This window comes from Microcystis wesenbergii NRERC-220 (assembly GCF_032027425.1).
GTDB classification, from domain to species: domain Bacteria; phylum Cyanobacteriota; class Cyanobacteriia; order Cyanobacteriales; family Microcystaceae; genus Microcystis; species Microcystis wesenbergii_A.
This window is the reverse complement of sequence record NZ_JAVSJA010000001.1, coordinates 1,728,352-1,786,022: the sequence shown is the minus strand read 5'-3', so window position 1 is coordinate 1,786,022 and position 57,671 is coordinate 1,728,352. Positions and strand designations below refer to the sequence as shown.

Here is a 57,671-nt window from a genome sequence, read left to right as displayed (position 1 = left end):
TAATTCGATAATCAGGTTCTTTTGACCGTTCTAGCCGCAATTCGTACACTTGTTTTTCCAGTTGTTCAATGCGGTCCACCAAAGCGCGAATAGCCACCGCTTCCGAGTCGGGTAAATCACCGTGTTCGAGAGGTTCCACCCGCGTCCCGGCGCGATAGATTAAACGACCGGGTACACCAACAACGGTACAATCAGCGGGAATATCGCGCAGGACCACAGAACCAGCACCGACGCGAACGTTATTACCCAGATAAATATTACCTAAAACCTTGGCCCCAGCGCCGACGACCACATTTTCCCCTAGAGTCGGATGACGTTTACCGCTTTCTTTCCCCGTCCCTCCTAAAGTAACTCCCTGATAGATGAGGGCATAATCACCGATAATGGCGGTTTCTCCGATGACAACTCCCATGCCATGGTCGATAAAAACACCCTGACCTATTTGGGCGCCGGGGTGAATTTCGATACCAGTCAGAAAACGGGCAAGATGGGAAATTAAACGGGGAATAAAAGGAATCCCGATCTGATATAGCCAATGGGCGAAGCGATGGCACAGTAAAGCCTGTAATCCGGGATAACAAAACAGTACCTCTAACCAGTTGCGGGCAGCGGGGTCACGTTCAAAAATGATCTTGAAATCGGCTAGGAGAGTAGATAACACGAGTCTTGATTCCATATTGATCGAGCTTATACTAAACCATGTTATCACTCCGGTAAATGAGCCGTTCAACTAAAAAGCGATCGAGTAAGCTGTTTTCCTAGATCGCTTTTACTGTTCTTGGCCAAATTTTGAAGATATCCTTAATTTCCCTCTTGTTTAATCTTCCTTTAACTTGGGGCTGAAAAAATGCGATTGTTTAGCCTTTTTTTGCAGGGTTTCAGCTAAAAATATGATTCATCCTATCTATCGTCACCATTGGAACTTTTTATTAACCTTGCTGTCAATTGCTGGCAGTATCAATATTGTTACCGAATCGGCCTCAGCTTTAAATATCACCCGATTGAGCAGTCTTGGCAATAGTACAAATGCTGCTAATAACTTCGGGGCAGAAATTCCCGCTTATGACCCCGCTAGTCGCAAATTATTCGTGACCGGTCCCAATAATCGTCTAGATATTGCCGATATCAGCAATCCCGATAGTCCTATTACCTTACCCTCGATCGATCTTAGCTCCTACGGTGCAGGGGTTAATAGCGTTGCCATCAAAAATGGTATCGTGGCCGTGGCCATGGAAGCTAGTCCGATTACCAATAACGGCAGTGTAGTATTTTTCAATACTAATGGTGTCTTTCAGAGTCAGGTTACTGTGGGTGCTTTACCAGATATGTTAACCTTTACTCCTGACGGTAATCGCGTTTTGGTCGCTAACGAGGGGGAAGCAGCTAACGGTGTCAATCCCGATGGTTCTATTAGTATTATTGACCTTAGCGCTGGTGTTCTCAATCCCACGGTCAACACCGCTACCTTTACCGGTTTTAATGGTCAAGAGAACGCTTTCAGAAATCAGGGAGTCCGCATTTTCCCTGGTCAAACGGTTTCCCAAGATGTGGAACCAGAATACATCACCGTTTCCGATGATGGAACCACTGCATGGGTGTCTCTACAGGAAAATAATGCTGTTGCCGTAGTCGATGTTGTTAAAGCTCAAGTCACCAGTATTGTACCCCTAGGAGCCAAAAATTTTAACGCACCGGGTAATGGTTTGGATCCTAGCGATCGAGATGGGGTAGTATTTGGAGGAGCGGCTAATTCCCCAGCAGTGAGAATTAATAATTGGCCGGTTTTTGGCTTATATCAGCCGGATACGATTGCCACCGTTACCATCGCCGGACAAACCTATTTAATTACTGCCAATGAAGGTGATACTAGAGATGAGGCTAGACGAGTTTCTACTCTAACTTTAGACCCCAATGCTTTCCCTAATGCGGCCAACTTGAAATTAACCCAAAATCTCGGCCGTTTAGATGTTTCCACCATCGACGGACTTAACGCCCAAGGTCAATATAGCCAACTTTTTGCCTATGGTGGTCGTTCTTTTTCGATTTGGAATGTCACTAATGGACTGTCCCAAGTCTTCGATAGTGGCGATGATTTTGAACAAATTTTAGCGGCTTTTTCGGCAACTCCCCTAACTGCTAGTATTTTTAATTCCGATGGTACTCCTAGCAGCTTCGATAGTCGTAGCGATAACCGCGGGCCGGAACCGGAAGGTTTAGCAGTGGGAACTGTGGGTAATCGTCTCTATAGTTTTGTGGGAATAGAAAGGGCTGGCGGTTTCATGGTTTATGATATCACCAACCCTAGTAATCCTTTGTTCACTAATTATATCAACGATTGGCAATTAGGCGATATCTCTCCCGAAGGATTATTATTTATTCCCGCTGCCGATAGTCCTAATGGTACTCCCCTGTTAATTGTTGCCAATGAAGTGAGTCGTAATGTGGCGATTTATTCCGTCAAACCTGTCCCAGAACCTAGCGCAGTTTTAGGATTAGTAACCCTCGGACTAGCTGGTTATAGTTTGAAAAAAAGAGGGAATTGCTAATTAGGGTTGGCTGAATAAATCTAAAAACCTTGTTGGGTAAGACTTTGAGACCTTTTTGAAATCCAAAAGTGCCAGGCATGGGAGTGATCAGGGGGAAAATTCAGGTACTTTTTCCCCGAAAATTAGGTAATTGACCCCCTGAAAATGGGTAAAACCCTACACCCTACACCCCACACCCCACCCCCCCGATGTCGGGGGGGTTGGGGGGGCCACACCCTGCCCCCACGAGAAACTTTTTCAGCAAACCCTAATCACATCCCGTAAAATGGTAGCGCCTCCGACCAATGGGGGCGTTTTCCCGTTTGCCAATCCAAATAGGCTAAATCGAGGATATCGGGGGCATTTATGCCTAAACAACTGGGTGTGGCTAATCTTTGATAGGGAATAGTTAAGTTTTCTAAAGTCTGCTGCCATTGTTCCAAAGTCATCAGGCTATCAGCTAAATAAACCCGATTACCCCGATAGATGCCCACATACAATTGTCCCCTAGTGGCGGGCATTTCTAGGGCTAGATGGGTATCGACGGGGTAAAAATCCCGTTGTGACCAAGCCAAGGCCGCTAAACTGGAGACGGTAAAAATCGGTAGCTGTAATTGTTGTGCTAGGGTTCTAGCGGTGACTATACCGATGCGGGTACTGGTAAAGCTACCCGGCCCCTTAGCGGTGGCTAGAAAGGCTAAATCAGCCCATTTTTGCGGGGCTAGGAACTGTTTTAGATAGGGGTGGAATAGGTTCGATAAATCCCTGTCTAAGTCCCAAGTTTGTTGACGACTATCATCGCTGAAATTAGAGATGGCTAGTCCTAGTTGGGGACTGCTGGTATGCAAGGCTAATCCGTAAACAGGGGAAGACAAGTCAATCTTTCTGTATTAGTAAGTTTTTATGGGTCGCCTGGGATTCGAACCCAAGACCAATCGGTTAAAAGCCGAGTGCTCTACCGCTGAGCTAGCGACCCTTTTCCGTGTTCTGCACACGATTTATCAATATAACATCTTATCGAGGCTAAGTCAAGGGGAAATTTAAATTTGATTGACTCGCATTTCCACGATCGCCTCGCGGCTACTCTGGGGTTCTAAGTAGGTCAATTGTTCGCCTGTGTTGAGGGCGTTGCGGGGGGCGCTCCAAGGTTCGAGACAGATATAATTTTTGTCTTTCAGGGTCCAAAAAACTAGAGTCGTATAGAGATCGTCGTAACTGAGGATAATTTGACGCTGATGATAGGAATCGCTAAAACTACTTTGATGGCGAGTAATTTGCGGAAAAGCAGCATCAATTTCTTCGAGATTAAAGTCAAAGTTGCCAGAGTAGGAATGGAGGGTTTTCGTTCGTTGGTCGAGGTATTGGGAGGAGGGAATATCAAAGGATAATCGGGTTTTATCGGTGACTTGAAAGTAGGGATGGAACCCGATAGAAAAGGGCATTTTTTCGGGGGAAAGATTAATTACTTTTTGGTGAATTTTGAGGCTGTTTCCTTGCAGTTGATAGGTAAAGATTAATTGAAAATCAAAGGGATAGACTTGACGAGTGGCTTCATTACTGTTTAATTCTAGGGTTAAACTAGCGGCGGTTTCGGTGCTTTGTTTGCTGACTTCCCAGGGTAAATCACGAGCAAATCCGTGTTGTTTCAGGGTATAGTTTCGGCCTTGGTGTTGATAGGTATTATCGGGTAAGTTGCCGCAGATAGGGAATAAAATCGGGACTCCTCCTCGCACACTGAGGTTAGGATATTTGAATCTTTCTGTGTCCAGATATAAAATATCTTCTCCGCAAATTTGCCAACGGGTGATGATTCCTCCCCTAGCGGGAACCACTTCCAGATAAGCATCAGCTTCTTCATCCTTGAGACAATAGGTAAGATATTGATTTTGGTTTTGAGTGATCGTAAAAGTCATTTCAGTTATCAGTTATCAGTTATCAGTTACCAGTGAATATCATCGGTCTTCGGTAGTTTGAAAGTTGAGATAGCCTAGGTTGAGATGAAAATTTGGGTAAGAAAATAGGCAATGGCGGCACTACCAACCGGTACAGTGAGATTATCTATACCTAGTTTCGAGAAAGTTTCTAGAATAGTAGCTCCGATCGCTGTTAATAAAGATACTAAAACAATTGGCGTATTAATGCCATTAATAAAAGATAAAATAATCAAGCTGACTAAAAAACTGATTGCTAACATAGTCAGGGAACCTTCCAGACTTTTGCCACTGCCGAAAATTTTGTAGGGATGTTGACCAAAATTTTGTCCGACTAGGGCCGCTAATCCGTCTCCCAAAGCCATAATTAAAATACCCATTGCCGCATATTCGGGGTGAGAAATTGGCCAAAAACAAGCCACGAGAACACCGATACTCACAGCATAAAAAAAAGTTCCCCAACTGCGGCGACCGACACTATTAAGACTGGGTAAAATGGGTAAAAAATAGGATAGGATAGCGATAGCTGCCGCTAGGATGGCCGCACTTATTCCCACCGAAGCGGGGATATTTAACCACCAGGCAAAAAGGATGACGTTTCCCGTGCCAATGTGGACAACCTTGCGGGTAATTTCGCCATCGGTACTGAAAACCCTTTTTAATTTTTCAGCGATCAGAATCAGAACAGCTAGGTAACAGGCGACTAAACCGATCGAAAATAGGAGAGAGTGGGATAGTTCCACGTGGCAAAAGCGAAAATTGACTATCTATTTAGTTTAGGCGATCGAGGTGACATTGATGAAAGGAATTTTTATTGGTTTAATTAAGGGATATCGACGGTTTATTTCGCCGCTCTTTCCCCCTTCCTGTCGTTTTCAACCCACCTGTTCCCAGTATGCCATGGAAGCGATCGAGCGCTTTGGTGTGGTGCGCGGTTCTTGGTTGGCAATTAAGCGTATTCTCCGTTGTCATCCTTTTCACCCCGGAGGTTACGATCCTGTGCCTCCCTGTCACCACAAGCACGATTAAAAGCCAAAAACCCTGCCTATTTTCTTTGGGGAAAACGCTCGATATCGGCGATACCATAAAAGATAATCTGTTTATCTTTTAAACGTAGTCGATCGACTCTTAATTGAGTACCATCGAGAGCAAATTTATCTAAATCCATAAGGTTGTTAACATGGCTGATTAAAGCTTCTCCTAAAGCTTTCGATCTTTCGTCGCCTTGGTAAACCACCTCGACAAATTGAATTTTTCGCCGTTCTTCCACAACCACAGCAGTGGTCATTTCTAGAAGAATTGGTTCTTCTTCTCCCAATTTAATTAGACTTTTCAGAGTTAAAGTTTTATCGTCATTGAGAATTAATTCCGTGTTCTGACAGTGAATTGATTTACCTTCGTACTCTAATCTTTGCAGTTTTTCGACAATAAAAGGTGTATTAAAAGAGGTGGTTAAGTCTTCTTCCGTTAAAACTACCCGCAAAGTGGCTCGCGTCGGTTGACGGAGTTTCACCTGTCCGGTAAAAATGGCACTAAAATCGATCGCCACCGCTTGCACATACAATTCCATGGCTTCGATGCGTAGGCCATTGTACATCAGCATCGACTGACCGATAAAGTCAAAACCGTCGATACTGCCTTGCAGTAATTTGGCTACGGGTTCGGCGCGGACAGTCGCTGTCAGCTTGCCTGTGCGTTTGAATAATGCAGCGATCGCAGCACTCACCACTTTACTGATGAGTTGATCGCCGCTCTGATTGGGAAAAGGTAAGCTACCAAACACGCCTGCTGTCATATCTCTCATAGGTGGGACTGCAACGATCTTAACATTATTTAAAGTTTCTTTACATCTCGTTTTATTAATCAGGATGATAAGCAATCCGTATGATTCTGTAGAGGTTATAAATTTTTAGCGGTCTATCCCGTGCTAGGGGATAGGATAGAAAAGTGCTACTATCCCAGTGATATAGCGTTTTTCACTTAGAAAATCGGGGTTAAAAACGTGGTTGCCATTTCAGATCAACAACAGTTAGCCGCTACCCACAACCACAGCGATCGAGTGGCGGTATTATTGATGGGATACGGGGAAGTGGAGAGTTACGAGGACTTTGCCAACTATAATGAACAGGCCTTAAATCTGCTGACGGCTAAGTTCGCTCCTGTACCGACTTGGGTTTATCCTCCCCTAGCGAAATTATTGGCCATATTTGACCTACACGAATGGCAGCACCAGCATAATCACTTTATTTCGCCCCATAACCACATTTTCGAGCATCAAAGACAGGAAATCGAGCGCAATTTACAGGCAAAATGGGGTAATCGGGTGGAGGTATTCAAAGCGTTTAACTTCTGCGCGCCTTTTTTACCGGCACAAGTATTAACGGAAATCCGCGATCGGGGATTCGAGAAAATTTTGATCTATCCTCTCCTCGTTGTTGATTCTATCTTTACCAGTGGCATTGCGATCGAACAAGTTAACAAAGCTTTAGCTCAAGGACAAACGGGGGAACATTGGGTCAAAGGATTGCGCTATATTCCCTCGTTTTATAACCAACCCGCTTATATAGATTTAATGGCGCGGTTAGTGGAAGAAAAAATCGCTGCCGAGGTAGCTAGTAGCTGTCTTCCCTCGCAAATTGGCATTATTTTGATGAATCACGGTTGTCCCCACGAAGCTAAGGGATTTACGTCAGGAATCGATGAAAGTCAAGCTTTATACGAGTTGGTCCGGGAAAAATTAATCTATCGTTATCCCTTGATTTCTGTGGGTTGGTTAAATCACCAAACCCCCTTAATTAAATGGACGCAACCGAATGCAGAGTTAGCGGCGAAGAATTTAATCGAATTGGGGGCAAAAGCCTTAATTTTCATGCCGATTGGCTTTGCTACGGAAAATCACGAAACTTTACTGGATGTGGAGCATATTATCGAAGCTTTACGCCGCAAACACGACCAAGTTAATTATGTGCAGATGGCCTGTGTCAACGATAACCCCGAATTTTGCCAGATGGCTGCCGATTGGGCCCGGGAACATATCGAAGCTTTGATATCACAAGAGGCTTTATCTGTCAATAGTTCTGTAACAATTCCTCACATTCATTCCGATCACCATCATCACCACCACGGACATCACCATCATCATTAGGCTTGGACGGCGAAAATCAGTCCTACCACTTGTCACGTTTGGAAGTATGATCTATAATTGTGCTTTCTTGGGTACGTAGCTCAATGGATAGAGCATCCGCCTTCTAAGCGGACGGTTGTAGGTTCGATCCCTACCGTACCCGTTATTGCCGACTAGGGAGCGGATAGGCTGTTTTCAAGTCAGCTAAATCCTCTAACCCAACTGGGTTGATTTCTGCTGTCTCGGTGTGAGAGGAGGAGGGGGATTTTTCTGCCGTTTCCCCCTCATAACTAAGATAGGATTAGTTTTTGCGGTAAAAAACCTTACTGCCTTGGTCACTGACAAAATGACAATTGCGGTAGGACCGCCAGAGAGACTTGAAAATCGGTTCTTTCGAGACGCGATAATAGTCTCCTAAGACGGGACGGATAGCCTCGGTTGCTTCTTGGAGATGATAGTGGGGAATAGTGATAAAAATGTGATGGGCGACGTGAGTACCAATTTGGTGATGGATGGGATTAAAGATGCCATAATCGCGATCGATGGTAGAAAGCGCCCCTTTGAGAAAGTACCAATCTTGACCGCGATACCAGGGAATATCATCTTCGGTGTGGTGTAGGAATGTCACCAGGTCTAACCAAACCACAAAGACGATATAGGGCATGATGTAGTAGTTAAACAGAAACCAAAAGCCGTAGCTGATACCCACCCCGATTAATAGACCTAACATAAAGGTACAGCAAACGGTGCTAGTCAGTACCTGCCAGCGTTCCGAGGGGCGAAAGAGGGGGCTTTCGGGCATAAAATGGGACCCCTGTTTATTAGGGGAACGACGGAAAAGATAGAGGGGGTAAACGAATAAAATTAGCTGAAAACGAGCTAATTTTTCGTACCAAGCCATATTGTTATACTGGGTTTCCGTGACGGGATACCAACTTTCATCGGTGTCGATATTGCCGGTATTAGCGTGATGGGTGCGATGACTGATGCGCCAACCGTGGAAAGGTACGAGAATGGGAGTATGACTGAGATGACCGATTAAGTTATTTAACCAACGATAACGGGAAAAGGAACCGTGACCGCAATCATGACCGACAACAAATAAGGCCCAAAACATGGTTCCCTGCATAAACCAAAAAAGGGGGAAGAACCATGCTTGATTAATCTGGTAAGTTATCCAGTAAAGCAGGGTAATGATGCCAATATCAAAAAAAAAGTAAGCTAAAGAGCGAAAAACGCTTGATTGGAAGCAACGGGCCGGGATAGCTAGACGGACATCCTGTAGGGTAAATGGCAAAAATTCTCTTTTTAGGGAGGGTTTAGGTAGGGTTTGGGACACTAGGTTATAACTCAAGATAGATGACAGAGCAGTATTGACGAAGGCTTGAGTAGCTCAAGTTTTCTGTTTCTCGATGCGCTATCTTTTCTCTGTCTCAGCTAGGAGCAGATAAGACCGAGCGATCGAGAGAATTTCGTCTAACTCCCTAGGATTTTATTCTAGGGCTTAATGTAACTTAACAAAAGCCCCTAGGGAAAGTCAATCACATTCTCCCCCTGTCTGTCCATCTGTCCCCCTGGGCATTTAGTACAAAAATATCTGAGAAAATAGATAAGACTCTCGGTTATTCAATCAACATTATGAACCAGTTACCGATTCGTCCAGCTAACAAAAATTTTACCCATAGTTGCTTGACTTTTGCCGATTTTTATGCGGGAATTGGTGGCTTTCGTCTCGGTCTTGAACAAATCGGTTGGCAATGTGTTTTTAGCAACGAAAATAACCCAGATTGTGTGAAAACCTACAATCACAATTTTCATGAATCCATAAAACCGCAAGATGTTGAAGCTTTAATTCCTAGCTTACTTCCCGATTTTGAGGTTTTTTGTGGGGGATTTCCCTGTCAGCCATTTTCCAGAGCAGGACAACAAAAAGGTTGGCAAGACAGTCGCGGACTAGCCATTCAGGAAATTCTCAGAATTTGCCATGAAAAAAAGCCTAAAGTTATCTTTCTTGAAAATGTTAGTAATATCGTGCGCTTAAATCAAGGGCAGATATTAAAAGATATATTAATCCAGTTAAAAGAAATAAATTATCTGGCTTTTTATGCAGTTATCGATAGTAAATACTTCCAAATTCCTCAATCAAGACCTCGCTTTTTTTTATTGGCTTTCCGCAAGGATTTAGGAATTAAAAACTTTCAATTTCCCCAACCTTGCCATGCAGAAGTGGGTATTGAAAAAATTATTGTTCCGGGAGATTATTCAATTCCCATATCGGAAAAATGGCAGCAGTATATTGATTATTATGCTGGCAGAATTACTGCCGAACAATTATCTTTTCAACTGCCAAAAACAAGAATAAGTATTGAAAGGGCAAGTGTTAATGTAGATTATGATAATTGTATTTATCAAATGAGATCTAGTGGCATCCGAGCAATTTCTATCCAAAAACCCTTTCCTACTTTTGCGGTTAGTGTTAGCGGTGGTGGTGCCATGATTCCAGTGTATAGCAAGGAAAGAAGACATTTAAGTCTCTTAGAAATAAAAAGATTAATGGGATTTCCCGATGATTATTATTTTCCTGTTTCTCGCACCGCTGCTATTAAACAACTTTCTAACGCTGTCTGTCCCCCAGTCATTAAACATATTGGTATAAATATTACTAAATCACTCAATTAGCTCGATTTAGCCGGTCTTCAATATTTTCTTGACTGGGGAAAATAATCTTAGTTACTTCAGGAAAAGCTAAGACACATTCTGAACATTTATCAGGAGCATAGTTACAAAGATTACAGATTTGCCATTTGCATTTATTACAATAGAAGCAGAGAGCTTGAAAATTGTCATCGGCACTATTTCCACCTTTTTCTACGGGAATCCGATGATCCCAAACTAAACGCACTCGATCCCTAGCATAGGTATTTTGATTGATATTTTCTTTCTTTTTAAGAATTGAGCCACAAAAATTACATTTATTTTTTTGTTGTTCTAAGATATTTCTCTGAATTAGGGATGAGGGAGGTGTTCTAATCGGTGGTTTAGTAGTGGTAAAAAGTCGTTGATGATCGGAACTATCTAAAATATATTTTTGACTGCCTAATCTTTTTTGTCCTGGAGGATCAGAAATAAAATTAAATCCCTCTTCATTCCAAAGTTCGCTAAAGGGTTTATTAGCATCAGCATAGGAATCTTGAATTAAATTTTCAGGAATTTTACCCTTGAGTATAGTTTTTATCTCTTGCAAATTATTGGTCGCATTAGTTAGATCGCTCTCACAACCTTCTCCATACCTAATCAGAGTTAGCAAAGCAGCAATAGTTCTTTTTTTATATAAAATAATTACTCTGTTATCATTAAAGATAATTAAATATCCTTTTCCTTGAGTATTCTTGGTAATTTCCCTAATATCTTCTAACTTGATCCCACTCATCTTAATACCTCTAGAAATTACAGATAATTGGCTGTTAAAACCAAAAAAAAGGGCGAACAAAATTCACCCTAACAGATACAGTAATCATCCTACAAAGTGCCGATAAACTTATCAATGCGATCGAATCCTTTTTCAATTGTCTTTAGGTCTGTAGCATAGGAAAGACGAATACAATCATCGGCACCGAAAGCAATACCGGGGATAGCGGCTACTTTTTGGGTTTCGAGAAGTTTCTGACAAAAATACCGGGATTTTAAACCAGTTTGACTAATATCGATAAACAAATAAAAAGCACCGTTGGGAGTAGGACAATTGAGTTCGGGGATTGCTCGCACTCGTTCTAAAATATACTGTCGGCGCTGGCTAAAAGCTTTGACCATTTCCTCGATGCAATCTTGGGGACTCTCCAAAGCAGCGATCGCACCGTATTGGGCAAAAGTGCAGACATTAGAGGTACTATGACCTTGGATCTTAGTCATAGCTTTGACAATTTCCACCGGTGCTGCCACATAACCGACGCGCCACCCCGTCATCGAGAAAGCTTTAGCAAAACCATTACTAATAATACTGCGCTGAAAGATTTCTGGGCCAAAAGAAGCGATACTGCGGTGAATTGCGCCATCATAGAGGATTTTCTCGTAAATTTCATCAGAAACCACTAAAATATCCTTTTCAACCACAATTTTTGCTAAAGCTGCGATTTCTTCGGGAGTATAGACAATGCCGGTGGGATTAGAGGGAGAATTGAGAACAAATAATTTAGTTTTCGGTGTAATTGCCGCTTCTAGCTGTTCGGGGGTGATTTTATACTGATTCTCTAGGCTAGTATTGACGATAACCGATGTTCCTCCCGCTAACGTCACCATTTCAGGATAACTCAACCAGTAGGGTGCGGGAATAATCACTTCGTCCCCCGCTTCAATTAACGCCATGATTAGATTGTAGAGAGACTGTTTACCGCCATTGGTGACGATGACATTATCGGCATTGTATGCTAGTTGATTATCCCGCAGCAATTTCTCGGCGATGGCTTTTCTTAACCCCGCTTCCCCGGCAGCCGGTCCGTAGCGAGTTTTTCCCTCATCGAGGGCCTTTTTCGCGGCAGCTCTGATGTGAGTGGGTGTGTCGAAATCTGGCTCCCCGGCGCTAAAACTACAGACATCTTCGCCGTTTTTCTTCATTTCCTTGGCCAGAGAGTCGATAGCTAGGGTAAGGGAGGGGGTGACTTGATTGACTCGTGACGCTAGTTTCATAGTATTTTACCCTGAAAGGGCTTTTCTGATGACCTACACAACCTTTAGTATTGTCCATCACCTCGATTGTTCTGGGTGTTTTTTTATATAATCTCCGGAATTGCGGCGCTTAGGGATGGGTGTGGGGTGATGGGGAAGTGGGGAAGTGGGGTGTGGGGTGTGGGGTGTGGGGTGTGGGGTGATGGGGAGAATAAATAAAAATAATCTCCTGTCTCGGAGTCTCCTGTCTCCTGTCTCCTTTCTTCGTTATTGAGGATTTTTTCTTTTCGAGGGTTTTTGTTTGCTGGTAGGGAGTAGGGGAGCGGTTAATTTTTCATAGAGTTCAAAGAGGTATTCAATACGGTTTAATTCACTGGTAAAGGGTTGGGGACGATAACACAAATCAACGGCTTTGTCAAGTTTTTGGTGAGCTTTGAGCAAGTCGGGAGGCATGGTTAAGGTATCGTATAAATCCGCAAGGCTACTATCAGGATATTTTACCCTAGTATCTAGCACAGCTTGAGCGCAAGTTTCGACGGTTTGTTTTTGTTTGTCGGTGATATTTTCTGGAAAGGGGTAGTTATTATAAACGATGGTGTTTGAATAACGATAATCGCTTTTTAATCTTCCGCAAACATATTTAACCCATGCCATGTGCATTTCTGAAGTTAAGATACCAAAATGATAAAGAGTTGCATAAGGAATAATTAAACATGAATTACTTGTAATTATATCAGGAGATAAAAATCCAGTTGGAATATATTTTCTATTCTCTGATGAAACACCAGGAATAAGTAAATAATTAGTATCAGGTTGTCTATTTTCTCCAAAAAGAGTTGGAAATTTAGATAATTCTTGAGTGGTTTTTCGATTGCTTTCACTTCGCACTTTTCTAACTTCTTCAACTCTTCTATAAATTTCTTTTGACTTCTTTAATTCTTGAGGTTGAATGTTAACAAGCCAAAGACAATAACGAGAATAACTATTAATAAATTCTTGCGCCCCTGTATAGCGTCTTATCCATTTATCAGCATCAGGTTCATTTTTTAAAAGTTCATTTTTCTCTTCTTCTGTCAAAATCAAATGCCCACCATCGTTTGGCATACTTCCAAAGTTTATGTCTGGAACAGATGAAATGGTTTTTCTTCTACTTAAAATTACCAAGTCATTACCCTCAACTAGGTAAGGATTAATATTTTTAACTTTTCTTTCTGTTGGTTCACCTTTAATATCAGCATAATCAAAAATACGTTTATTGTCAATATCTTCTAGCCCAAAACCAATAATAACACAATGAACTGCGGCGTTTCCTTTTGCTTCATTACTCCAGCTAAAAGTTCGATGGGCAAAATGAATTTTTATTTTATATTTTTGATAAAGCTCTTGCCAAAGAACACCAACTTGTTCACCCTGAGAAATAGAATTTGTGCTAACTAAAGCGCAACGAATTAAACTATTTTGAATAAATTCAGCCGCTTTAATATACCATGCCGTCACATAATCTAAAACGCCTGCTCCTTTAACGTCCCCTAAAACATGATTCATATCAGCCTTTTGGTCGGCATTTTGTAACTGTTTCCCCACAAAAGGAGGATTCCCTAAAATAAAATTGAGCTTCTCTTTTGATATAAGTTCTTCCCAATCAATCCGCAAGGCATTTCCATGAACAATCTTTGCCGCTTTCTTTAATGGTAAACGCACAAAATACTGACCAAAAGTATTACTAACCTTAACATTCATCTGATGATCAATTAACCACATCGCCACCTCTGCCACCCTCACCGCAAACTCATCGTATTCAATACCCGCAAACTGATTTACATCTACCTGAATAATGGTACTAATATCTGTTACTAACTGCCCCGTTTTATCTAACTCCTGTAATACCAAAATCTCTAAATCGCGTAACTCCCGATAGGTAATAATTAAAAAATTGCCGCAACCACAGGCAGGATCAAGAAAATATAAATTAGCAATCTTTTTCTGAAATTCTAGTAATTTATTGCGATGGCCTTTAATCTTCTCAAATTCTCTGGATAAATCATCTAAAAATAACGGTTTAATCACCTTTTGAATATTTTTCTCGGAGGTATAATGCGCCCCTAAATTGCGTCGCTCTTTTGGATTCATTACCGCTTGAAACATAGAGCCAAAAATAGCAGGGGAAATTTTTCCCCAATCAAAAGCACAAGCTTCTAATAACATGACTCGCATCTTGCTATCAAAAGCCGCTAAGGGTAATGACTCCTCGAATAACTTGCCATTTATGTAGGGAAATTGAGTTAAATTCTCATCGAGATTTTTTAATCTTTTGTCTTCTGGTGTATTCAAAACCTGAAAAATATAAGCGATGTGCATCGCCAAATCACTGCCATCTTCCTTGGTATGTAGATCAATATATTCCCAGAAAATCCCCTTATTAAAAATACCCGTATCATCGGCAAATAAACAAAATAATAAACGCACTAGATAAACTTCTAAATTATGCCACATATAACCAATTTCTTTGAGGCAATCATGAAGTTTTCCCATTAACTCGGCCGCTTGAATATTGACGGGATCTTCGTCTTTATAAACTCGTTTTTCGTAACCAGCAATAAAATCAAACAAATGAACATTATCAACAAAATTACTTAATTGAAATTCCCATTGATTCCCCGAATCTAAATCATATAATTTAAACCGTTGAAAATCCGAGACTAAAATATAACGCGGTAACTCATGTTCCTTTAAATTGGGAAAATAATCCTTAGCCTGTTGTGGGGCTTTTTCTAAATCTTTCCCCTTCGATTTATGCTCAACTAAAATCGTCCCTTTCCAGAGTAAATCAATAAAACCCTGTTTATTATCTGCTTTTTTTATCGGTTGCTCAAAACTGGCTACCCTACGCCGTGAAATGCCAAAGACATGAAAAAAATCATTCCAAAAAGACTGAGATTCTGCTTTTTCTGAAGTCTCTCCTTCCCACTCTTTTTGAAAAGCGATGGCGCGATTTTTAATTTCATTCCAACTTAAAGGCATAGTTTTAACTGCGGTTTTATTGGAGTTAAGGTGATAAGCTTATCTTACCGAAAAAAGGGCATAAGCCTTATGTCCCTACCATTAATATCGTGCCAGCTGTGGGGTCGCAAGGTGGTCAGTGAGTTTATAAGGCAAAAGATGCGTTAGGTGTCGATTAAATATAACTAATGAACAACCACAAAGGCACAAAGGACACAAAGATTAGGTTTTTCTGGCAACCCTAACTAAAACTTACCTGAACAAAAGCCCCCAGAAAACATCACTTTCTAGGGGTTTAATTACAATTGACGGAAAACAAACTTATGGGGAGGTTAACCTCCAGCCACCGCAGGAACGATACTGACTTCATCGCCATCTTTTAAGGGAGTTTTTGTCCCATCGAGGAAGCGAATATCTTCACTGTTGACGTAGAAATTTAAAAAGCGCCGGGGTGCGCCCTCTTCATCGCATAAGCGGGCCTTAATACCGGGGAAACTTGCTTCTAAGGATTCGATTAAACCACCGACACTACTAGCACTACACTCGATGGTAGCCTTATTTTCTGTAAATTTTTGCAGGGGAGTAGGAATGAGAACTTTTACAGCCATAGATATCAAGGAAAAAGTGGAAAGGACAGTAAGCTGCACGCGAATTTAAATTGCTTGTGGAGATGAGGCAAGGGGATAATCGCCCCATCATCCCCGAACATCAATTCTAGACGAGAACCTGTTGCCATTCGAGGCGTTCGAGGGTGCGGGAACGTTCCAGGGCCCGTTCAAAGCTTTCTAATTTCGGTTCGATTAACAGGGGTTCACCGATATAACCCTGTACCGCTTCTTGGGTTTTTAGACCATTACCGGTGATATAAACGACCGTGGTTTCTTCGGGGTCGATTTTACCCGCTTCTACTAATTTTTTCAAGACAGCGATAGTCGTACCGCCTGCGGTTTCCGTGAAAATGCCTTCCGTTTCTGCCAAAAGTTTAATACCTTCGATAATTTCGGCATCGGTGACGGATTCAATATTACCGCCAGTTTTACGGGCAATATCAAGGGCATAAACACCATCGGCGGGATTACCAATAGCGATCGATTTGGCGATAGTATTGGGTTTAACTGGGGCGACAAAATCCCGTCCTTCCTTGAAAGCTTGGGCAATGGGGGAACAACCCTCCGCTTGAGCGCCACTAAAACGCACTGCTTTATCTGCCACCAAACCGACTTTGACGAATTCTTGGAAGCCTTTATAAATCTTGGTAAACAGGGAACCACTGGCTAAAGGTGCGACAATATGGTCGGGGAGTTTCCAGCCTAATTGTTCAGCCACTTCAAAGCCTAAAGTTTTGGAACCTTCGGAATAGTAGGGACGCAGATTGATGTTGACAAAACCCCAACCGTAGGTATTGCCCACTTCTGAACAGAGACGGTTAACTTGATCGTAATTGCCTTTAACTGCCATGACCGTGGGATTATAGATTAGGGTGCCGAGAATTTTACCCGCTTCTAAGTCGGAGGGAATGAAAACACAACAGTCTAAACCGGCGTGAGCGGCAATAGCGGCGGTGGAATTGGCCAGATTTCCCGTACTAGCACAGGAAACGGTGGTAAAACCTAATTCTTTGGCCCGGGTAAGGGCGACGGATACCACTCTATCTTTGAAGCTGAGAGTGGGCATATTGACGGCATCATTTTTAATGTAGAGATTTTTTAGACCCAAGCGCCGGGCTAAACGGTGGGATTTAACTAGGGGAGTCATACCCGTACCCACATCGATGGGATTTTCACTTTCCACCGGCAAAAAGGAACGATAGCGCCAGATGGAATTGGGACCTGCTTGAATGCTTTCTCTGGTAACGGTGCGACGGATGAGGTCGTAATCGTAGTCCACTTCTAGGGGGGCAAAGGTTTCTTCGCAGATATTCAGCGCTTTCAGGGGGTAGGATGTCCCTCCTTCCTTAGAAACCAAGCGGGTAAAGGTCGGGATGAATTTTGAGGTTTCGATGTTTGTCGCTAGGGTCATGATTTTCCTGTCTTGCCGTCAACTGAATCTACAAGCATCCTATCACCGGCAAAATCTTGGTGTCAAATATACCCGACTATTTTTGTCGGGTATAAATTTATACAAAAACTAGGGGATAATCTGGGGAGCAGCAAGGGTTAAGGGGAGATGGTTGGGCTGCCGTGTCAGGAAACTTCGGTGTAGTTTTAGGTCAACAAAAGAACTAGAAGAAGTTATTTAAGTTTTTTAGGAGTATATAGCCTTTTTTTGCGGAATTTTATCGAAATAAACCCTAATTTTCCTTTAAATAGCTTAAACAGGGGGCGATTAACTGCGGTTGCCAGAAAGTTTCTCGCTTTACTCAGGATGATTGTCAAGAAAAGTGACAAATTATGTGATTTTGTTGAGAAATAATAATTTTTTCTGGACTGCCAAATAAAATTGACCATTTTCGGCGGTCGGCAGGAGATTATTTTTATTTATTCTCCCTTCTCCCTAGGAAGGTAGGGTTGATTCAAGGTAGGGTTGATTCAAGGTAGGGTTGATTCAAGGTAGGGTTGATTCAAGGTAGGGTTGATTCAAGGTAGGGTTGATTCAAGGTAGGGTTGATTCATGAATCAACCCTACGGGGGCAGGGGGGATCAAACCTTAAGAGTCAGTGGTCAGGAAACATCTGCTTTTTGATAAAAAGTTAAGGTAGTATTGCCGTAGCGTTTTTGACGACAAATGGTTAAACCTTCTAGATTAATTGCTTGCCAAGATTTGGGATTGTGTTCCACGGCAATTTCCCCCAGAGAATCTAATAAATTAGATTGAGAGATGGCAGTTAGTACCGGTAAATATAACCCGCTTTCGTAGGGAGGATCAAAATAAATTAGATCAAAACTTTTCCCCGCTAAAGTGGCTAACTTTGTCAGTACATCCCCCCGAATTACTTGAAATTGCTGGTGAGAAGTTGCTAAATTGCGCCAATTTTCCTTAATAATTTCGCCAGCGCGTCCTGATTGTTCAATTCCGATTACTAGACTCGCACCTCGACATAAAGCTTCCGCACCCATGGAACCATTACCCGCACAAAGATCCAACCAACGACAGCCGGATAATTTCTGTTGCCAGATATTAAATAAAGCTTCTCGGACCCTTGCTGTCGTCGGACGGGTTAATTGTCCTGCTAGGGTTTTTATGGGACGATTGCCGTAAATTCTCATTAGTTAAAAGGCAAATTCAGTTAATCTTTTTTGTAATAAATCAGGAAAAAGAGCATAGTATCTTTGATTGAGAGGAGAGGGATGGGGGAGAGGCAATAAAGTCACTTTCTTTTGCTGTTTTAATCCATCTTCATCAGTAGCGGTAAGGGTAACTAGGAGTTTTTTGGTAAAGCGTTCTTTATCAAGATAGAATTTATCTACTTCTCTGGGTTTACCGTAGGGTTCAAACCATTTAAAAGCTTCCGTACCAAGGGGAATGATATGATCACCTTGCCAATAAAAAACGAGCAGTTTTTCTATAAATGGACGAAAACGATCTTTCACTTCCCCAGAATAAGCTTTATTACCCGGCGGTTTGTAGGGAACTGTATTAGTCAAGAAAATTCGATCGCACACCGATAATAGCTCTTGACGATCATGGGATTTTCTACCCTGCCAAGCTTGAAAAAATCCCTCTCTTACCATTCTACCGGCAGCCCCGATCAAAGGTTGTCCTGCGTACACTTCATCTCGTCCTAAATCCCGGCCAAAAAAGCATAACTGACTAGCAAGATTACCAGCATACAAAACCGGTTCAAAGGGGTCTTTTTTTGCCTCTTGGTAAATCAGGGTATCGATGGGAAAATCCTCTTTTTTTGCCTCTTGGTGTACCTGTTTAATTAGGTTTGTAATATCGGCCATTTCAGTTATCAGTTATCAGTTATCAGTTATCAGATGTGAGTTTTCAGTTATCAGATGTGAGTTTTCAGTTCAGTGATTACTGTTTACTGATCACTGAAAAAAGCTTCTCCCCACACCCTACACCCTACACCCTACACCCTACACCCTACACCCCACACCCTACAACCCACACCCCACACCCTACAACCCAATTCACTCCTCGGTGCGATAGCCAAATTCTGCTAAAAGTGAGCGAGATTGTCGCCATTTCGGTTCTACTTTCACAAATAATTTTAAATATACCTCCCCAGCGATTAACTTTTGAATAGCCGATCGAGCGGAAGAGCCGATCGCTTTTAACATACTGCCATTTTTACCGATGACGATCCCTTTTTGGGAATCTCGTTCCACATTGATGGCGGCAAAAACCTTGGTTAAAGCGGGAGTTTCCTCGACACGTTCAATCACCACCGCCACAGAATGGGGAATTTCCTGACGGGTTTGCAGTAAAATCTGTTCGCGGATTAATTCGCCCATAATAAACCTTTCCGGTTGATCGGTGACTAAATCGGGGGGATAGTAGTAGGGACCGACTTCGAGGGAATCAATTAACAGATTTTGCAATTCTGCGATTCCCGTCCCCTCCAGTGCCGAAAATTTGAGCAGAGGCCAGTTATTTTCCGCCGCTAAGGTGCGATAACTATCGTCGATAGGCTCCCGGTCTTCCGGTTGCTGATCGGCTTTATTTAGCCCTAAAATCGTGGGAGTTTGGTTTTTAGTCAGTAAATCGGCAATATAGCGATCGCCACTGCCCAAAAAATTGCTACTATCGACAACAAATAAAACTAAATCTACGGAATTTATGGCGTTTTCAGCATTTTTAACTAAAACTTTGCCTAATTCGTGATGGGGCTTGTGAATGCCGGGGGTATCGACAAAAATCATCTGGGATATCTCGCTGGTGACAATGCCGCGTAAACGGTTGCGGGTAGTTTGAGCGATGGGGGAAGTAATGGCGATTTTTTGTCCCACTAATTGATTCATCAGGGTGGACTTGCCCACATTAGGACGACCAATAATGCCAATAAAACCCGATTTAAAACCAGTCGGTGCGATGGGAATTACTGCCGAATCGAGATTAAAGGCTTGGGAGTTGATCAAATCGTTCATAATTAAAGAATATTACTTAAAAAATATTTTTACCCATGCAAAGGATAATTTTGTTCTTGTTAGTATTGACTCTGGGCTGTAGTAACCATTTAGAATTATCTATAGCGGGAAATTTAAGCGATCGCTTAACTAATTATCCTCGCTGGATGACTAAACCAGTGGTTAGTTTTGCCAGTGGAGATTTAGTTTATCCCGATTGGATGGTAGGCAGTTGGACTGTCACCAGTACCCTAATCGATTTAACCGCTCCTCTTGCTCCCCAGATTATCACACCTGGTTTTGAAAGTAATCGTCGTTACCTAGAAAAATCGCTCGAGTTTCCGGTGAGATTCATCGAGAAAGCTATTTCCAGACCGATAAATGCTGCCTTTTTATCTACCATTATCAGTAAACCATCAATTGTGGCCGATCGATCCTTTAATGGTTTAGCAATTAGTCGCGCCTATTTAGGTAATCAATCGGTATTATCGGTAAAAACTGACCCCAATAATCCCAATCGTCAGATTACCTTTTTACGGGGCGCTCATCAACTAATTTCCACGGTAATTGCCAGAAATAGCGAAACTCCTAGCCGAAATCAATTTATTGCCACGGAAATTAGTCAACAAATTTTCCGGGGAGAAACCAATACTTATCTTAATGAGGTGGAAACCACCACCGCCTATCAGTTATTATCTCCTAATAAAATTCTAGGCGATCAGGTGACAGCCATTTATCTTTCCCCCCAATCGCCGGATTATTTCCAAGCGCCGAATCGTCCTGTAGCTTTGTATCGTTATCGCCTAGAATTGCTGAAAGATTAAGATCACCAGTGGTTAAACCCTGCTGAAACCAGCGCAGTCTTTCCCCATCCTGTTAAAAAAGTATAGGGGGAGCTTTTCAGTGATCAGTAAACAGTAAACAGTAAACAGTAATCAGTAATCAGTGGGGAGCGCAGGAGAAGGGGAAGTGGGAATTATGAATTATGAATTATGAATTATGAATTGGGGAGCAGGGAGAGGGGGAGAAGAAATAAAAGCTGACTCCTGACGACCGACTCCGTTCGGCGGTTCGGCTGAGCTCACCGTCGAAGCCTGAGCTCACGGCCGAAGCCTGACTCCTGAATACTGAATACTGAATACTGATAGGACAATGAGCTTGCAATCAAAAGTTCATGTCTGCGTCACAGTAAGTTCATATCCCCCGCCTAGATTAGAGATAGTCAGTCCTCAGCCGTTTTCCGAAACACTCCTCTCACACCCACGATTATTAGGACTGACTTTTATTCCCTTCTCAGAATGGTTAAACAATAAAAACTATGACTCACAATATTTTTAACGATAATATTTCCCCGAGCAACGAAGGCAATCCCAAACGATCCAAATCTTCTGCAATGAAAAAACTTTTTGCCTATTCCTCTTTACTGGTTTTGGGCGCCGGGTTAGGTATCGGTGCCACCTACGCCTACAGTCAAAATCCTCTAGAATTAGCCCAAAATATTGCCCCCGCTGCCACTAATCCTCGCCCCTCCACACCAGCGGCAGCGGCTCCCTCGTCTCTTGTTATTCCCACCAATTTTGTCGCTTCTGTGGTGCAAGAAGTGGGGCCGGCGGTGGTAAGAATTAATGCTTCTAGGGAAGTCAATGGAGGCGGTGATTTTTCTGAATTTGCTAACGATCCTGTTTTCCGTCGCTTCTTTGGTTCTCAAATACCAGAGGGAGGAGAAAAACAAGTTCAAAGAGGTACAGGTTCGGGGTTTATTATCAGTAATGACGGTAAAATTATCACCAATGCTCACGTTGTCGAGGGAGCGGATAAGGTGACTGTCACCCTCAAAGATGGTCGCACTATCGATGGTAAAGTCTTAGGTAGTGATCCTTTAACTGATGTGGCAGTGGTACAGGTGGAAACGAGCAATTTACCCACGGTTAAATTAGGTAATTCTGATAGTTTACAGGTGGGAGAATGGGCGATCGCTATCGGTAATCCTTTGGGATTAGATAACACTGTAACCACGGGAATTATTAGTGCCAAGGAACGCAATGGCTCCCAAATTGGTGCTAGTGATAAACGGGTGGATTTCCTGCAAACTGATGCGGCAATTAACCCCGGAAACTCCGGCGGACCTTTGTTAAATGATCGGGGAGAAGTCATCGGAGTTAACACTGCTATCATTCAAAATGCCCAGGGTTTAGGTTTTGCTATTCCGATTAAAACTGCCCAAAGAATCGCCGAACAATTAATCGCCACGGGTAAGGTGGAACATCCCTATCTCGGTGTTCAAATGGTACAGTTAACTTCGGAGGTAAAAGAACAATTAGCCGATAGTCCTATGGCCGATAATTGGACTATTCCCGATGATTCTGGTGTCTTGTTAGTGCGGGTGATGAGAGGTTCTCCTGCCGCAGCAGCGGGATTGCGATCAGGTGATGTGTTAAAGTCTGTAGGTGGTAAGAATGTCACCGATCCTGATGCGGTTCGGGAAATTGTTGCTAATACTCAAATCGGCGATAATTTGCCCGTAGAAATTAGCCGGGAAGGACAAAAAATTAATCTGAATATTCAAGTGGGTAGCTTGAATACTGCTAACAGATCCTAGTCTGGAAGATAAGTGGTAGAAGACCTAAACTTTATAGAGAGCTTGTTAGTAAGCTCTCTATATTTCTGGTTTTACTTTTGGCTCTTGAATCTAATAGTTATACTAAATCTGGTTATTAAAGACTGATTATTTATTCCCCCTTTTGCCTATTGCCTATTGCCTATTGCCTCTCCTGATATGTAGCCTATACTCAACGGATTTAGTATTATAGCAGTTATCTTAATGGTGAGTTACTAAGTTTTCCTTTTGGGGAGACAGAAGAAGATGCCTTGTCAGTTTATACTTCATCTTGATGAGAAACGCTTTAAAAGTGATTCCAACAATTCAGTAATTTCCAACAAATCTAGAATATGATGTTTATTTAGAGAGTGTTTTAATTGAAAGTGCTGTAGAAAGACAATAAAGATATCAAGAGATAGCATAGTGCAGAATTATCGCTCATTGCCTGATAATTAGATTAGGGATAGTATGATCAATATTGGCAAAAAGGAAGGATTAGAGGGAATTAAAGGGAAAATTTTAAGGGATAGCGGCGCTATGCAGACAATAGCGACTAAAGTAGGGTTTTCTCTTCATAAAACTGCCGATTTTGTCAAAGCGGAACTTGAATTGTGAAGTCTTTTTGACAAGCTGATCACTAATTTTCTGGCCGAATTGTTCGAGCTAATCCTTGCTCTAAAGTAAAGGGAGGTTGCCAATTTAGGGTTTTTTGAATATGGCTAGAGTCAACGGCAAGAGAACCAAGCAAGCGATCAATATTATAGGTGTTAAAAGGGAGATTTTTCCCTGTTATGGATTCTAGGCTATCACCCAGATAACCTAAGAATCTAAGTAAGGTAGTGGGGACGGGTAGCAATTGACAGGGGTGTTGAATTTGTTGAGCAATGAGTCGAATTAATTGGGGAGTAGAAACAGCTTGGTTATCGCTAATTAAAAAGATTTGATTAGCGGCATTAGGATGATCTAAACAGGTAATAATGGCAGCAACTAAGTTACCCACAAAGACAAAACTACGGCGATTTTTTATTGCACCAAAAGGTAAGGGTAATCCCCGTTTAATTAGTTTCATCAAGCGCTCCATATTACCCGGATTACCAGAACCGTAAACTAGAGTAGGACGAATAATTGTCCAAGTCATGTTGCTATCTTTGGCAAGGTTAATTAAAGCTTGTTCTGCTTGCAATTTACTACGACCATAGGGACTATCAGGGTGACAAGGAGAATTTTCTGTGAGTATCCTATCGCTTTGAGTTGTCATCGCACCGATAGAACTGATAAAAATAAAGTGTTTAACTCCTGCTTGAATTGACTGTTGAACCAAGTTAGCTGTACCTTGAGTATTAACCTTAATAAACTCCGCTTCTGGATTGGGAATAGTTTCGTTGATAATATGAGCGCGGGCTGCTAGATGGATGACTATATCAATTCCCTGTAGTGCCTCTTGCCAATTAGTTTTTTCATCGATATTGCCAACTTTAACTATTCTTATTGGCCCAGATAACGACTGATATAAATTCTTTCGTACTGCCGCAGTAATCTGGAATTTCTGCTGAGATAAAATTGGCAGAAGATAGCTACCGATAAAACCTGTTGCACCCGTGACTAAAATGTTTTTCATAAAGTAAATTAATATTTTTTTAGAACTTTTTCTCTATTTTTAAAACTTTGTGTCTATATATTTGATATATATTTCCGCTAAAATAAGCAGTAGGCATAATCAAAAATGCTATAGTACACCAAAAAACTCTAGAGAAGAAATTAGGTATTTTTTCCTTTTTACCCCGCCAAATTTCTAAATCAAAATCATCTCTATACTTATAATTTATTCTGATCGACTCCGCTAAAATAAAAACAATAGCTACTACTAAAAATAACTGGGAGTGAAGTCGATTGTTTAACCATAATATATCTAACAGGAAAAATAAAATTATAGTAATAAAAATTATTAATGGTAACTTACTTCTTGTGGGAGTGCTTTGTGGATGTTTGAGAAAGGTCAAGTATCTACCTCTACCGTATTTAAAATACTGAATAAATAAAGTTTCCCAAGAGCTTCTAGGATAGTAATATACTTTGATTTTAGAACTTACATAAATCGCATTATTTTGTTTTTCTTTTAATCTTAAATTAAGTTCCGCATCTTGATTAGTTACTTGAAATGGATCAAAAACTGTTAATATTTTTCTCGAATCAACCTCATAAATTTCTTCGGGATTATCTAATTGAACTAGTTCAAGAGCTATTTCTAATAAAGCTTTTCTCCAAAAACACCCTATAAAAACTGTATCAGCATAGCCATCATAGTTGGGATCTCGATACTTTGCCCCTCCATTACCTAAAAAGCTTCTTGATGCTATGGCCAAACCAGCTTGGAAATCATTAGTAGCAACAAAACGTTGAGATCCTCCCACATTCAGAGCCTTTGATTCTAGTAAAGCCTCTACACATTTTTCAATATAGTCTGGTGCGTAATCGCAATGGGCATCAGCACGCAAAAAAACATCTCCTTTGGCTTCAGAAAGCATCTGATTAAGGGCAGCAGATTGAATTTTGAGGGGATTAATAATAAGTTTGACTCTTGAGTCTGCCAAAGACAATTTTTTAACTAATGCTTGAGTTTCATCTTGACTACCTCCATCAGCTACTAAAATCTCTAATAATTTAGGATAACTGGTTTGAAGAAACCCACGAATAACCGACTCAATATGATCGGCTTCATTGTAGGTGGGAATAGCTACAGTTACAGTGGGGTAGGTACATAAAAAATATTCGGTATTTTGTGACATAGACTTTAGATTTTAATTTTTTACTTGCAATCACAATTTACTATTAACTATTTAAGTTTACCTAACTATATAGTATCTATTGCCAAATTTATTATAGGCATAAAAATCAACATTTTTAACCTGAAGATAATCGTCAATATCCCGATAGTCAAACCCAAAATGAGTACACCAATGGCTTCTTTCATTTCTATACTTAGAAACTCGTTCTCCTGTTAATAGACTCCACATATACTTAAGAAAAAGGAATTTCTGCTTGGGAATTTCTTGAAAACAATTAAGTGCATTATACCCATAACGAATTACTCTCCACAATACTCGCAGAAATCCTAGCCAACCAATTTCATCTGGGACAAGAATTAAAAGAAAACCTTGACTTTTTTTCAATTTAATCAGATTGTCGATAGCAGTGGTAAGTTCACCAACGTGTTCTAGGGTTTCCGTACATATTAATACATCGTATTGAGTTTCAGGTTTGTTGTCTTCATTGAGGTTAATCGTTTGGAACTGAATGTGCGGATAACGTTGTTTTGCCAGTTCAAGATTTGGTTGATGAATATCCATCCCTACAGCAATATCTGGTTTGAATTCATCAACGATTACCGCAGTAATATAAGCGGTACTACAACCCACATCAGCAAAGCTCTTTCCTGAAAAATTTACTTCCATTCTCAAAATATCGAGAATTCGGTTGAGCATCGCTTTTCCACTCATCGGCAGGTATTGCCGTAAGGTATGACGGGTATAATGAATTGAGTGATCGTAAACCATTTAAGCCTCCTGAGAAATAATTGGTATGGGATAGTACGAAACAACAGTGTCACTAGAAGTGATTTTCTCTAGCATATTTTTTAATCAATTTTACTAATCTATCTTGGAAAACAGATTGACAAAAGTTTTCTTGGAAAACCTTTTTTGCCCTTTCTCCCATGGCCTTTTGATCCATTTCTGATTTATCCAAAAATTTCGCCAGACCCTTATGTATATCCTCCTCAGAATTAATAGTAATTACATCAGCACCTCCCGCTTCCTCTAAAACAGGGTAGATATCTATACCATCAGAGATTATAAGGGGCAAACCAAGGGCCGCTGCTTCTGCGACAGAATAGCAAAAATTTTCCCGATAGCTTAAATGAATAAAAGCGTCAGCGGCAGCCATAAATATCCATTTATCTAAACCATAAACTGAGTGATGGTAGTAAACTTGCTGATTATCAACAACCAATTCTAAACAATATTTTTCTGATTTAGACAAGCTACCAACCATTAGATAAACCCAGTCTTGTGGATTATTTTTTTTAAAAGCTAAAGCAGTTTCAATAGGGCGTTTCATTGGGTCAATTCTACCTAAAAACAGCAGTATTTTTTTACTCTTATCAATTCCTAGTTTTTCTCGTACCTGATTTTTGTACTGTACAATTCCTGGCAAGTCTGGAACTTCAATTCCCAGAGGACAGATTTCTACATTAGAATTCCGTAGATAATTGCTTGCTTTTTCAGCTTCCCGGTTGCTAGTGCAAATAACAGCACTAGCTTGTTGTAATATTCGCTGGCCTATTCCATACATCCATAAATATTTAGGTATAGCGCGATAGGAAAATACATAGGGGTCTAGAGTACCATGTAGAAATACTATGTAAGGGACTTTTTTGATTTTTGACAATACATAACCAATAACAACATGAAACTGAAAAAGACAGTGTATAGTAATTAAGTTAAGCTCCAATGCCCACAATTGAGATAATAATTTATAGGTAATGATAGGTATTCCATAGTTAGCTCCAAAATTGAAAATATTCAATTGTTGCAGATGATAGTCCGCTTCCGATTCTGCACTGACCGAGGAATTGATCGGTATTGTATCAAGGGTTTTAGCTGCTATCAGATTGCTAAAGCTTTTTTGAACAACATACAAACCGCCTCGATCAGGGTGAAATGGCTTCGGAGAAATTTGTAGTATTTTCATAAATATTCTGATTATTCGTATCCAAATCGACTGTTCTTTAGATTTTTAACTAACTTAACTAGAAAATGAGGCAAAATTTTTACCAAATAGCTATTAATCGTATAATAGAGAAATAGTAAATAGGCATAAGTTTTGTTAACTCCGTATTCAATGGCTATATCTCGGCTCTCTTCCTTAGCAATTATTTTACCACTTAATCCGCCTGGTCTAATATTTCCTAACACTTTTTTTATCTCTACTCCTTGATAATTTTTTGTATGAATTCTGAGGCTAAATTCGTGATCGGCCGCTACTTTATACTTGGTATTAAAAGACCCTTCCTGTAAGTAAACGAGCTTCTTGACAAAAGCTGAAATATGGGGATAAGGTTGAACATAATAAATACTTTGATTTAACTTTTCCCCTGTCATTGCTGAAAACTTACCTATTCTCTCTCCTTTTTGATTAACTAAATAAACACTGCCATAAGCATAATCAGCTTGAGAATCATTAAGAGCTAAAACACTATTTTGAATTGCATCTAGTTCGTACCAATCTCCACAGTTAAGATTGCCAATAATTTCACCCATAGCTAGACTTATAGCCTTATTCATAGCAAAGTATAAACCTTGATCTGGTTCACTCAGCCAATAATCAATAGCATCTTCGTATTTATGGATAATTTCAACAGTACCATCTGTAGAACCACCATCTATAACAATATACTCAACATTATCATAGGTTTGATTAATCACACTCTGAATCGTTTGCTCTAAATACTTCTCACCATTGAAAACTACAGTAATGATGGTAACTAAAGGAAGCGGTGAATTGTCAGACAAACCACTCGCTTCATCGTAAGACCGTTTGAAATATCCCTTTGTTCTTAATCCCCCTTCTCCCTTGCGTTCTGGATTTGGGGGAGATAATATTGGATATTGTAGGGGATCAGAAGTGAGCTTGCGAGTCGTGGAAAAGTTATGATTAAGATTAATTATTTTCATGATTGTTTGGAAGCGCGTAATTTTTAAGCAATCATCCAGAAAGAACCGGGTAATCGCTCTTCATTATAAGCATTGATATTATCAAGAAACACAGAATTATTATAAGAAGATACCATAGATAAGGATGCCAAAATTTCAAACTTTTTGTTAAATTGTAGAAAGGTCTCTAAAAAGTATTGCTCGTTCCAGTATCGTGATTCTTTGAGATTCCATTCGATGGGATAATCATAGGGAAAAAATATATCGTGAATATGAACTAAGACTCCTGTTTGTAAACGGGGATAAACTTGAAGAAATTCAAACTCCACATCACTACCAGACTTAAATACATGACTGGAATCAACGAACAGAATATCATTGGTTTGCAGGGATTCAAAAACAGACAAATCTACGGCTTCTACTTTCTGGGTAAGCAAACTAAATTCTAGAAAATCTTGACTAACATTAGCAAAGTCTTTTAAAAAATCTTGAGGATAAGGCTCGATCGAGATCAGTTGTGATTTTTGGGAATTTTCTATAAAATTCATTCTTAAAGCTGCGGCGATAATTTTAGTGCTACCACCCGACCCAATTTCAATTACCTGAGAGGGTTTCCTTTCTCTGACCATAGCATAGAGTACTTCTGCATCGCCACTAATGAGAGCAGAACTATCTTCGGAATAACCAAATGCTGAAAAAATTTCTTTATTGTTAAATTCCAAACCATATTTTTCTAGTAAATACCTAACCAGTTCAGTTTGCTTGTCTAGATGCCATTCAATTGAGCTAAGAGGCCTTTCTTTGCCCGCGTATGTCATAATTTCCTGACGGTTGGGTATCGGCTGATAAAAATGGTCAGTAATTAGGGTATAGCCAATATTTCTTAAGAGGGGATTGAATATTTTTCTGGCTAGGGCAAATTTAATATTTTTTCTACCCTGTTCGGTTTGCATACGGTTAAGTAATTTCTTCAACATTGTCAACCTTTATACTACTAATATTTACTGTCATGTTTTGTCGTCAAAGCCAACTCGGAACTGGTATCCTTTATCAAAATATTACTAGCTGGTTGCCTCCTATTAAATCTTGACAAAATACTGCTGGAGCAGGGTTTCAATCATCATGGGCAATTCCATTAACTAACCAGTTCAAGACCGGATTCAATGGGCATATTGGCTAGATTGTACCTGATGATCAACTTCTTGTAAAGAAAATTTTTAATCAGCTAATACCGGAAAGTGAACAAGAGTTCTCTAAGGTTATTGGTCGTCCATGCTTGATATTCCTATCCTATTAGCTTTCTGGAGAGTTATTGTACTTTAGCTGGTCAACATCCAGATTTATTCTGGCAAATCTCCAAAACGCTCTCGATAGCGTTGGAGCAATGCTTCTAAATCCTCAGCCCGCATTCTTTCCTGTTGGGCCCGCATTCTTTCCTGTTGGGCCCGCATTCTTTCCTGTTCAGTTAGCTCTGACTCCGTGGGCAATAAATCGCCAGCAAAAGTCGCCCAACGCAACCAAACTGCCTCGACTCCCTTATACTCCCCTTGCCAGCGTACCAAAGCCAACCCTAGCCTTTGACTGAAAAATCTTTCTCCCGTCTCTAGAGATAATGGCTCGTAGTTGCCGTCTCTGAGAATAAAACCCGCCCAGTCTTCAGGATTGAAGGGATCGTACCAGAAATATTCTGGCACTCGCAAGCGGTCTTGATAGATAGCTTTCTTTTCAGTTTTATCCTGTTGAGCGGTACTTTCAGAAAGGAGTTCGATAACCACATCGGGAGCTTTCCCCTCTTGCCAAACCACCCAACTTTTTCTTTCCGCTTTGGGAACCCCCAGGACAGCAAAGAAATCGGGACCGCGAAAGTCCTCGTTTTTTAACTGTGCGGCACTGAAATAAACGAACATATTGCCGCCTACATAGCCATCTTCCCTAGCAGCTAACCAGGGTAACAAGGTATCTATGAGTATATCCATCTGGAGTTTATGTCGTTGGGTTTCCATGGGAACGCCGTCATCGCAGGGCAATTCATCTTGGGTAGGCAGTGAAAGTCGAGAAGGGGCAATAGTTGAAGTCATCGGAGTCACGCTGGTGATGAGACTTAAGGAGCTTTTTCCCCAATGCTAGGGGAAAATATCTAGGGGCTAGAATTGAGATGGGGGCAAAATGTTATGGTAATTATAGCCTTCTTCTAGGAAATTAGTTTTTTAAGCACATATTGTAGGCTTGATCCGCCTTCAATTTTTGGTACAGCAAAGGACTCTTTTCTCTACAAGACTGTTGTAGTTGCTGAAACTCGGCTTCACCCTTTTTCAGATAGGCATTGACAAGCTCTCGATTGGCCAGATAGAAAGCGATCGCACCATAAACCTGTTCGAGGGAAAGGAGTGGGAAATTTTGGGCAATACTTTCGGGCGATTCTCCGTTCAAGAAAGAATAGACAACTGAATCAAGGGAGATACGAGTTCCTTCGAGCCAATATTCTTCTTCTCGTTGCTCGATGTACTGTTTTGTTGGGATGGGGGCTAATTTCATAGGAGCAATGTTGCTGTTTAGCTAAAAGGATAAGAAATCCCATTACCAAGTAGGAATACCATTGCTAGGACTGGGGTATAGATTTTTGGAGATGTCTATTTCTTATGATGATATTAGCGTCGAGAACGATGAATTTGAGTCTCACTTGTCCAAATCCTTTCTCTGATTCGCTCTGTCCGCTTCACACATCTGACCAAACTCACGAACAATATCGTCTTCGGAAATTCCCTTTTGACTTAACAGGTACTCAAATTGAGCGGCCACCGCTTGTAAGGCAGCGATATCGGCGCTTTTACTCCCCTGTTTAACGGGGAAATAGAACCCAACAGTATGACCGTGACGTAGTACCTCAACGGGAGTCTCACCGTATATGTATTTAGGGAGTTCGCTCCGAAATTCTCGCACCCCAATTTTCTCAATGTCATACTTATCCATAGTCTCTCTCGTTGTGTACGCAATGTGTACATAGCGTAGCACTATTTGAGAAAGGATATCAACAAATAGCTTTGCTCATGTTTTACCAGATTAAATTTTTAATCTGGTTTGAAGAAAATTCCATCCATCTGCAACATCCTCCCAGTTTTTTCGGCAGTAAACCCTGGTTCAATACCGTACAGTTCGTAACCTAATTTTTCTACGATATCAATCATTTCTTTAAACAGGACTTGACCTTCATAGAGAGGGACTAAAGATAATTCAAGCTTAATGCCTTTAACCAAAGGCAAAATTGCAGTTGCCCCTTCTAGCACTTGTTTTTCCAATCCTTGCACATCTATTTTGAGGAAAATGGATTTTGTTTCGCTTTTGATATAGTCCTTGGCAATGGTATCTAGCCTGCTCAATTTTACTGTTTCTGAGCCAGAGTAAGCTGATTCAGGTGCAGATTCTAAGTGAGCATCCAGCATTGGCAAAGCTGAACTACTATAACTATTACCAGCAATATTGATCGTAATTTCACCTTCTTGGTTGCCGATGGCAGTTTGGGGAGCAATTTCCCACAGCGGGTCTTTTTTACTAACAGCTTTTAATTGAGAGTAAGCACTTAACAGCGGTTCAAAGGAAACAATCCTCCCTGAATAGCCTAACTCTCGCAGTAATTTAGCATATTGCCCAATATTAGCGCCAACATCGAATACTAAGTCAATATTGTGATAGGCTAACAAGCGCTGCATTTTCGCCGCTTCAGATGTTTGTACATTGTATCTTTTTAGATCAATTCCTAAACTCCTGGAGAGTTTCTTGATTACTTTTTTAGGCATAAATTTCTAACGGCAATTAATTTTATTCAAGAGGCAATCCCACGCAGTCCCATGAAACAAATACATCAGGACTATTGATTTGACATAATTTTCCTTTGGAACTAACTCCATATATCTCGTACTTATGTTCAGCCAAGAACTCTTTTGTTTTGTCAGTTGACAACCAATTTTCAACTGCTTCTACCACCAATATTGGTTTGTCTCTTTTAATTATAGTCTCGCCTCCTTGAAGAGCAAGAGGCTCAGCTCCTTGGATATCCATTTTTATGATATTTACATTTTGCACCTGGTCAATCAAATCATCTAGTTTACATACTTGTATTTCATATTCTTTAATTAAATCTGGATTATTTCCTTGTTCTAATACTTCTACGCTTTCTAATTGACAGCCACTATTCTCACTAGAATCTGCCAGTAATTTTTGTCTTCCTTCTGTATTGGATACGGCTTCGTTATGAAGAATCACGTAATCAGTTAGCTGATTTTGCTTTACATTGTATTCGAGCAAGGAAAAATTTAGTGGATTTGGCTCAAAACTATGAATAACTCCTGACCAACCACGAGATTTTAGCTCATAGGCAACAATTAGGGTATAAACACCATGATGTGCCCCTACATCTAACATGACAAATCCAGGTTTAATTTGACTAACAATATATTGAACTAAGTGGTATTCTATTTCACCAACATAATATCCTTGAACTGACATTAAACTGCCAGAAGAGCGAAAATTGATTTTTCCTCCATATATCTTGAAGTCTTGGGGATGCTCTACAACCAATAAATCATGAAATTGTTTTAATAAAAAAGGTTTCAGATAGAATTTACTATCATGACGTAATAAGAGGGATTGGTGATAAAACCAACGCATCGGTTCTCGAATAGACTTTGTAATTGGCAGTAGAGGATATCCAGCAGATTTGTAAGCTGAGGCAACACTCTTAAGCGTATTTTTGAACATTTTTTTAAACATAGTAATATAAAAAATGAAAGTTGTTGGTTTCCAAGTATTTATTGAAAGTCTCAGATTTTCAATATTAGCAAACAAGTAAGAATTGTATTCAAAGCTTAAAGATTGTTTTTAATTTCCTCTCTATGCGCTCAATCAAAGATGCCTGACAATAAACACGATAGGTAAAGTTATCTGCATCAATATGAGGAATTACATAGGGTGGATGACGTAGGGGGAAGTCCATCTCTTCTACATTAACACTGTTAACCGGAGTTCTAGCATTTATTGTGTGCGTAGCGTTTGCACCAAAACCAATATTGCTAACTAGATTCATATTAGGAATAATCGCTAAACCATGCTGAAGAAAACAAGAGAGTATCCAGCGGTAGCCCCAGCTATTAATCTCTTCATCATAAGTTTTTTGAAATACTTTTGTCCAATATTTTGTTTTTTGAGGATTCCGTAAAATATACTGAAGCAGATTATCCTGTTTGACTTCGGGCCACAGACTCATATCGCCATCATAATAGTGCCACGCCCGCCTCCAAGTTGCCCACCCCCATATAAGGTTAATCTGAGAAAAATAATAGCTATACTCGGTACGCTGGCGACCGAACTGAAAGTTACAACCGATAATAGACATGATTCTCTCATCATTTTGATAATGATCAAGCAATTCCTGACAAAATCGAAAGAAACTAGGATGTGGTAAGCAATCATCTTCAAGAATAATAGCCTTCTCAACCGTGCTAAAAACCCAATCTAAGCCACTTGATACCCGCTTCCTACAACCTAAATTCACATCTGAATAATTCTTCAATACCTCACAATCCCAATCAACTCTATCAATAATAGCACGAGCCGTCTTACACTTTTCAATATCATCCGGTTTATCGGGGCGCGGACCATCGGCAACCACTAATAACTTAGGTGGTTTCGCCTGACGAATGGCTTCAAATACCCTCGCCGTCGTGTCTGGTCGATTGAAAATCAGGAAGGCGACAGGAGTGGTCAGTTGGAAGTCAGCCATAGACGGATTTACTGTTAACTCGTGGCATCCTAACCCACCCTGACCAAATTGTCAACTCTAGGCTAGTGGGACTACCAAAATCCGCCTAGACGAAGTCAGAGACTTTCAGGATTAATCCCCAATTCCCTGAGTTTAGCCGCCAATCGTTCGGCTTTTTCTTCGGCTGCCTCAGCTTTCTGTTGTGCTTCCTCAGCTTTCTGTTGTGCTTCCTCAGCCAACTCTCGCGGGGTTGGCAACAACATTCCATCTAAAGTTGCCCAGCGAATCCAGACGGTTGTTACCCCTCTATATTCTCCCTGCCAACGAACTAAAGCTAATCCCAAACGACCACTGATTAGCCATCCTTTCTCGTTGGGTTGCCGTGGTTCATATAGGCCATCAACTAAGACAAATTCGGCAAAATCTTCAGGGTTAAAAGGATCGTACCAGAAATATTCAGGCACTCGTAACTTATCTTGATAAATCTTTTTTTTCTCGGTTTTGTCTATTTGGGTGGTACTTTCCGAGAGCAGTTCAATCACTACATCGGGGGCTTTTCCCTCCTCCCAAGTAACCCAACTTTTTCGCTCCCCTTTTGGTACGTCTAAGACGGCAAAAAAATCAGGTCCTTTGAAGTCTTGATTTTTCAGTTGTGCTGTACTGAAATAGACGAACATATTGCCACTGGCATAACCATCTTCTCGTCGGTCTAGCCAAGGGGATATAGTGTCTATTAACAGATCCATCTGCCATTTATGCCTTTGAGTTTCCATCGGTACTCCATCATCGCAGGGAAGTTCATCTTGCGTGGGTAATGCAGTTAACTGCATTGGTTGAATAATAGTCAGAGTTTCCATATTTTTTTCCTATATTTTGTGGTTTAATTAGTTAGATTTCGTAGATTTTTTGCCCTCTTTTAGACAAATACTACTTTAATTGACTGGCTATAGCAATTCTAAATGAGTCGTGAACGAGTAAGGAGCTTAATCCCATTGTTCAGCTACCTGTTTTCAAGGGTTTAGGGGATTACTATATGTTATATCACAATTCTAGGCTAGGACTCATTTAAGTAGAAATCATCATCCAAGAGCTGCTCAATTGAAAAAGGACAGGTGATTGGATACTCATTTTCTAATGGTATGCGAACGCCAAATTTAGCTTTTTTTCCATCTCTAATTGCCAGCTGGCGAGCGTCTGGATAGACTGAGGAAACTGCTGTGGACAGATAGGGATTGAGAGATGGAGTATCTCGTAAGCTTTTTTGAACTCGCTGCCGGTGTTCGTTGATTGAATCATACCAACTGCCTGTCATAGTCTCAGGCGCATCGCCTTGTATCTTGAGCTTGAGTAAATGAGCCAACAAAACCATTAAGTTACTTTCTAAGGCTCTTTTTTCTGACTTGCCCAAGTCTTGTAATTCCTCAATTAAGTGTTCAACGTCTAGTCGTTCAAATTGACGATCTTTTAATTGTTGGATTGTCTGCTCAATCCACAAGTCAAAATCAGAATCATATAAAATAGTGGACATTTCTAGCAGTTTTATTAATGATATACATTGTTCAACGTTAATATTAACAAATATTGTCCTTTTTGTCAATCAGCGATCGCCCGATAATTTCCTTGTACTATTTATCTTCCTTAACCTTCCTTTTATGAACTGAATTCTACATCTCTTGCAGAACTATCAACTTCTATTCTTAAATTTTTAGCTATTTCCTGCGCCTTGAAATCTAGCATCAGTGAAATAACTATCTTGCCGTTGTATTCTTGTTGGTATCGCTGCTGATAAAATTGGACTTTTACTTATAGAGGATTGGATTTCGCCAATTATCAACAGTCCATTTTTGATTAACAAATCCAATTCTATCTGGTCTGGTCTGCCAAAGACTTCGCCTTCGTCATCATATTCAGTAATATTAATCACCTGCACTCCGAAAGACTCTTCTAAAATTGCTTTCAGAGCAGCGCGGAAAGATTCCTCCGAGTTCAGTCCCCCTATCGATGCCAAAGCACCAACACTACTGTCGTAATCGTCCCGCATTTCCCTATCTTGCAGAATTTCGGCCATTTCTTGGCGGATAATCCCTTTAATATCTTCTTGTGTCATGGCTTTTAGAGCGCAGGCCACCTCTTTAATTCTATTAGACCTCTTGCAAAAGTCTTAAGTCGATCCTTGTACAGCAACATTTTTGAAGATTATCAACTACTAATAAATAATTAACTGAAAGTCCCTCCCATTATTGTTTCTATCGTTTGTTTTCGGATTTATGCAAGAGGTCTATTATATCGAGGGCAGGGCGATTGCGGTTGTGTCCGTCAGGAAAATCTACAGGAAAAATCCTTCAAGTTTATAGTTGTAAGCAAGCCTAAATGAAATATGAATAAGACATGGCAGGGACGGGGACGCAAGGATCGCGCCATTGAATCTGTTCATGAATTAAATAGACTTGCTATATAAGCTTCGCTGAGAGGATAACTGATATTTTTTGCTAATCTCAACCTCTCCAGATAATCTCGCAATAACACCCAAGAAAAAGCAAGTCATTCCAAATTCAAAAACAGAGGCTTGAATGATCGGACCTAAAGACATATTCAATAAAATGCCAATGCTCATTGTCGAGAAATATACAATGACAATTTTAGGCAGATCAGAATTAAGTATTTTCAAAAAGCATTTTATATGTAGAATAAAATATAACAAAAGTAAGAACATTGGCAGAAGACCTGCATCATAGGCTACGTCTAACCATAGATTGTGAACCCATTTACTTACTGGCAACTTAAACTCTCTGCCTCCAAAAGGGTATTGCCATATCTCTGTTAAGGCAACTTGATAATTGTCGAATCTACCACTCTCAGTTCCCTGACTTAAAAAGCGTTTATTGAAAACACCAAATTGAGCCAATACAGTAGATACAATGATTTCAATAATGTTCACTCCAACGGAGACTAGGGCGAATAACCCTACAAACAAAGGTAGAGTTATAAATTTTAATTTAGATTTAAATTCTAACAAAAAACCGATAGTTATAAAACCAATAGCTGTTGCTATCAACGCAAGTCTATTTTCCAGCAAAACTGTTGCATTAAATGAGAAAAAAACAAAGATTGCTGAAATCAGCACAAAAAAGAGATAAAATAGCTTAGATTCTTTTTTATGTTTATATCCATAGAAAATTACGACAATATACAATAATCCTAGACATAAGAAATCACCGACTCCAGTTGCAGGCCATTCTTTGTCAGTCCAATAATCTAAGTATTGTCTCTGTTCAATCAAGCTTGGACGAATTTGCAACGTTTTCAGGACTGATAAGACAGAATAAAAAATAGTTGAACCAACGAGGGAAGTCATCACGATAATGGTATTGTAAGGATAGGCTGGAAGCCGAGAGTAGTTAATCGAAAATCCTACGATATAAGAAAATAAGACTCGCATAATTGACGCAAAGATTGACAGCAAGCTTGTTTCTTTATCTAGGAAGCCATAGTCATTAATGGTAGTCCAATAAACAATACAAAATAGGGTCAAAATTAATAGTGATTGAATAAATTTTGTTTGTTTCAATAAACTCTTATTTAACGAAAATAATTGCCAACCCATCAATTTATCTACTATTGCCAATACGGGCAATAAAATAGTAGTCAAGGTAGAAATTCTTGGCATTTGCAATGCTGATATGAAAAGCCAAAAGCAAATCAATAAGAGCAGTATATATCTGACAGTTGAGGGTTTGTATTTGTGTTCGTATAACATGATCAATGTATTTCAATGCATTATTGTGCTTTGAAAAATGTATTATTGTGCTTTGAAAATTTTGATAAACTAGAGTAAAATCAAAAATCAAATGTTTCATGATATTATCTAAAATTGAACGGCAGTTATTTTAGATAACTTTACTTCAACAAATGATTAGTTAATTATTTCCTGATTTTTGACACTCCATGTATAGGGTTTCCCAATTTCGTTGTTCTTGATCTTTAATAAGCCGTTCGTCTGTTCCCTTTCCAAAAGAAACTTCTTTGATTTTGACAAATCCTGCCTCTGTTAAAACCCTAGTTAGTAAGTCGCTATCCCAAACGGATAGATGTCCATAGTTTTGTGTTAGAGACCGGATTGCTTCGCAGCCCGTTTTCCATTGTAAAAACATTTCATGTACTTCGTTGCCACAGTAGTAATCTATGTATTGTTTTAAATCAGGAACAGTAACCCTTAGCCAAGCACCAGGCTTCATAGTTCTATTTAATTCTTTAAGTAAGTTTAATACTTGGACTGGATATAAATGTTCGAGAGTATGTTCTGTAAATACTCCATCCCAGACATTATCATCACAATTCAGAGGCAACCTTAAATCGAGCATCCATTCAGGCTTATTTTCATATTTCTTCCAAGGTTTTAATCCACCCCAAAAATCGGCATTAGTCCAACCATCAAATATACTTCTACCACAACCTAAATGTAACAATTGGATATCAGATTTTTTAAGACTTATTCTCTTTTGAAGAAATAGTCTGCCGCACAAACTGGCCAATTCAAAAATCAATAAACCTTTTAATGTAACTTGATACTTAGTTGAGTAAATACTGTAATCTCGATCAACCATATTTTTTTATCCTTTTGTTTTAGATTTTATTAAGTTCATGGTTCAGCAATCAACTAACCGCAATCCATATTATTTTACTGATCTCATATTTATTTTACCTAAATACAATAAATTTTGGCGAATACGAAATGGTATAAATAAAGCCTTAGTTAGCATCCAACCATTGGGGAATAAGGGAGGATAAAATATACAAGAAACATGAGAAGAAATTGCATAAGAAATCATAGTAGCTATAGCGGCTCCAACACCTTGATAAGCGGGAATTAGCACCAAGTTTAACAAGATATTAGTAATTGCTCCCAACGATGTTTTTGCAAAACTCAACCGCGTAAAGTTTTCGGCCATCAACCACTGACTTTGAGCCACCCCCAAAAAGACGAAAGGACTTGCCCAGATGTGCCATGCTAGAATTTGACCAGCCTCAGTATATTCCTTACCGAGCAAATTTGTCAACAAAGGAACTGAAGCCAAAGTCATGGGAACTGCAATGGCCAGTGCCATCCAAGCCATGAGATCGTACAGTTGTTGTAGTCTAGCATAATATTCCTCTCTACTCCTCTGCTTCGCCCGCAGGATTGCGGGAAAAACAGAAGAACAAACTGCCATAGGAATAAAATACCAAATTTCTGAGAACCTGACCGCCGCCGCATAGTTTCCCACTGCTTGAGCATTTGCCATATTACCGAGCATTATTTGGTCAATCTTAATGTAAATCGTGATCATGACACCCGATAGGATCAGCGGCCATGAATCTCGCAGCATTTCTAACCCTTTCGACCAATTGACTGTCCATTGCCATATAGATTGGTGGTACTTAAGGTAAACCCAGAGCATTCCCAGTACCTTCACAACCTGCTCTGCCAGAATTAACCAGACAAAAGCGATTAACGGCAACTTGAAGGCAATCAATGAAAGTTTGATCAGGGAACTCAGAATTAACTGGACGCTTCTCAGTATAGCTAGGACTCCTGAAAGTACCTGTGATTGAAACCAAAACTCGATCACGTCAAAAGCACTGAACATTAAGCTAAAGGAAATTATTAAGGTCATCCAGCGAACGTTAGGATCGGCATCAAACGTCCAGATGGCTATACCAGTTATAATAATTGTCAATAAACTGGCTATCAACTTTAGCACAAAAGCAGTACCCAAAATCTCTGGAGCCGCTTTTTCCTCTTGGACGATATTGCGGACGACGATGGCATTCAAACCCAATTGAGAGATCGCACTAAAAAGAGCAACGAAGCTAGTAGTATAACTTAGTTTGCCAAAATTTTCTGACCCTAAATATCTAATAACCCAGATTCCGACGAAAAAGGCTAGTATCATGGTCAGGATGCGCTCGACAAACAGCCAGCCGACGTTACCGAGAATTTTACGCAATCCTGGACTCAGTTTCTGAGTGATCCCCGTCAGTTTATCGAACATTCCACCTCGACTTCATAGACATTGACACTATACCACCGATACCTACCTATGGATGTTCCGATCTGTGGGGAGGATTATCAGCAAGCTTGACCATAAGACAAAGCATCACAAAAATTAGCAGTTCTGGAAAAACTAGAGTTATCATCGTAGCACAATGTTATGATTGAGCGGTGACTAATCGAGCCAGATTGCTACCGCAAAATTTTTTAATAAAGTTATCCCTTGACTATTTGATTAATGATGAACAACCAACAAAACGAGGCGATGAACAACCAACAAAACGGGGCATTGAAAACCCACAGCCAAGGAAATCTGCCAGTTTTTGCTCAAACCGCTTTTATTCCCTCCGTGACACAGGAAGAAGAGGAACTCAACCTGCGTCAAGTCCTTTCTGTCGTCAAACATCGCTGGTGGTTAATCGCTGGCATCACCCTAGGACTCACAGGTGCGATCGCTGCTTGGACTTTCTTAAAAACCCCTATCTATCAAGGTAAATTCCTGCTGCTCATCGGTCAACCCATTGAGGAAAATCAAAGTTCTCTCAGGTTGGCAGCCCAAGATATCCTACCTCAGTTGGGTGGAGAGAACATCGATTATGATACCCAAATTGAAGTCTTGAAAAGTCCTCAACTCCTTAATCCCATCCTTAGTAAAATAACGCCTAAATATCCCGATTTTACCTACAGTGATTTAATTAGTAAAACTGGCAAATCTGATCTCAAAATTAGTCAATTAAAAGAGACGAAAGTTTTAGAAATTTCCTATCAGGATGAGGAACCGGAAAAAATCAAGCTGGTTTTAGATAATTTAGCCCGTCATTACCTAAACTATAGTTCTCAGGAACGCAAGACCGAAATTAATCAAGGGTTAGATTTTGTTAACGCTCAATTGCCCGTGCTGCGGGAACGAGTTAATACTCTACAAAAACAAATGCAGCAATTCCGGCAGCAATACAATTTCCTCGATCCTGATAAAGAAGCGACTCGTTTATCACAACAGTTAACCGCTACCGAACAAGATTATCGGGCAGCCCAGGTCGCCCTTAACGAAATTAACTCTCGCTATCAAGCTTTACAGCAACAGGTGGGATTAGCCCCCGATCAAGCAATTATCGCCACTTATCTCAGTGAATCTCCCGGTTATCAAGATTTGCTCAAGCAGCTACAGGAAGTAGAAGTGGAATTGGCCAAACAATCGGCAGTTTTTGCCAAGGATAGCCCGATAATCGCCACCCTAGAGGAAAAACGGGCTAATTTACTGCCCCTACTGCAAAAAGAGGCCCAGAGAACCCTAGGGGAAAAACTGCCCCAGACAGTGGGTAATTCCCCGGCTTTGGTATCACGAAGCGCTTTGCGGGTAGAATTAACCCAACAATTGGTGGAAGCCGCTAACACTCGCCAAACCCTAGAAATTAAGGTAAAATCCCTTGCCCGGGCCCTGGAACAGCAGAAAGCCTCGGTCAAAAATCTGGCGGTTTTAGCCCGTCGTTATACGGATTTGCAGCGAGAATTGGAAATTGCCACCACCAGTCTCGGCCGTTTTCTGGAGGAACAACAAAAACTCCAACTCAAGGTGGCACAACAGGTCGTCCCTTGGCAACTGATTGCCCCTCCAGAAGTAGAGGAAGATTTCGTTTCTCCTAAACCCGTGCGAAATCTGGCTTTAGGGGTTATCGGTGGTCTGTTACTAGGCCTAGGGGCGGCCTTTTTAGCCGAAAGATTAGACCCCGTTCATCACAGTGCAGATGAACTAAAAGAAGATACCAAACTACCCCTTTTGGGCGCAATTCCCTGGCAAAAAGACCTTGGCACGATCGAAAAAGTGATCACCGCCGCCCTACCCCAGTTAACAGTCGGCGGTCGCAAAATCACTATCCCTAATACTACTGGGAAATCAGCCCACGAAAACCCCTCCTACTATAATTTCTCCCCCTTCTCGGAAGCTTTCCGCACTCTCAACACCAATATTCGCCTCCTCGGTTCCGATTCCCCCCTCAAGTCCCTCGTGATTAGTTCTGTATCACCGGGAGATGGTAAAACCACCATATCAATGAATATCGCTAAGGCGGCCGCTAGTATGGGACAAAGAGTCTTACTGGTGGATGCCGACCTGCGACGACCCCAAATTCATCTGCGACTTAATCTCGATAACGACCACGGACTTAGTAATGTCATCGCCGAGGGTCTCGATTGGAACGAGGCAATTCAATCCCTACCCCGCTACGAGAATTTATCGATTCTTACCGCCGGTCCAATTCCCCCGGATCCCACCCGTTTGCTTTCTTCCCAGAGAATGCAGGAGATGATCTCGCAATTACAGCAAGACCACGCCTTCGATCTAATTATCTACGATCTACCACCGATCGCCGCTTTTGCCGATGCCAAAATTCTCGCCGCCATGGCCACTGGCCTCATTCTTGTCACCAAACTGGGCAAAACCGATCGCTTTGCCCTGAAAAATCTGCTCGAAGACCTGAGATTATCCCACATTTCCGTATTAGGTTTACTGGCTAATAATGTTAGTCGGAAAGACCACAATTATCGTTACTATGGCCATTACTACGGCAAAAGATAAGCTGTTCGTAATTTAAATTGCTTGTTGAGACGAGGCAAGAGGCAAGAGGCAAGAGGCAACAGTAAAGGGATTGAGGGAGATTCGGCTAATATTAAGAATAAGCACTTTAAATGCGTCTTAGCTTAATTAAATTGAAGATAGATTTTGGCTTCGATCCCCCCTTAATCCCCCCTTAATAAGGGGGGTGTCTGATGGTTTTTAACACCTAACTACTTATTGATCGGTTATCAACTTTTAATTGATGTTAAATGCGGGTTTTAATTTGGTATCGCAATGATCTGCGGCTTCACGATCACGAGGCAATTTATCAAGCTGTTCAAGAACAATTAGAGATAATTCCCTTCTATTGTTTTGATGAGCGTCAATTTGCTCTTACTTCCTACGGGTTTCCAAAAACTGGCAAGTTCCGGACTAAATTTTTATTAGAAAGCGTAGCAAATTTACGACAATCTCTGGAAAGTTTAGGCGGTAATTTAATTATCCGACGGGGAAAACCAGAAGACATTATCCCGCAATTAGTTCAAGAATTGCAGATAGCCAAGGTTTATTATCATCAAGAGGTAACAGCAGAGGAATTAGCGGTAGAAAAAGCGGTAAATAAGGCTTTATCCGGGGTTCCTGTGCAGATAAAAACTTTTTGGACGGCCACTTTATATCATCCTGATGACTTACCTTTTACCCTTAATCAACTGCCGGAATTATTTACTAATTTTCGTAAACAAGTAGAACGTCATTGGGAAATAAGAACAACTTATCCCACCCCGAAAAAGTTGACAAAATTGCCTAAAATAGAGTTGGGAAATCTTCCTAGTTTAAACGATTTAGGCTTAACAGAACCAATTCTAGACCGGGGAGGTGTTCTGTCGTTTCAAGGCGGTGAAATGGTAGGAAAATCACGGGTTAAAGAATATATTTGGGATAGTGATTCCTTAAAAACCTATAAGGAAACCCGCAATGAAATGTTAGGGACTAATTATTCCTCAAAATTCTCAGCTTGGTTAAGTTTTGGCTGTCTTTCCCCCCGTTATATCTATGAGGAAGTAAAAAAATATGAGCAAAAAAGAGTAAAAAATGACTCTACCTATTGGCTGATTTTTGAATTATTATGGCGAGATTTTTTCCGATTTATTTGCAGTAAACACGGTAATAAAATTTTCTATAAATCTGGTTTGCAAGAACTTAATTTACCTTGGCTAGAAGATTGGGAAAGATTTAATCTTTGGTGTGAGGGAAAAACCGGTTATCCCCTTGTAGATGCTAATATGAGAGAATTAGCCGCTACAGGATTTATGTCGAATCGTGGCCGGCAAAATGTCGCTAGTTTTCTGACCAAAAATCTCGGTATTGATTGGCGCCTGGGAGCAGAATGGTTCGAGTCATTATTAATTGATTATGATGTCTGTAGTAATTGGGGTAATTGGAATTACACTGCTGGTGTCGGCAATGACGCGCGAGGGTTTCGTTATTTTAATATCCCTAAACAGTCGAAAGATTATGATCCCAAAGGTGACTATTTACGTCACTGGTTGCCCGAATTAGCCCGAATAAAAGGCGATAAAATTCACGAACCTTATAAATTATCTCTGGAGGAACAAAAGCGTTATGGGTTGATTTTAGGGGTTAATTATCCCCGTCCCATTGTCGATTTTTTTCAATCGATTAAACACAATGAAAAAATTTATCTTCAGCATTTCAGTAATCAGTAATCAGTAATCAGTGGACTTCTACCTAATATTATCTCAAGACTATAATTCTTTCTAGACAAGAAACTTACCCAAATAAAAATTATTTTAATAGCCCCATATTTTTTCCGTTAAATTGAATTAGCAACGATAGATATATATTGGGATTATCGAACTATTCATTAGTACAAATCATCAAAGCAAGCTCTGATTGGGTTATAATTTTTGCCGATGTCTAATCAACTGAAAACTCACATCCGATAACTGATAACTGATCACTGATAACTGATAACTGATTAAGACATTTCTAACATTCTTTGAATCGGCAACAGTGCCTTAACTCTTAAATCTTCAGAAATAGTAATTTCTGGAGTTTTATCTCGCATACAGAGATACAATTTTTCGAGAGTGTTCAGTCTCATGTAGGGACACTCATTACAAGCACAGTTATTTAAAGCTGGTGCGGGTATAAATACTTTCTCTGGGGCGGATTTTTGCATCTGGTGAATAATCCCCGGTTCTGTGGCGACAATAAAGGTTTTTTCGGAACTTTTCAGGGAATAATTTAATAGTGCCGTCGTGGAACCAATATAATCGGCATGGCGTAAAACCGATGCTTCACACTCAGGATGGGCGATAATTTTTGCTTCTGGATGGGCGACTTTTAATTCTATTATCTTGCGTTCGGAAAAAGTTTCATGGACAATACAACTACCCTGCCAAAGAACTAAATCTCTACCAGTTTGCTGACTGACGTAACGGCCTAAATTGCGATCAGGAGCGAAGATAATCGGTTGATGGGCAGGGATTTGGTTAACTATTTTGACTGCATTGGAACTTGTGCAGATAATATCACTCATGGCTTTAATTTCTGCACTGCAATTGATATAGGAAATCACGATATGATCGGGATATTGGGCTTTAAAACGAGCAAAATCTTTAGGATGACAACTATCAGCTAAAGAACATCCCGCATCTAAATCCGGCAGCAATACTAACTTATCCGGATTTAAGATTTTAGCTGTCTCTCCCATGAAGTGAACCCCCGCAAATACGATCACGTCTGCCGGGGTTTGGGCAGCCTGCTGGGATAAACCTAGAGAATCACCAATATAATCAGCTATATCCTGTATGTCAGAATTTTGATAGTAGTGAGCCAGAATAACAGCGTTTAATTCCCGTTTAAGCTCTTTAATTGCTGTAAATAGGTCATCAGGTAAGCTCGATCGATTTGCGGGTTGAACAGTTGTGAACACGGTAGGATTTATGGTTATTTTTACCAAATACTAAACAAGTCCCTATATCATAGCAAATTTTTTTAAAGTGATTAGGGACTGGGAGCTTTTTTCAGTGATCAGTAAACAGTAAGCAGTAATCAGTGAAAAGACCGCAGAAAACTGCCATTTAATCCTGCTCACTTGCTATTCTCTTCTCTTATCTGATCAATGACCCCTGATTAAGACTGTCCACTAAAAACTCACGTCTGATATCAGTAAACAGTAAGCAGTAATCAGGGAAAAGACAGCAGAAAACTGCCATTTAATGCTGCTCACTTGCTATTCTCTTCTCTTATCTGATCAATGACCCCTGATTAAGACTGTCCACTAAAAACTTACATCTGATAACTGATAACTGGTAACTGATAGCTGACGGCTGATAGCCAAGGGTCAACAATGCTAGGATAAAGGCTTGAGTAGAGAACGATCGAGCCAAAGCCATGTCATCGACAGAAGTAAAAACCCCACCCCCAGACAGTCCTGAATTCCTCGATGAGTTACCCGGAGAAGTGGAAATGTCCTTATTTGACCACTTGGAGGAGTTGCGGCGCCGGATTTTTTATAGTTTAATTGCCGTGGCTGTAGGTGCGGTGGGATGTTTTATCTTCGTTAAACCCCTAGTGCAAGTGCTGGAAGTTCCCGCCCAAGGAGTAAAATTTTTGCAGTTAGCTCCGGGAGAATTTTTTTTCGTCTCCCTAAAAGTAGCTGGATATAGCGGCATACTGGTGGCTAGTCCCGTCATTCTCTTGCAAATTATCCTCTTTGTGCTGCCGGGGTTAACCCGTCGCGAACGGCGTTTAATTGTCCCGGTAGTGTTAGGATCGAGTGTTTTATTTTTTGCTGGTTTATTTTTTGCCTATATTGCCCTGATTCCCGCCGCTTTAAACTTTTTTGTCAGTTATGGGGCGGAAGTGGTCGAACAAGCTTGGTCGATCGAGCGCTATTTTGAATTTGTCTTACTTTTACTTTTTAGTACCGGCATCGCCTTTCAAATTCCCGTTATTCAATTGATTTTGAGCTTTTTAGGCATTATTTCCTCGCAAACAATGTTATCGGGGTGGCGTTTCGTGGTTTTAGGGGCAGTGATTTTAGGCGCGATTTTAACCCCTTCCACAGATCCTCTCACCCAATCCCTGTTAGCAGGGGCGGTCTTGGGTCTATACTTTGGGGGCATTGGGGTGGTGAAATTAACGGGACGTTAGCAGTTTTTTGATAAAATTTGACGGCTGAAAACTAATTAAGCCAGAAAGCTAGAGATTGATTCTAGATTGAGTAACTAAAGTGAAATATTTTTTCTTAACGGCAGGTTGGACAATAGGACGGGTGTGGGAATTTGGCGGTTTGTGGGATCATGCGAGTAGTTGGCGACGACCACCGCAGATAGAGCGATTAAATATCGGTATTTTAGAGGGAGAACAGGTTTTATGGCTTTATAAGGTGGAAGAAGCCGTGATTATGGTGGAAGTTGCCCCCAAGAGTGCCGAAATTGCCGATACTGTCCCCACCATTGGGCAAGTGGTGCTAAAACGCTTGATTAGTGCCGAACAAGTCCTCGAAATCCTGCAAAATGCCGAAGAATTGCTGAGGAAGTAATCAGTTATCAGTTATCAGTTATCAGTTATCAGTCATAATTCCCCATCTCCCCACAGCCCACAGCCCACACCCTACACCCTACACCCTACACCCTACACCCCACACCCCATCTCCCCACACCCTACACCCTACACCCTTCTCCCCACACCCCACACCCTACACCCCTATCTGGACTATTCTGGCGGAAGATCGATCGCAAAGACTTGAAATCTGTTCTAACAATAGTTACACTTCTTTAGAATAGATACACTTTTCAAGGGATAATGTAGGTCGGCTAACTCTTGCACTTAACCGTCGAGAGTGTTGGGCTTATATTTTGACCCTGAATATAAAAAGCGTCTAAGTGGACACTAAATTGTCAATAGGAGGAGCGTAGTCAATGGGACTACCTTGGTATCGAGTACACACAGTCGTTCTCAACGACCCGGGCCGTTTAATTTCCGTTCACCTGATGCACACCGCACTGGTAGCGGGTTGGGCTGGCTCCATGGCCCTCTATGAGCTTGCTATTTTCGACCCCAGTGACCCCGTATTAAACCCGATGTGGCGGCAAGGAATGTTCGTGCTGCCCTTCATGGCCCGTTTAGGTGTCACTGGTTCTTGGGGTGGCTGGAGCGTCACCGGCGAAACTGGTGTTGACCCCGGTTTCTGGTCTTTTGAAGGCGTTGCCGCCGCTCATATCGTCTTATCCGGTCTGCTATTCCTAGCGGCGGTTTGGCACTGGGTTTTCTGGGATTTAGAATTATTTATCGATCCCCGCACGGGCGAATCTGCCCTCGATTTACCGAAAATGTTCGGTATTCACCTGTTCTTATCCGGTTTACTTTGCTTTGGTTTCGGTGCTTTCCATCAAACAGGCCTTTGGGGTCCCGGGATGTGGGTTTCCGATGCCTACGGTTTAACTGGTCATGTGCAGCCCGTAGCTCCCGAATGGGGACCGGCTGGTTTTAACCCCTTTAACCCCGGGGGTGTGGTGGCTCACCACATTGCCGCGGGTATCGTCGGGATTATCGCCGGTTTATTCCATTTAACCGTTCGTCCCCCCGAAAGACTCTATAAAGCCTTGAGAATGGGTAATATCGAAACGGTGCTTTCTAGCAGTATCGCCGCTGTTTTCTTTGCCGCTTTCGTCGTGGCTGGAACCATGTGGTACGGTAATGCTACTACCCCGATCGAACTCTTTGGCCCGACCCGTTACCAATGGGATAAGGGCTATTTCCAAGAAGAAATTGAGCGTCGTGTGGAGGCCAGCATCGCCAATGGGGCCACCATCGCCGAAGCTTACCAAGCAATCCCCGAAAAACTGGCTTTCTATGATTATGTCGGTAATAGCCCCGCTAAAGGTGGTTTATTCCGTACTGGTGCCATGGATAGCGGTGACGGTATCGCTAAATCTTGGTTAGGACACCCTGTTTTCAAAGATGGCGAAGGTCGCGTCCTCAGCGTGCGTCGGATGCCTAACTTCTTTGAAACCTTCCCCGTTGTCCTGACTGACTCGGAAGGTATCGTTCGCGCTGATATTCCTTTCCGTCGTGCGGAATCGAAACTGAGTATCGAACAAAGTGGTGTCACCGTTTCTTTCTACGGTGGCTCTCTCGATGGTCAGGTCTTCAGCGATCCTGCTGATGTGAAGAAATTTGCGCGTAGAGCGCAACTCGGTGAAGCTTTCGAGTTTGACACCGAAACCCTCAAGTCTGACGGGGTATTCCGCACTTCTCCGAGAGGTTGGTTTACTTTCGGTCATGCTGTCTTTGCTTTACTATTCTTCTTCGGTCACATCTGGCACGGTTCTCGTACCATCTACCGCGACGTATTCGCCGGGGTAGATCCGGATCTGGAAGAACAAGTGGAATTCGGTTTATTCCAAAAATTGGGTGATCTTAGCACTCGTAAACAAGAAGTTTAGTTTTAGCTAAATCATCTATATAAAAAAAGGAGTCAAGTCTTTGACTCCTTTTTTTAATTAGGGTCTGCTGAAAAAGTTTTTCGTGGGTGTGGGGAGCAGGGAGAAACAATCCATAACTTGGGAGTTAATCACACTATTAAAAACGGATTTAGGATAAATCCGTTTATTAAAAAATGATTATTTATTCTCCCCTTTGCCTTTTGCATGAGTAGAAAACGGGTTTCTCCGAGAAACCCGTTTTCTGTGCGTTACTCAAGGGATTTAGTATTAGTATAAAGTTTGATCGAGCTTTACCTTTAACCGAATAGTGAAAAAACCGCTAGTTATTTCTATAACTAACGGTTTTCTGCTGGGGATAATTACCCGAAATGGAATTACATAGAGGAACCTAAACCAGCGTAAGCTCCGTAGAAGAAAAGACCAACCACGGCGATAACGCCTAGACCGGCGATGGTGGCGACTAACCACAAAGGAATACGACCTTCTGCGAACATGAATAACACCTCCTAATTGCGATGACAATAAATCGGGACTAATTAGTTAAAGAAATAGCTGGAAAATAAAATTCCCAAGACAGCAACTAGGAGTAAACCTAGGTAAAGAGAAGTACGATTTAACTCGACGGCTTGCCGATTCGGATTAGGTGTTCTTTCCATAATTGTTCTCCTAGCGTTGAATAAACTGCATTGCCGCAATTGCACCGATAAAGAAGACAGTGGGGACCGCTAAGGTATGAACTGCCAACCAGCGAACGGTGAAAATGGGGTAAGAAATGGGTTGATTGGGATTACCACTAGCCATTGTTTTTATCCTTAATTAAAGTAAACTACTGATTAAACTGCTCGATTTGATTTTTGGCCTCAAAGCGATCATTAATGATCGGTAATTCTTGACGCTCTTGAGTGTAATACTCATCGGGACGGGGAGTGCCAAAAACATCGTAAGCCAAACCGGTACTCACGAATAACCAACCTGCGATAAACAGCATGGGGATGGTGATGCTATGGATAATCCAGTAACGAATACTGGTAACGATATCGCCAAAAGGACGTTCGCCGGTACTACCTGACATGGACGGTTCTCCTCGGAATGATAGGACTTGAAAAATTCAATCTCTATAATAGAGACTTTCTTGACCCTGAGACAAGTTTTAGGCCGGTTCGCTAGGGGGATTATATTTCAGTAAAACCCCATTTTGTCCCAAGACAAAACCCTTGTCGGAATTGATAAAAACAATTCGATAGAGATTGGAGGGGACACTTTCCACCGCGCGATCTTTTTCCCAAGATTGGCCGCCGTCATCACTGACCAACAGATTGCCGCTACCACCAGCGACCCAAATTTCTTCGGGGGTGCGGTAGTTGAGGTCCAAAAGTCCCCAACTGGTGGAAAACTCGGGGAATACCTTATCTTCCCATGTATCGAGATCATTGGGGCTAGTAAATTGTAGTTGACCACCCCGGGCCAGGGCCCACAGTTCCCCATTTTCACCATAACCGACTTTTTGTAAGCGGCGGGAAGAAAGACGATTGTGGGGTTGCCATTCTGTTGACCCCGGTTCCCAAGTGGAATAAAAGTTCCCGCGTGCGGAAACGGCCACATATTTACCATCATGGGAACGAACAATTGTCCGGGCCACACCCACGGCACCTTCCACTAAAGCTTGCCAAGTTTTGCCCCCGTCTTTGCTGCGGTAGATAGCACCTAAATCCGTGACCATTTCGGCGGTTTTGTCGTTCAGGGCGATAATTCCGTAGGGGGAACCGGGTAATTTTTCACTTAAGGGGATACGGGACCAGCTGCCGCCCCCGTCTTCGCTATGGAGAAGAATCGAGGGTTTACCGACAATCCAACCCTCTTGGTCGTGGAAACTGACGGCGCTAAAGCTAACTTTTTCGTCGCCAAGGTTGAGGACTTTTTGCTGCCAGCTGTCCCCCCCATCGGTGGTTTCAAAGAGGGTAGATTTGGTTCCCACTAACCAACCGTGCTGCGGGTCGTCGGTAAAGGCGATATCGGCAAAAGTGGAGTCAGTGTCGAGGGTGAGGATTTGCCAAGGACTACTGCTCAGGGATGGCACACTACTACAGCTAAAGCAGAAAAAGGCTACAGCTAGAACTATTACGAATTGTTTCAGTTTTCTCATCAATGGTTCAGAGGTATTGGTCAAGAAATCGGGACGGATTAAGGTTTGTACTCGATAGGTTACAGGCTCATAAGAGCCGTTGGATTAAAGATAATGAGTGCTTGAGTTAGTTTAAACCATATAAACTAATAAAGAAAACAAATCCTAGCGCTAAAGCCCCGAAAATCAAAATATTTTTTTGTGCGGGAGTGAGACGATTGACTCCAAAACCATAGCTAAGATTTTCTTGGAATCCCGAAGGAGCATCTTTAGCTCCGATGTTGATAAATTGGGAACGACGCACACCACACACGGGACAGCGCCAAGTTTCTGGCAATTCCTCGAAGGGGGTTCCAGCGGGAGTGTTGGTTTTACTATCTCCCTTGCTGGGGTCGTAAACGTAGCCGCAGGAGCGACATTCGTAGTTGGCAGGGGCCTGGTCGGCTAGGGTTAGTTCTGGTGGGCGATCGCTCATAACTAAGATTAAAGGAATTTTCAACACTCTGTTACAAATTATCCTTGAAAATTGACCTCTCTCACGGCCAACCCCTGACAGAATACCAAGTTTTCAAGTCTTAAAAGGATTAGCGAGGCAGCATATCGGCTTTAAAAAAAGTAAGATTAATCTATTAGGGATTAAATGTCTATTAAAACTTTATTAAGTTGATATTTGGGCTATTTACCCTGATTTTGGTACTCAAATTTATTCCGAGAAATTGAGAAATTTCAGACATGGAAGAAATCAGACCCCTGATTTCTCACCTCTAACCGATTATTCTTGACTAAATTGACTAAATCTCTGGCTTAATTTCTTCTTAGAGGCGAGAGTAAAGCTAAATTACTTGTCTCCGCTTGTCATATTGGATAAATTTAATCACTTATTTTTAGCGATCGCTTTTATATTTTGGCATAAATGGGCTGCTCCCCCAAGCAACAAAGTTGATAACAATTGAGTAATCTGCTGATAGGAGAGTCGCTACTCATCGAATTGTTGTGACTTAGTTTAAAACAGACTAAAAAGGGCTTTTGGACTCAAAAGGCTGGAAAATCGGAACCTTTTCCGATTTTTTAGAGTTAACACCTGAAGAGATTATCCTTATTGAAATCAAGTTAGCTCTACCGTCAGTTTCACTGGAATTGCTGCTCCGCTTGTTGTTGGCAACAGGTGCTACTCCTCAAGACATCGGACAAATCATTGCTGGTATGAACGGCGTTGCTGAATCAAGATCTGAATACTAATTGTGCATCCTATCCACCAGTTAGCCTAGCCCTAGGTTTTAAAAAGTACCTAGAGGACAATTCCTACTTAAAATCAGCAACGCCAAATTATCATCACCTAAACCACTTTCTAGCCTAATTAATTAATAGGGCCATTTCCAGTTAGTAATCTCCTCCTTATCGATGCCATTGGTAAAAGCATAATCGAGATTGTCGATAATAGCATTTTTCATCCGTTCTTTCACATGACCGGCAGCAGAACCTAATTTCGGCACGCAATTAATGACATCAATTACTAAATGAAAACGATCAACTTGGTTACGAATCGCTAATTCTAGGGGAGTATTAATATTCCCTTCTTCTTTGTAACCGCGCACATGAATACGTTCTTGATTACTGCGACGGTAGGTAAGTTTATGAATCAGCCAAGGATAACCGTGGAAATTAAAGATAATTGGCTTATCAGTGGTAAATAAGCTATCAAAATCCCGTTCCGATAAACCATGGGGGTGTTCACTTTCCGACTGTAATTTAAACAGATCAACCACGTTGATAAAGCGAACTTTTAAGTAAGGTAATTCCTCCCGCAGAATTGCCGTTGCCGCTAAAGATTCTTTAGTAACAATATCCCCACAGCAAGCCATAATTACATCTGGTTCATCGGGATTTTTTCCGTCATCATCGTTACTAGCCCAATCCCAAATACCGATACCTTTTGTGCAGTGTTTAATTGCTTCTTCAATGGTCAAGTATTGCAGGTGTTTCTGTTTATCAGCAACGATAATATTAGTGTAATCCTTGCTCTTGAGACAGTGGTTAGCCACACTTAATAAACAGTTACCATCGGGGGGAAGATAAACCCGCACCACGTCGGCACTTTTATTGGTTACTAAATCGATAAAACCGGGGTCTTGGTGACTAAAACCATTGTGATCCTGCCGCCAAACCACCGAGGATAATAACAGATTCCAAGAGGAAACAGAAGCGCGCCAAGGCACATGATTTTTGCAGATATCGAGCCATTTAGCGTGTTGGTTGAACATGGAATCGATAACGTGGGCAAAAGCTTCGTAGGAGTGAAATAAACCGTGACGACCGGATAATAAATAACCCTCTAACCAACCGACTAAAGTATGTTCACTCAGCATCTCCATCACACGACCATCGGGAGACAATTGGCTACCATCTAAATCCTCCGGATAGGTATCGGCTAACCAAGCTTTTTTAGTCACTTCATAGAGAGCAGATAAACGATTAGAAGCAGTTTCATCGGGACCAAAAACGCGAAAATTAGTCATATTATTTCGCATTACATCCCGCAAAAATACCCCCATCACTCCCGTGTTTTCCGTTTCCACTTGGCCCGGGTGGGTGACGGCCACGGCATATTGACGAAAATCAGGCATTTTTAGGTCTTTACGCAGCAATCCGCCGTTAGCGTGCGGGTTAGCACTCATGCGACGATGACCCCTAGGAGCGAGTTCTTTAAATTCTGGCTTAAATTTACCCGTGGTATAGTCAAATAATTCCTCCGGGTTATAGCTTTTCATCCACTCCTCTAATTTTCTCAAGTGTTCGGGGTTTTCCTGCATGGCCCCCATGGGGACTTGGTGAGCGCGCCAGAATCCTTCTACTTTATGACCATCAACATTTTTCGGGCCCGTCCAACCCTTGGGGGACCGGAGGATAATCATCGGCCAGGGGTAACGTTTAGCAATACCCGTGCTGCGAGCTTCCTGTTGATAGAAGCGAATCTGATTGATACAGTGTTCTAGGGTAGCGGCCATTTTTTGATGGCAGTGCATGAGGTCTTCATCTTCCTTACATTCGACGATGTAGGGAGTGTAACCGTAACCGACAAAGAGACTTTCTAACTCGTGCGTCGAAATACGGGAGAGAATGGTGGGATTAGCGATTTTATAACCGTTTAAGTTTAAAATTGGCAGTACCGCACCATCGCGAATCGGGTTAAGGAATTTATTCGAGTGCCATGCGGTGGCAAGGGGACCGGTTTCTGCTTCCCCATCACCCACCACCACGGCCGTAATGAGGTCGGGATTGTCAAAAACAGAACCGTAGGCATGGGAAACACTATAACCCAGTTCGCCGCCCTCATGGATAGAACCGGGGGTTTCGGGGGTGACGTGACTACCGATGTGACCGGGAAAAGAAAATTGTTTAAAGAATTTTTGTAATCCTTCCTCGTCTTCACTTTTATCGGGGTAAATTTCCGAATAGGTTCCTTCTAGATAAACCGGACCGAGTACCCCCGGCGCCCCATGGCCAGGACCGGCCATAAAAATCATATCGAGGTCGTATTTTTTGATTAAACGGTTGAGGTGAACGTAGGTAAAACTTAAGGCCGGACTTGCTCCCCAGTGACCAAGTAAACGATACTTAACGTGTTCTGGTTTAAGATGTTCTTTGAGCAGGGGATTATCGCGCAGATAAATCATACCTACAGCTAAATAGTTACAAGCGCGCCAATAGGCATGGGTTTTGTAGAGTTCGTCTTGAGAAAGGGGATTTTGTTCTGTTAAGGGTCTTTCTGGTGCGGATACCATGAATATTTCTCCAATATCTATGAAGGATGAGATTAAGAGAGTTGATAGACAATTTCTCCAGATTATCGAGAGGGTTAACCCTCGGTCAGTTTTCAAACTGTAATCAAGAGTCTAACCTTTCGGAGCGTAAAAAACTATTAAAATAAGCTATATTTTGCCAATCCGGCTAGGGGAATTTATGTCAGTCGGGCGGGGTTTTTAAATGGCTTTTAAAGGCATATTAATATGTTCTTAACTTAGGAATCCACAAATTCTCAGAAAGCTTTTAATGATTTTTTAATGTCAACTTTTCCCAAAAGGCTATATAATCAGACTCTCGTTGGTCGGCCAAGGCCTAATCAGGTTTTCTCGATGCCGGTGGCGGGGAAGACTAGGGTAGAAAATTTATTATTTTTTATCTTGGAAGCACTGAAACTTAAAATCTTTCTATACTTCATCTAGCGATCAATAAAAGCTGATTAGCATATATAGTGATTCTCTACAGGCTAATCAATTCTCGGATTGTTTTTTCTTGATCGTGCCTAAGCTTATCGCAGCTGCAAAGGAGTTTTTTTCATGACAAAAGTAAGAGTCGCCATCAACGGATTCGGTCGTATCGGTCGCCTCGTTTTTAGGGCGGGTATCCAAAATCCTGATTTCGAGTTTGTTGGTATAAATGATCTGGTTCCCTCCGATAATATTGCCTATCTGCTCAAATACGACTCCACCCACGGACGTTTTCAGGGTACGGTAGAAGCAAAAGAAGATGGCATCGTCGTGGATGGTAAGTTTATCCCCTGTTATTCCATCAAAGACCCCGCCCAACTGCCCTGGGGTGCAACCGGGGCCGATTATGTGGTCGAGTCCACTGGTTTATTTACCACCGCCGAAGGGGCAGGAAAACACCTAGAAGCCGGGGCCAAACGGGTGGTTATCTCCGCACCCACCAAAGATCCCGACAAAATTCGTACTATTGTACTAGGGGTTAACGACAATGAGTACGATCCCGCTAAGGATCTGATCGTCTCTAACGCTAGTTGTACCACCAATTGTTTAGCCCCGATCACCAAAGTTATTAACGATAACTTCGGACTAGCGGAAGGATTAATGACCACGGTACACTCGATGACCGCCACTCAACCCACCGTCGATGGTCCATCGAAAAAAGATTGGCGCGGTGGTCGCGGCGCCGGTCAAAATATTATCCCCTCCTCCACGGGGGCAGCCAAAGCAGTAACCCTAGTTATTCCCTCCCTAAAAGGCAAATTAACCGGTATGGCCTTCCGTGTGCCAACTCCCAACGTTTCGGCGGTGGATTTAACCTTTAAAACCGAAAAAGCCACCAGTTACGAGGAAATCTGCGCCGCTATGAAAGCCGCCAGCGAAGGACCGATGAAAGGTATCCTCGGTTACACCGATGAGGAAGTGGTATCGAGTGACTTTATCACCGACCCCCGTTCCAGTATCTTTGATGCTAAAGCCGGCATTCAACTTAATGCCAATTTCTTTAAGGTCGTCTCTTGGTACGATAACGAATGGGGTTACTCCTGCCGGATGTTAGACCTGATGAAAATGATGGCAGCTAAGGAAGCAGCCCTAGTAACAGCCTAAATCAGTTATCAGTTATCAGTTATCAGTTATCAGTTATCAGTTATCAGTAACCAGTGAAAAAACAGCACTGTTAATGCAGGGTGAGAGCATATCAAAAGCTATTGACAATGGGCCAATTTTGTGATCTGCTTGCTGTGTGGGCATTTCAGCTGATACCAGTCAATCAAAATAGTTACGAAATCTTAACATTTGGTCGATTTTTGCTTAACAATTGAGATGGCAAATTCTCCTCAAATATGCCTTAATCTCCCTCTGGGTAAGCAACTCACATAAAGTTCATTTTGTCAAGGATTGTTAAGATGCGCTTGCCCTGACTGTTAATGCCGTTATCACTTAATACTCAAATCTGATCACTGATAACTGATAACTGATAACTGATAACTGATTAGATGAATCCAAAATTTAAAGATATTATCGCTTGGGAACAGGCACAATTGTTAATGCAGCCGGCATTTATTCGGGTGCTGGATAATCTGCGTAAACAGTTAGAAAATTCCCTCTGGAAAGGAACTTATACAGAAATTCAAGATCCCTATCCCAGTTATCTGCTCTGTTTGACTTATCTCGAGCGCTCCGTTACTGTAAATATTTGGGAACTTTGTTTTCAAGTCTGTTTTCTCGATTATCCCACCGATGAAGGAGAGAGCGTCACCATCGATACCAGTCTCCTCGACCCCACCGGTGAACTTGATTGGCAGAGTTTGGAAACGAAAACCGAGCGTATTATTAACCGATTATTCGCTAATTTACCCCAATGAAAGCAGCGTTAGAAACGATCAAGGCAGAGTATG

Annotated in this window: 56 protein-coding genes and 2 tRNA genes (2 of these 58 only partly in view); 17 read left to right on the top strand and 41 right to left on the bottom strand. The window is 41.4% G+C overall.

Annotated features, from left to right (window positions below; translation table 11 throughout):
* Window positions 1-676: the 5' portion of a serine O-acetyltransferase gene (gene cysE / locus RAM70_RS08655; protein ID WP_045362264.1), read on the bottom strand. 98 nt of this gene lie to the left of the window's left edge; only the first 676 of its 774 coding nucleotides appear in the window; its start codon is at window positions 674-676; the stop codon falls past the left edge of the window.
* Window positions 677-890: 214 nt separating this feature from the next.
* Between cysE and RAM70_RS08650 the strand changes: the two genes are divergently transcribed.
* Complete coding sequence (locus RAM70_RS08650; RefSeq protein WP_312673305.1) at window positions 891-2,546, top strand: choice-of-anchor I family protein; 1,656 nt, start codon at window positions 891-893, stop codon at window positions 2,544-2,546.
* 251 nt (window positions 2,547-2,797) lie between these two features.
* On the opposite strand, the gene tsaB is transcribed toward RAM70_RS08650, so the two are convergent.
* The 4 genes from tsaB to RAM70_RS08630 all read right to left on the bottom strand — a co-directional run bounded on the left by tsaB (window position 2,798) and on the right by RAM70_RS08630 (window position 5,199).
* Window positions 2,798-3,400 carry a tRNA (adenosine(37)-N6)-threonylcarbamoyltransferase complex dimerization subunit type 1 TsaB gene (gene tsaB, locus RAM70_RS08645; protein WP_045362270.1) on the bottom strand — a complete coding sequence of 201 codons (603 nt, stop codon included), beginning with the start codon at window positions 3,398-3,400 and terminating at the stop codon, window positions 2,798-2,800.
* Window positions 3,401-3,429: 29 nt separating this feature from the next.
* Window positions 3,430-3,501, bottom strand: a tRNA-Lys gene (locus RAM70_RS08640).
* A 64-nt stretch (window positions 3,502-3,565) separates the two neighbouring features.
* On the bottom strand, window positions 3,566-4,438 hold the full coding sequence (locus RAM70_RS08635; protein ID WP_045362273.1) for an aldose epimerase family protein: 873 nt from the start codon (window positions 4,436-4,438) through the stop codon (window positions 3,566-3,568).
* A gap of 74 nt (window positions 4,439-4,512) precedes the next feature.
* Complete coding sequence (locus RAM70_RS08630) at window positions 4,513-5,199, bottom strand: diacylglycerol/polyprenol kinase family protein (RefSeq protein WP_045362278.1); 687 nt, start codon at window positions 5,197-5,199, stop codon at window positions 4,513-4,515.
* Between the two features lie 55 nt (window positions 5,200-5,254).
* Here RAM70_RS08630 and yidD point away from each other — a divergent pair, with 55 nt between their 5' ends.
* Entirely contained in the window at window positions 5,255-5,485 is a 231-nt protein-coding gene (gene yidD, locus RAM70_RS08625; RefSeq protein ID WP_045362281.1) for a membrane protein insertion efficiency factor YidD, read from the top strand.
* A gap of 16 nt (window positions 5,486-5,501) precedes the next feature.
* Here the strand turns inward: yidD and RAM70_RS08620 are convergent, their stop codons facing one another.
* Window positions 5,502-6,260: an LmeA family phospholipid-binding protein gene (locus RAM70_RS08620; RefSeq protein WP_008202228.1), complete on the bottom strand. Its 759-nt coding sequence runs from the start codon at window positions 6,258-6,260 to the stop codon at window positions 5,502-5,504.
* Between the two features lie 198 nt (window positions 6,261-6,458).
* Here RAM70_RS08620 and RAM70_RS08615 point away from each other — a divergent pair, with 198 nt between their 5' ends.
* Window positions 6,459-7,601, top strand: a complete 1,143-nt coding sequence (locus tag RAM70_RS08615; RefSeq protein WP_045362284.1) for a ferrochelatase — start codon at window positions 6,459-6,461, stop codon at window positions 7,599-7,601.
* A 69-nt stretch (window positions 7,602-7,670) separates the two neighbouring features.
* Window positions 7,671-7,743, top strand: a tRNA-Arg gene (locus RAM70_RS08610).
* A 138-nt stretch (window positions 7,744-7,881) separates the two neighbouring features.
* On the opposite strand, the gene RAM70_RS08605 is transcribed toward RAM70_RS08610, so the two are convergent.
* Window positions 7,882-8,919 (bottom strand): fatty acid desaturase, encoded by a 1,038-nt coding sequence (locus tag RAM70_RS08605; protein WP_287999783.1) that lies wholly within the window; start codon window positions 8,917-8,919, stop codon window positions 7,882-7,884.
* 299 nt (window positions 8,920-9,218) lie between these two features.
* On the opposite strand from RAM70_RS08605, the gene RAM70_RS08600 reads away from it, so the two are divergent.
* Window positions 9,219-10,259 carry a DNA cytosine methyltransferase gene (locus tag RAM70_RS08600; RefSeq protein WP_045362308.1) on the top strand — a complete coding sequence of 347 codons (1,041 nt, stop codon included), beginning with the start codon at window positions 9,219-9,221 and terminating at the stop codon, window positions 10,257-10,259.
* Here RAM70_RS08600 and RAM70_RS08595 read toward each other — a convergent pair.
* The 8 genes from RAM70_RS08595 to era form a co-directional block, all read right to left on the bottom strand.
* Complete coding sequence (locus RAM70_RS08595) at window positions 10,252-11,010, bottom strand: HNH endonuclease (RefSeq protein ID WP_312673291.1); 759 nt, start codon at window positions 11,008-11,010, stop codon at window positions 10,252-10,254. The genes RAM70_RS08600 and RAM70_RS08595 overlap by 8 nt on opposite strands.
* An 89-nt stretch (window positions 11,011-11,099) precedes the next feature.
* Entirely contained in the window at window positions 11,100-12,263 is a 1,164-nt protein-coding gene (locus RAM70_RS08590; RefSeq protein WP_045362311.1) for a pyridoxal phosphate-dependent aminotransferase, read from the bottom strand.
* 246 nt (window positions 12,264-12,509) lie between these two features.
* Window positions 12,510-15,263, bottom strand: coding sequence for a DNA methyltransferase (locus RAM70_RS08585; RefSeq protein ID WP_312673288.1), 2,754 nt, complete (start codon window positions 15,261-15,263; stop codon window positions 12,510-12,512).
* Window positions 15,264-15,574: 311 nt separating this feature from the next.
* The gene (locus RAM70_RS08580; protein ID WP_002750865.1) at window positions 15,575-15,850 is read right to left on the bottom strand and encodes a MoaD/ThiS family protein; all 276 of its coding nucleotides are present in this window, start codon (window positions 15,848-15,850) and stop codon (window positions 15,575-15,577) included.
* A 106-nt stretch (window positions 15,851-15,956) separates the two neighbouring features.
* A complete protein-coding gene (thrC, locus tag RAM70_RS08575; RefSeq protein ID WP_002783420.1) occupies window positions 15,957-17,261 on the bottom strand; it encodes a threonine synthase in 1,305 nt (434 codons plus the stop codon).
* Window positions 17,262-17,902: 641 nt separating this feature from the next.
* Window positions 17,903-18,448 carry a 16S rRNA (guanine(966)-N(2))-methyltransferase RsmD gene (gene rsmD, locus RAM70_RS08570; RefSeq protein ID WP_002765123.1) on the bottom strand — a complete coding sequence of 182 codons (546 nt, stop codon included), beginning with the start codon at window positions 18,446-18,448 and terminating at the stop codon, window positions 17,903-17,905.
* A gap of 3 nt (window positions 18,449-18,451) precedes the next feature.
* On the bottom strand, window positions 18,452-19,129 hold the full coding sequence (locus RAM70_RS08565) for a uracil-DNA glycosylase family protein (RefSeq protein WP_312673282.1): 678 nt from the start codon (window positions 19,127-19,129) through the stop codon (window positions 18,452-18,454).
* Between the two features lie 192 nt (window positions 19,130-19,321).
* On the bottom strand, window positions 19,322-20,278 hold the full coding sequence (era, locus tag RAM70_RS08560; protein ID WP_312673280.1) for a GTPase Era: 957 nt from the start codon (window positions 20,276-20,278) through the stop codon (window positions 19,322-19,324).
* A gap of 35 nt (window positions 20,279-20,313) precedes the next feature.
* Between era and RAM70_RS08555 the strand changes: the two genes are divergently transcribed.
* The 3 genes from RAM70_RS08555 to RAM70_RS08545 all read left to right on the top strand — a co-directional run bounded on the left by RAM70_RS08555 (window position 20,314) and on the right by RAM70_RS08545 (window position 23,471).
* Window positions 20,314-21,081 (top strand): DUF6816 family protein, encoded by a 768-nt coding sequence (locus RAM70_RS08555; protein ID WP_190380485.1) that lies wholly within the window; start codon window positions 20,314-20,316, stop codon window positions 21,079-21,081.
* Between the two features lie 494 nt (window positions 21,082-21,575).
* Window positions 21,576-22,856 (top strand): HhoA/HhoB/HtrA family serine endopeptidase, encoded by a 1,281-nt coding sequence (locus RAM70_RS08550; RefSeq protein WP_312673277.1) that lies wholly within the window; start codon window positions 21,576-21,578, stop codon window positions 22,854-22,856.
* 468 nt (window positions 22,857-23,324) lie between these two features.
* Complete coding sequence (locus RAM70_RS08545) at window positions 23,325-23,471, top strand: hypothetical protein (RefSeq protein WP_242029990.1); 147 nt, start codon at window positions 23,325-23,327, stop codon at window positions 23,469-23,471.
* Window positions 23,472-23,493: 22 nt separating this feature from the next.
* On the opposite strand, the gene RAM70_RS08540 is transcribed toward RAM70_RS08545, so the two are convergent.
* The 18 genes from RAM70_RS08540 to RAM70_RS08455 form a co-directional block, all read right to left on the bottom strand.
* On the bottom strand, window positions 23,494-24,474 hold the full coding sequence (locus tag RAM70_RS08540) for an NAD-dependent epimerase/dehydratase family protein (RefSeq protein WP_312673273.1): 981 nt from the start codon (window positions 24,472-24,474) through the stop codon (window positions 23,494-23,496).
* A gap of 19 nt (window positions 24,475-24,493) precedes the next feature.
* Window positions 24,494-25,642 (bottom strand): glycosyltransferase family 2 protein, encoded by a 1,149-nt coding sequence (locus RAM70_RS08535; protein ID WP_312673272.1) that lies wholly within the window; start codon window positions 25,640-25,642, stop codon window positions 24,494-24,496.
* Window positions 25,643-25,699: 57 nt separating this feature from the next.
* On the bottom strand, window positions 25,700-26,353 hold the full coding sequence (locus RAM70_RS08530; protein WP_045362361.1) for a class I SAM-dependent methyltransferase: 654 nt from the start codon (window positions 26,351-26,353) through the stop codon (window positions 25,700-25,702).
* Between the two features lie 109 nt (window positions 26,354-26,462).
* Window positions 26,463-27,605, bottom strand: a complete 1,143-nt coding sequence (locus RAM70_RS08525; RefSeq protein WP_045362364.1) for a glycosyltransferase — start codon at window positions 27,603-27,605, stop codon at window positions 26,463-26,465.
* Between the two features lie 11 nt (window positions 27,606-27,616).
* Window positions 27,617-28,588: a glycosyltransferase family 2 protein gene (locus RAM70_RS08520; protein ID WP_190380488.1), complete on the bottom strand. Its 972-nt coding sequence runs from the start codon at window positions 28,586-28,588 to the stop codon at window positions 27,617-27,619.
* A gap of 23 nt (window positions 28,589-28,611) precedes the next feature.
* Window positions 28,612-29,544, bottom strand: a complete 933-nt coding sequence (locus RAM70_RS08515) for a class I SAM-dependent methyltransferase (RefSeq protein WP_190380489.1) — start codon at window positions 29,542-29,544, stop codon at window positions 28,612-28,614.
* A 363-nt stretch (window positions 29,545-29,907) separates the two neighbouring features.
* Window positions 29,908-30,645: a Uma2 family endonuclease gene (locus RAM70_RS08510; protein ID WP_190380490.1), complete on the bottom strand. Its 738-nt coding sequence runs from the start codon at window positions 30,643-30,645 to the stop codon at window positions 29,908-29,910.
* A 121-nt stretch (window positions 30,646-30,766) separates the two neighbouring features.
* On the bottom strand, window positions 30,767-31,102 hold the full coding sequence (locus RAM70_RS08505; protein WP_045362372.1) for a DUF433 domain-containing protein: 336 nt from the start codon (window positions 31,100-31,102) through the stop codon (window positions 30,767-30,769).
* Window positions 31,103-31,243: 141 nt separating this feature from the next.
* Window positions 31,244-31,537 (bottom strand): hypothetical protein, encoded by a 294-nt coding sequence (locus tag RAM70_RS08500; protein ID WP_045362376.1) that lies wholly within the window; start codon window positions 31,535-31,537, stop codon window positions 31,244-31,246.
* A gap of 98 nt (window positions 31,538-31,635) precedes the next feature.
* Complete coding sequence (locus RAM70_RS08495; RefSeq protein WP_045362379.1) at window positions 31,636-32,361, bottom strand: FkbM family methyltransferase; 726 nt, start codon at window positions 32,359-32,361, stop codon at window positions 31,636-31,638.
* A 22-nt stretch (window positions 32,362-32,383) separates the two neighbouring features.
* A complete protein-coding gene (locus RAM70_RS08490) occupies window positions 32,384-33,409 on the bottom strand; it encodes an FkbM family methyltransferase (RefSeq protein WP_312673269.1) in 1,026 nt (341 codons plus the stop codon).
* Between the two features lie 13 nt (window positions 33,410-33,422).
* Window positions 33,423-34,343 (bottom strand): hypothetical protein, encoded by a 921-nt coding sequence (locus RAM70_RS08485; protein ID WP_045362387.1) that lies wholly within the window; start codon window positions 34,341-34,343, stop codon window positions 33,423-33,425.
* 95 nt (window positions 34,344-34,438) lie between these two features.
* A complete protein-coding gene (locus RAM70_RS08480; protein WP_045362389.1) occupies window positions 34,439-35,179 on the bottom strand; it encodes a Uma2 family endonuclease in 741 nt (246 codons plus the stop codon).
* Window positions 35,180-35,376: 197 nt separating this feature from the next.
* Complete coding sequence (locus RAM70_RS08475) at window positions 35,377-35,850, bottom strand: DUF29 domain-containing protein (RefSeq protein WP_061431917.1); 474 nt, start codon at window positions 35,848-35,850, stop codon at window positions 35,377-35,379.
* 177 nt (window positions 35,851-36,027) lie between these two features.
* Window positions 36,028-36,450 carry a DUF3782 domain-containing protein gene (locus tag RAM70_RS08470; RefSeq protein ID WP_238567900.1) on the bottom strand — a complete coding sequence of 141 codons (423 nt, stop codon included), beginning with the start codon at window positions 36,448-36,450 and terminating at the stop codon, window positions 36,028-36,030.
* 309 nt (window positions 36,451-36,759) lie between these two features.
* Window positions 36,760-37,971, bottom strand: coding sequence for an O-antigen ligase family protein (locus RAM70_RS08465; RefSeq protein ID WP_238567902.1), 1,212 nt, complete (start codon window positions 37,969-37,971; stop codon window positions 36,760-36,762).
* Between the two features lie 268 nt (window positions 37,972-38,239).
* Window positions 38,240-38,926, bottom strand: coding sequence for a class I SAM-dependent methyltransferase (locus RAM70_RS08460; RefSeq protein ID WP_045362393.1), 687 nt, complete (start codon window positions 38,924-38,926; stop codon window positions 38,240-38,242).
* A 69-nt stretch (window positions 38,927-38,995) separates the two neighbouring features.
* Window positions 38,996-40,354: a flippase gene (locus RAM70_RS08455; protein ID WP_045362395.1), complete on the bottom strand. Its 1,359-nt coding sequence runs from the start codon at window positions 40,352-40,354 to the stop codon at window positions 38,996-38,998.
* A gap of 264 nt (window positions 40,355-40,618) precedes the next feature.
* On the opposite strand from RAM70_RS08455, the gene RAM70_RS08450 reads away from it, so the two are divergent.
* Together RAM70_RS08450 and RAM70_RS08445 are read left to right on the top strand one after the other, a co-directional pair.
* Window positions 40,619-42,928 (top strand): GumC family protein, encoded by a 2,310-nt coding sequence (locus RAM70_RS08450; RefSeq protein WP_045362500.1) that lies wholly within the window; start codon window positions 40,619-40,621, stop codon window positions 42,926-42,928.
* Between the two features lie 248 nt (window positions 42,929-43,176).
* The gene (locus tag RAM70_RS08445) at window positions 43,177-44,634 is read left to right on the top strand and encodes a DASH family cryptochrome (protein WP_312673260.1); all 1,458 of its coding nucleotides are present in this window, start codon (window positions 43,177-43,179) and stop codon (window positions 44,632-44,634) included.
* A 272-nt stretch (window positions 44,635-44,906) separates the two neighbouring features.
* On the opposite strand, the gene nadA is transcribed toward RAM70_RS08445, so the two are convergent.
* On the bottom strand, window positions 44,907-45,866 hold the full coding sequence (gene nadA, locus RAM70_RS08440; protein ID WP_312673259.1) for a quinolinate synthase NadA: 960 nt from the start codon (window positions 45,864-45,866) through the stop codon (window positions 44,907-44,909).
* A gap of 461 nt (window positions 45,867-46,327) precedes the next feature.
* Here nadA and tatC point away from each other — a divergent pair, with 461 nt between their 5' ends.
* The 3 genes from tatC to psbB all read left to right on the top strand — a co-directional run bounded on the left by tatC (window position 46,328) and on the right by psbB (window position 49,386).
* A complete protein-coding gene (gene tatC, locus RAM70_RS08435) occupies window positions 46,328-47,089 on the top strand; it encodes a twin-arginine translocase subunit TatC (protein ID WP_002783793.1) in 762 nt (253 codons plus the stop codon).
* Between the two features lie 79 nt (window positions 47,090-47,168).
* Entirely contained in the window at window positions 47,169-47,480 is a 312-nt protein-coding gene (locus RAM70_RS08430) for a hypothetical protein (protein WP_002749272.1), read from the top strand.
* A 379-nt stretch (window positions 47,481-47,859) separates the two neighbouring features.
* Complete coding sequence (psbB, locus tag RAM70_RS08425; RefSeq protein WP_002757651.1) at window positions 47,860-49,386, top strand: photosystem II chlorophyll-binding protein CP47; 1,527 nt, start codon at window positions 47,860-47,862, stop codon at window positions 49,384-49,386.
* A 374-nt stretch (window positions 49,387-49,760) separates the two neighbouring features.
* Here psbB and RAM70_RS08420 read toward each other — a convergent pair whose 3' ends face one another.
* From RAM70_RS08420 to RAM70_RS08395, 6 genes are all read right to left on the bottom strand, one after another.
* Complete coding sequence (locus RAM70_RS08420; RefSeq protein WP_043995402.1) at window positions 49,761-49,880, bottom strand: photosystem II reaction center protein J; 120 nt, start codon at window positions 49,878-49,880, stop codon at window positions 49,761-49,763.
* 42 nt (window positions 49,881-49,922) lie between these two features.
* Window positions 49,923-50,042: a photosystem II reaction center protein PsbL gene (gene psbL, locus RAM70_RS08415; protein WP_002735805.1), complete on the bottom strand. Its 120-nt coding sequence runs from the start codon at window positions 50,040-50,042 to the stop codon at window positions 49,923-49,925.
* Window positions 50,043-50,052: 10 nt separating this feature from the next.
* Entirely contained in the window at window positions 50,053-50,187 is a 135-nt protein-coding gene (psbF, locus tag RAM70_RS08410; RefSeq protein WP_002736175.1) for a cytochrome b559 subunit beta, read from the bottom strand.
* Window positions 50,188-50,212: 25 nt separating this feature from the next.
* The gene (gene psbE / locus RAM70_RS08405) at window positions 50,213-50,458 is read right to left on the bottom strand and encodes a cytochrome b559 subunit alpha (protein WP_002749269.1); all 246 of its coding nucleotides are present in this window, start codon (window positions 50,456-50,458) and stop codon (window positions 50,213-50,215) included.
* A 78-nt stretch (window positions 50,459-50,536) separates the two neighbouring features.
* A complete protein-coding gene (locus RAM70_RS08400; RefSeq protein ID WP_045362407.1) occupies window positions 50,537-51,529 on the bottom strand; it encodes a photosynthesis system II assembly factor Ycf48 in 993 nt (330 codons plus the stop codon).
* Window positions 51,530-51,635: 106 nt separating this feature from the next.
* Window positions 51,636-51,983, bottom strand: coding sequence for a rubredoxin (locus RAM70_RS08395; protein WP_002757647.1), 348 nt, complete (start codon window positions 51,981-51,983; stop codon window positions 51,636-51,638).
* A gap of 551 nt (window positions 51,984-52,534) precedes the next feature.
* Here RAM70_RS08395 and RAM70_RS08390 point away from each other — a divergent pair.
* On the top strand, window positions 52,535-52,747 hold the full coding sequence (locus RAM70_RS08390; RefSeq protein WP_045362410.1) for a hypothetical protein: 213 nt from the start codon (window positions 52,535-52,537) through the stop codon (window positions 52,745-52,747).
* 122 nt (window positions 52,748-52,869) lie between these two features.
* Here RAM70_RS08390 and RAM70_RS08385 read toward each other — a convergent pair whose 3' ends face one another.
* The gene (locus RAM70_RS08385; protein WP_312673253.1) at window positions 52,870-55,290 is read right to left on the bottom strand and encodes a phosphoketolase family protein; all 2,421 of its coding nucleotides are present in this window, start codon (window positions 55,288-55,290) and stop codon (window positions 52,870-52,872) included.
* Between the two features lie 555 nt (window positions 55,291-55,845).
* Between RAM70_RS08385 and gap the strand changes: the two genes are divergently transcribed.
* The 3 genes from gap to ygfZ all read left to right on the top strand — a co-directional run.
* Window positions 55,846-56,880 carry a type I glyceraldehyde-3-phosphate dehydrogenase gene (gene gap / locus RAM70_RS08380; protein ID WP_045362416.1) on the top strand — a complete coding sequence of 345 codons (1,035 nt, stop codon included), beginning with the start codon at window positions 55,846-55,848 and terminating at the stop codon, window positions 56,878-56,880.
* 389 nt (window positions 56,881-57,269) lie between these two features.
* Window positions 57,270-57,638, top strand: coding sequence for a hypothetical protein (locus RAM70_RS08375; RefSeq protein ID WP_312673249.1), 369 nt, complete (start codon window positions 57,270-57,272; stop codon window positions 57,636-57,638).
* A protein-coding gene (gene ygfZ, locus RAM70_RS08370; protein ID WP_312673247.1) for a CAF17-like 4Fe-4S cluster assembly/insertion protein YgfZ crosses the window boundary here: on the top strand, window positions 57,635-57,671 show its start. Its footprint extends 977 nt past the window's final position; the window shows 37 of its 1,014 coding nt (coding positions 1-37); it begins with the start codon at window positions 57,635-57,637; its stop codon lies beyond the right edge, outside the window. The genes RAM70_RS08375 and ygfZ overlap by 4 nt, the downstream gene beginning before the upstream one ends.

Coding starts and splice junctions, on each gene's coding strand:
- RAM70_RS08650 (WP_312673305.1), top strand. CDS start 891: ATGATTCATCCTATCTATCGTCACCATTGGAACTTTTTATTAACCTTG.
- RAM70_RS08635 (WP_045362273.1), bottom strand. CDS start 4,438: ATGACTTTTACGATCACTCAAAACCAAAATCAATATCTTACCTATTGT.
- yidD (WP_045362281.1), top strand. CDS start 5,255: ATGAAAGGAATTTTTATTGGTTTAATTAAGGGATATCGACGGTTTATT.
- RAM70_RS08620 (WP_008202228.1), bottom strand. CDS start 6,260: ATGAGAGATATGACAGCAGGCGTGTTTGGTAGCTTACCTTTTCCCAAT.
- RAM70_RS08600 (WP_045362308.1), top strand. CDS start 9,219: ATGAACCAGTTACCGATTCGTCCAGCTAACAAAAATTTTACCCATAGT.
- RAM70_RS08595 (WP_312673291.1), bottom strand. CDS start 11,010: ATGAGTGGGATCAAGTTAGAAGATATTAGGGAAATTACCAAGAATACT.
- RAM70_RS08590 (WP_045362311.1), bottom strand. CDS start 12,263: ATGAAACTAGCGTCACGAGTCAATCAAGTCACCCCCTCCCTTACCCTA.
- RAM70_RS08585 (WP_312673288.1), bottom strand. CDS start 15,263: ATGCCTTTAAGTTGGAATGAAATTAAAAATCGCGCCATCGCTTTTCAA.
- RAM70_RS08580 (WP_002750865.1), bottom strand. CDS start 15,850: ATGGCTGTAAAAGTTCTCATTCCTACTCCCCTGCAAAAATTTACAGAA.
- thrC (WP_002783420.1), bottom strand. CDS start 17,261: ATGACCCTAGCGACAAACATCGAAACCTCAAAATTCATCCCGACCTTT.
- rsmD (WP_002765123.1), bottom strand. CDS start 18,448: ATGAGAATTTACGGCAATCGTCCCATAAAAACCCTAGCAGGACAATTA.
- RAM70_RS08565 (WP_312673282.1), bottom strand. CDS start 19,129: ATGGCCGATATTACAAACCTAATTAAACAGGTACACCAAGAGGCAAAA.
- era (WP_312673280.1), bottom strand. CDS start 20,278: ATGAACGATTTGATCAACTCCCAAGCCTTTAATCTCGATTCGGCAGTA.
- RAM70_RS08555 (WP_190380485.1), top strand. CDS start 20,314: ATGCAAAGGATAATTTTGTTCTTGTTAGTATTGACTCTGGGCTGTAGT.
- RAM70_RS08550 (WP_312673277.1), top strand. CDS start 21,576: ATGACTCACAATATTTTTAACGATAATATTTCCCCGAGCAACGAAGGC.
- RAM70_RS08545 (WP_242029990.1), top strand. CDS start 23,325: ATGATCAATATTGGCAAAAAGGAAGGATTAGAGGGAATTAAAGGGAAA.
- RAM70_RS08540 (WP_312673273.1), bottom strand. CDS start 24,474: ATGAAAAACATTTTAGTCACGGGTGCAACAGGTTTTATCGGTAGCTAT.
- RAM70_RS08535 (WP_312673272.1), bottom strand. CDS start 25,642: ATGTCACAAAATACCGAATATTTTTTATGTACCTACCCCACTGTAACT.
- RAM70_RS08530 (WP_045362361.1), bottom strand. CDS start 26,353: ATGAGTGGAAAAGCGATGCTCAACCGAATTCTCGATATTTTGAGAATG.
- RAM70_RS08525 (WP_045362364.1), bottom strand. CDS start 27,605: ATGAAAATACTACAAATTTCTCCGAAGCCATTTCACCCTGATCGAGGC.
- RAM70_RS08520 (WP_190380488.1), bottom strand. CDS start 28,588: ATGAAAATAATTAATCTTAATCATAACTTTTCCACGACTCGCAAGCTC.
- RAM70_RS08515 (WP_190380489.1), bottom strand. CDS start 29,544: ATGTTGAAGAAATTACTTAACCGTATGCAAACCGAACAGGGTAGAAAA.
- RAM70_RS08510 (WP_190380490.1), bottom strand. CDS start 30,645: ATGACTTCAACTATTGCCCCTTCTCGACTTTCACTGCCTACCCAAGAT.
- RAM70_RS08505 (WP_045362372.1), bottom strand. CDS start 31,102: ATGAAATTAGCCCCCATCCCAACAAAACAGTACATCGAGCAACGAGAA.
- RAM70_RS08500 (WP_045362376.1), bottom strand. CDS start 31,537: ATGGATAAGTATGACATTGAGAAAATTGGGGTGCGAGAATTTCGGAGC.
- RAM70_RS08495 (WP_045362379.1), bottom strand. CDS start 32,361: ATGCCTAAAAAAGTAATCAAGAAACTCTCCAGGAGTTTAGGAATTGAT.
- RAM70_RS08485 (WP_045362387.1), bottom strand. CDS start 34,343: ATGGCTGACTTCCAACTGACCACTCCTGTCGCCTTCCTGATTTTCAAT.
- RAM70_RS08480 (WP_045362389.1), bottom strand. CDS start 35,179: ATGGAAACTCTGACTATTATTCAACCAATGCAGTTAACTGCATTACCC.
- RAM70_RS08475 (WP_061431917.1), bottom strand. CDS start 35,850: ATGTCCACTATTTTATATGATTCTGATTTTGACTTGTGGATTGAGCAG.
- RAM70_RS08460 (WP_045362393.1), bottom strand. CDS start 38,926: ATGGTTGATCGAGATTACAGTATTTACTCAACTAAGTATCAAGTTACA.
- RAM70_RS08455 (WP_045362395.1), bottom strand. CDS start 40,354: ATGTTCGATAAACTGACGGGGATCACTCAGAAACTGAGTCCAGGATTG.
- RAM70_RS08450 (WP_045362500.1), top strand. CDS start 40,619: ATGAACAACCAACAAAACGGGGCATTGAAAACCCACAGCCAAGGAAAT.
- RAM70_RS08445 (WP_312673260.1), top strand. CDS start 43,177: ATGCGGGTTTTAATTTGGTATCGCAATGATCTGCGGCTTCACGATCAC.
- tatC (WP_002783793.1), top strand. CDS start 46,328: ATGTCATCGACAGAAGTAAAAACCCCACCCCCAGACAGTCCTGAATTC.
- psbB (WP_002757651.1), top strand. CDS start 47,860: ATGGGACTACCTTGGTATCGAGTACACACAGTCGTTCTCAACGACCCG.
- RAM70_RS08420 (WP_043995402.1), bottom strand. CDS start 49,880: ATGTTCGCAGAAGGTCGTATTCCTTTGTGGTTAGTCGCCACCATCGCC.
- psbL (WP_002735805.1), bottom strand. CDS start 50,042: ATGGAAAGAACACCTAATCCGAATCGGCAAGCCGTCGAGTTAAATCGT.
- psbF (WP_002736175.1), bottom strand. CDS start 50,187: ATGGCTAGTGGTAATCCCAATCAACCCATTTCTTACCCCATTTTCACC.
- psbE (WP_002749269.1), bottom strand. CDS start 50,458: ATGTCAGGTAGTACCGGCGAACGTCCTTTTGGCGATATCGTTACCAGT.
- RAM70_RS08400 (WP_045362407.1), bottom strand. CDS start 51,529: ATGAGAAAACTGAAACAATTCGTAATAGTTCTAGCTGTAGCCTTTTTC.
- RAM70_RS08395 (WP_002757647.1), bottom strand. CDS start 51,983: ATGAGCGATCGCCCACCAGAACTAACCCTAGCCGACCAGGCCCCTGCC.
- RAM70_RS08385 (WP_312673253.1), bottom strand. CDS start 55,290: ATGGTATCCGCACCAGAAAGACCCTTAACAGAACAAAATCCCCTTTCT.
- gap (WP_045362416.1), top strand. CDS start 55,846: ATGACAAAAGTAAGAGTCGCCATCAACGGATTCGGTCGTATCGGTCGC.
- RAM70_RS08375 (WP_312673249.1), top strand. CDS start 57,270: ATGAATCCAAAATTTAAAGATATTATCGCTTGGGAACAGGCACAATTG.